Genomic DNA, 57312 nt, shown 5'->3' with positions numbered 1-57312 from the left:
ACTGAACGACTTGTATTCGAGATTCGACAACAGCAATTCGCCCATTGCCCGCATCACGAAGAACAACATAAAACCGATAACCATATACACAAATATAATGGATGGCCCGGCGAGGCTTATCGTTTTGCCCGACCCCATAAATAAGCCGGTGCCAATGGCGCCACCAATGGCAATTAACTGAATATGTCGGTTTGAGAGATGTCGCTGAAGGGTTTGTTCCTGCGGTGTTTCCACCGTTTCGGCCACCTTGACCTGGTCTACCATAGTATTTTCCTGTCTGTCATTTCAGGCTCTGCGGCCTGTCGGTAATTACTTAATCAATAACAACACGTGTACCCCGGTTGACTCACTGCCGGGGGATAACCTGAGAAGTTAGCGGATAGGTTAAATATTTGTTATTAGAGTGTGGTTTGTATTTATTGATACGCGGAGCGCCTCACAAAAATACGCGCAATAGCGTTTTTTGCAAGATAAAACCGTGGGGAAAGAAGGGAAGATGAAACAACCCCGCCGTAGCGGGGCCGTGAGAAGGATTACAGGATTTCCAGTAATTCGACTTCAAAAACCAGGGTGCTGAACGGAGGAATAGATACACCTGCGCCACGCTCACCATACGCCAGGTTATGCGGAATGGTCAGTTCCCATTTGGAACCAACAGGCATCAGCGTCAGCGCTTCAATCCAGCCAGCAATTACGCCGCTAACCGGGAACTCGGCTGGTTCACCGCGGGCAACGGAGCTGTCGAACACAGTACCGTCGATCAGTTTACCGGTGTAGTGAACACGCACCTGGTCTTTACGGGAAGGAATCGGGCCTTCACCCTGCGTCAGTACACGGAACTGTAAACCAGATTCAGTGCTGCTGACACCTTCACGGTTACGGTTTTCTTCCAGGTATTTTTGCCCTTCCGCCGCCATTTCCTGCTGGCGTTCGCGGCGTACAGCTTCAGCACGCTCGTGGACTTCACGCAACGCACGGTGTACGACATCAACCGGTACAGAAGGTGCGTTGCCTTCCAGCGCATCACGCAGGCCAGCAAGTAACGCTTCAGGCAGTAAACCTTCCAGCCCGGAGTCACGCAGTTGTTGACCAACCTGCAGACCAATACCGTAACTTGCCTGCGCTTCAACACTGTCAAAAGAAGGGGTCGTCATGAATTTTCCTTTACTGATGGTTTGTTCATCTTCATAGATTTCTGGCGAACCCGCCAGACGCTTCGGCAGCATAACAGCCAGAGCCCATGAGGTAAAAGGGAACAGGGAAAATGTCTGCCGTGAACCTCAATAATTACCTGATGCGACAATTATCATGAATGCGTACTATTCCACTCGCATCAAACAGTTAGCAAACTATACTCTTAGGAAGCATTCAGCGATTGTCTGAAAGGAATTTCGGCGGATAATATCAGGCTGACAGTGGATGGGTACTTTCATTCATAAAACAGGATAATGGATATTAAGGCCACCACACCGTATCCATTAACGATGGACCAGGAGGCGACATGCCCGGCCAGTTTGCATTAAAAGCCATGATTCACCGGGTCTGGCATGCACCAGATGATTTCCGGCTAATGGACCCTTTACCCGCCATGCACCGCCGGGGCATCCTTATCGGTATCGCGCTGGTTGTTATTGGGGTGTTATTACCGGCCGACAACACACCTGTTGCTCCGGTATCAAGGGAAACACCGCTGAACCTTCCCGGCAGCACGCCCGCCACACCTGGGGCACAAGGCACATCTCCTGCCATCAGCCAGCCAGTGGTCACCACTCCACCGCGTTACAACGAGCCACAACCGGTGCAAACCACACCCGTACTGCGTTCACCAGAAGAGAGTATTCAGCCAGATAACGAATCTGAGGCAGCGGGGAATAACACCGCCGGGCGTTCTTCCGGGGAAAGGCGTACTCCGGCGACCACCAGCACTGCGACGAACAGTACAGTCAACAGTACAACAGGCCAGGCACAATGGCATACCTGGCGAGTAGAGCCGGGAAAAACGCTGGCGCAACTGTTCCGCGATCATAACCTGCCCCCCACGGATGTATATGCAATGGCGAATGTCGAAGGGCCGGACAAGCCCCTGAGTTCACTACAAAGCGGCCAGCAAGTACAGGTCAGAGTGAATGCTAATGGTGTTGTCACGGGGTTGATTGTCACTGACAGTGATAACCGTCAGGTACTCTTTACGCGCGAAAGTAACGGTAATTTTATTCGGGCGCGTTAACCCAGGCGGGGAAACCATACTGGCAGGTGTGCAATAACAGTGTGGTTAATAATGGCAGGAAACAGGCAAGAATCACAAAGCAAAACGCCGGCATAAGCCGGCGTTTTAGCGTACATCAGCGTAAATTACGCTTCAGCAACGATGTTTACATTCAGTTGTGCAAACACTTCGCTGTGTACCTGGAAGTGAACTTCATGGTCACCAGTGGTACGCAGAACGCCGTTCGGCAGGCGAACTTCGCTTTTCGCAACGTCAACGCCAGCTGCAGTTACAGCGTCAGCGATGTCACGAGTACCGATGGAACCAAACAGTTTACCTTCGTCACCAGCTTTAGAAGCGATGGTAACTACGCCCAGTGCATTGATTTTCTCTGCACGAGCTTCAGCGGCAGCCAGCGTTTCAGCCAGTTTAGCTTCCAGTTCAGCACGACGAGTTTCGAAAAACTCGATGTTTTTCTTGGTTGCCGGAACAGCTTTACCAGCCGGAACCAGGAAGTTACGTGCGTAACCAGCTTTAACGTTAACCTGATCACCCAGGCTACCCAGGTTTGCTACTTTATCAAGCAGAATAACTTGCATTACCTTATCCTCTCAAAGTCGTATTGGTTGACCGTGGCCGATTACTGATGACGATCAGTGTACGGCAGCAGAGACAGGTAGCGCGCGCGCTTGATAGCACGGGCCAGCTGACGCTGGTATTTTGCACGAGTACCGGTGATACGGCTCGGGACAATCTTACCGCTTTCGGTGATGTAGTTTTTCAGCGTAGCGATATCTTTATAGTCGATCTCTTGAACGCCTTCCGCGGTGAAACGGCAGAACTTGCGACGACGGAAATAACGTGCCATTTGGCTAGTCTCCAGAATCTATCAATTCAATCTGCTCGGCATGCAAAACCACTTTACTCAGACCATTTCGCGCCTGATGGCAGCTAATAAAGCCCTGTACGGTGAGTTGCGTGCCGACCGTTATACTGTGAGTAATGGCCTGATGAGCCTGCCCGCTAATAATAACTGGCATTCTGCACCACGCCTGCCGGTTAAACCCGGCTTCCTCCTGCACTGAACGGTGCTCAAGCACGAACTGGCAGTGAGGAATTCCTGATGGGCTGACCTTTCTGAGAGGTGCCCTGCACACAGTGCCGGACAACGACAGGCGGTTAGCCATCAGCGATTACTCTTCAGAATCCCCAGCAGCATTCTCTGTGGCTTCGTTAGCGAAATCATCGCGACGTTCACGACGTTCGTCTTTCGCTTTAACCATCGGAGAAGCTTCAGTTACAGCGTGTTTGGTACGCATAACCATGCTACGGATAACGGCATCGTTGAAGCGGAAGTTTGTTTCCAGCTCATCGATAACTTCCTGCGGTGCTTCAACGTTCATCAGAACGTAGTGTGCTTTGTGCAGTTTGTTGATCGGGTAAGCCAGCTGACGGCGGCCCCAGTCTTCCAGACGGTGGATCGTGCCTTCCGCACCAGTGATAGCACCAGTGTAACGCTCGATCATGCCCGGAACCTGTTCGCTCTGGTCAGGATGGACCATAAAAACGATTTCGTAATGACGCATCGAATTGCTCCTTACGGATTATTCAGCCTCCTGTCAGGGTCAGCCGTAGCCCATGGAAGCAAGGAACGTGTGTTAAGACGGCTGAAAAATGACGCGTCATTCTATGGAAGTTGAGCGCTAATAACAAGCGGCATACAGAAATAAATCGCAGAGGAAACGCACACAGCGCCAAAACAGTGTTGCCGCGCGAACTAAAGTTACAGACAGAGGATGACTGAAATTTTTTGAATACGTTTATCAGAAATGTTCGCTTTCTGCACAGAGTGCAGGCAGTACAATATCTTACAGAGAACGCCCCCAGAAGAAAGGAGAGCCACCTTGCTATAAAAAGGCCGTAAGGAGCCCAGAATGAGAACCAAAATGGTAGCCCTGATAACGGGCATGTTGTTATCGCTTCCTGCTGTTGCAGCCATCAACACGCAGCCTGATCCCAGCCATAATATGGATGACGTGATGAGTACTGGTGTCATTTATATTAACCACCACGGCGAAACGATGCCCCAGTTTGCACCAGGGCAGCAAACAACAGCGTCACCCGCTGAGCCAGGCGTTACCCACCCACGGCGTTAATCCACATTAGAGTGACTGGCTGAAAAAATCGCAGGTTGAATCCAGCGCATACGGCGTAATCCGGTGTTTTACTCCAGATTCCCAGTGGCAGACCAGGTTGCTATCCAGACGCTGTTGTTGCAGTAACTGCCACAAGCGTTTTGATTCTGCAGCAGGAACCAGGTCATCATCTTCACCATGCCAGAGCATTAATGGCCGGCTGGCGAGAAGTGCCAGGCATTGTGCGGCTTCATAGCCTGCCAACGGGGCCAGCACCGCATCCGGTTGTGCCGGAGGGGGGAACAATGATTGAGAAAGCGCCTGATAAAACCCGGAGCCCATCAGGCTCGCGGTACAGCGGACTTCAGGGTAATGCCCGGCCACAGCTAATGCCGTCATAGCACCCATTGATGCCCCCGCGATACCCAACCGCCCGTCTGCCACCCAACCTTTAGCGTTAATGGCATCACGCAACAGTGGGTATTCCTGGATGTTCCCATAAAGGATTTGCCAGAAATGCTGCAAACGCCCTGCTTCATCACCATGAAAGCGTGCGCCATGTTCCGGCGCATCTGGCATAATCACCCGAAAACCAGCCTGTGCCAGTGCAACAGCAAAGTAGCTGTACACCAGCTTCGAGGAAGTGTAACCATGCCAGAAAATAATTGTCGGTAAAGGCTGGAGGCGCTTTCCAGCCGGAGTCGCGTGCAAAACTTCAAAACCGGCCAGATTAGTGGTCTCTATCTCTGTCATTTAGCGTTCGCATTTTGTGTGGATGTCGCTCTATTCTATACCTTTATATACACAGGCAGGCCAGCGCAGTGCCATTGTTGCCCAAAATTCCAAATGCCAGTGTGAGACACGGATTACGCTTTTTAGTGATATATCCTGCGAAATCGCGTTACACGTAACAGAAAGTGAATTTTTGACTTACCAGATTTATCTCAAACACTAAAATCAACTTGTCAGGAAAATAAAATGTCTATGCGCCGTTTTCTTCCGCTTTGCTTATGCCTGGTACTGGCGGGTTGCAGTACCAACTGGACAACTCCCCGCCCGGCTCCTGCTGTTGCAGCCTGGCCGCAGGAAATCCAGCGTAACCAGACTGAAGGGCTGGTAAGAATGGGGATGATCAGTGTCACCACTCGTGGTGGGCCGGCAGATGCGGAAGCCGCTATCAAGCAACGCGCAACCAGGGAAAAGGCTGATTATTATCTGATCTTGTTTATCAACGATAATATGATCCCTGGTGTACGCCGGGCTAACGCGATTCTTTACCGTAAAGCCTGATACTTAAACAGGTTTTAACGACTTTACATTGAATTGCACGACTTTATTTTCCGCCTGACACAATACAGCATGTCGCAAGGGATGTTGCATGCTGAATAACAAGGAAATGACCTGTAAATTTTTTTCAGATCATCGATATGGAGCGGGCAATTATGAAGCGATCACTGGCATTAACCTCTCTACTGTTGTCCGCAGGACTGGTCAGTACCAGTGCAAGGTCAGCTGAGGATGTGCATGCTGATCAGGTGACGGCATTTAATGAAATGGGCATTCTGTCGTTTAAAGACGTCACTGGCAGCCCTCAGGATATTGAGCGGCTGGTTGCATTAAGTGCGGATGAACAGGGTGCTTCCATCTACCGTATTGTGAATATGGAAGAAACGCCTCGTAAAGACACCTGGCATGTGGAAGCCATTATCTACTCGTAACGCTATCTGTCTGTATCGCCTTCTTTCCTGTTAAGCCACCTGCGGGTGGCTTATTTCATTCAGCGACCTGGCAACAGGCGCTGAGCCGTGGTTTGCGCCCCACTCACACCCCACCATGAATTAATGGGCTGATTTATCTCAACCCCCCAATAATGCCCCGCCATATTTATAGCGAAACGATTAATTTATTAAGCCGCTGGCTAAGGCGCAATTGCTTTTGTTTTCAATGATCAATGATCTGAATCAAATTTGAATGAAATATATGCTTACATTTTGTGTATAAATATTATCCTGCAAGCCGCCGTTAATGATGACAAAACACAAAATACGGCAGCGATATTATGACTTCTTTTAAATACTGGGGATTAGGCGCGCGCTTGTCAGTAATGACAGCCGGTAGCGTCGCGGTACTCTTTTTCATTTTTACCGTATTTCTTGGGCGCCAGGCCAGCCAACAGCTGGAAGAACAGGCCCTGCAAGACATGAAAGCGCAGGTCACTGGCATTCACGATACGGCACAAATGTTTAACAGCAGCCTCAACAGTGAAGTGGCCAGCTTTACTCAGCTATTTGCCAGCTTTCTGCCCCAACCTCTTTCGGTTGACCCGCAACAAACCGCAGAAATAAGTGGGCACAAGGTGCCACTCCTGAAAGGCGGAGATATTCCGCTACACGAAAATAACCAGTTTTCCGATGACTTCCTGGCACGCAGTGGTGCAATTTCCACATTATTTGTTCGCTCGGGCGATGACTTTGTTCGGGTTGCAACATCTTTACGCAAAGAAGACGGCTCCCGGGCAATGGGCACACTCCTTGACCGTAACAGCCCTTCCTGGGCCAAAGTCAGTAAAGGTGAAGTCTATCGTGGTCTGGCGCTGTTGTTTGGCAAGCGCTATATCACCGAGTATCAGCCAGTAAAAGATGCCAGTGGGCAGACGATTGCCGTGTTGTTTGTTGGCGTCGATATCAGCGATGCCTGGCAGTTGATGCGCGAAAAAGTAATTTCCCGCCACATTGGGCAAAGCGGCCAGTTTTTTGTTCTGAGCAATGCACCCGGGAAAACCTGGGGGCAATATTTATTTGATGCCAAACGGGAAGGGAAAACGCCCAACTGGCCGGAAAATATCAGTAAAGAGGTGTTAAACCAGCCTTCCGGCTCGACTTCATGGCAATCACCTGAGAGTGGCAATACGGCTCTGGTCTGGACCACGTTACCTGACTGGAAATGGGTGATTGTCTCTGAGGTTAATAAAGACCAGTTGTTGAGTGATATTACCCGCATGCGTGATAGCTTCCTGGTCGCTGGCGCGGTACTGGTTGTTCTCTTTGCGCTGTTCTTTATCTGGCTGATACGCCGTTGGGTCAGCCAGCCGTTACAACAGGTTATCGGCCTGGCACACCTGTATGCTGGCGGAGACCTGCGCCAGTCGATTCACACACAACGCCATGATGAGATTGGCCAGTTAATAGAAGGGATCAATGGTATTGGCGATGGCCTGAATACCATAGTTCAGCAGGTACGCCAGACGGCCGAAGAAATCAGCCACAGCACAGACACACTGGCGACCGACAGTGATGAAATTGGTGAGCAAATTACCAAACAGGCCAGCAGTGTTGAAGAAACATCGGCCAGTATGGGGCAGCTTGCCACTACTGTTGCGCGAAACGCGGATAATATGGGAACAGCACAAGGGTTAGTTGAAGAGACAACGCAGGCAGTGCACAGCGGCGGTATCACGGTAAAACACGCGGTCACCACCATGGATGCAATTCGTGAAGCATCACAACGGATTGCGGATATCACCCATGTTATTGAGTCGATTGCTTTTCAGACCAATATTCTGGCACTGAACGCGGCGGTAGAAGCAGCTCGTGCCGGTGAACACGGCAAAGGGTTTGCCGTAGTCGCCCAGGAAGTCCGGGCGCTGGCCGCACGCAGTGCGAATGCCGTGAAAGAAATTGACCAGTTAATTGCAGACACACTGGAAAAGGTTAGCGAAGGCCATGTGTTGTCGCAACAAACCAGCCAGTCGATGGAGGATATTACCGGGCATATTGAGCACATCAACCAGTTAATTGCCACCATCAGCTCGGCTTCGCAGGAGCAGTCTGCCGGTATTGGCCAGGTTAATATAGCGATGACACAAATTGGCGAGTCCACACATATTAATGCCCGGCGCATTGCCCGCACGGAAGAAGTGGCCCACAGCCTGAGAAGCCAGGGCCACCACCTGACGGAATTAGTGAAGCTGTTCCATATAAAAGACAGCCATCACCCTGCGCCACCGGTCGCCCTGAGCAGGATATCAGAGAGTACCGGCTCATCAATTAAGTGATCGCCACGTGAGTCCAGCGCCATCTGGCACCAGGTTTCCGCAATACGTGGGGGCAAGTGGCGCAACATTTCAGCACCAGTGGCAAGGAGTGCTAACTGGCTGGTAATTTGCCGGCTGAATGCTTCGCCAGGCTTACGCAAATGCGCCTGTAATTGCCGCCAGGTGCGGTCGAAGTGGCGGCTCTGCCCTTTGACCTCAGCAAAATTCGCCTGCAATAAACTCACTACGCCCGGCTGTTTTTGTAATACACGCAGCACATCAAGGCACATAATATTCCCGGAGCCTTCCCAAATACTGTTCACTGGCATTTCCCGGTACAAACGGGGTAACTCGCTTTCTTCGCAATAACCAATGCCCCCCAGTACCTCCATGGCTTCAGCCACAAAGGGAATGCCTGACTTGCAGATATGGAACTTCGCTGCCGGGGTGAATAAGCGCGCCCACAATTGTTGATTTACATCACCCCGTTGCCCCAGCGCGCCCGCCAGGCGGAATAAAAAGGCCGTTTGCCCTTCGAGTTGTAACGCCATACGCCCCAGCACCTGACGCATTAATGGCTGATCCACCAGATGTTTGCCGAATACCTGGCGTTGATGCGCATGGTATAACGCGACGGCGAATGCTCTGCGCATCAGGCCATGGCTGCCCAGCGCGCAATCAAAACGCGTCATCGCCCCCATACGCAGGATATGGCGAACACCCTCGCCTTCCTCACCAATCAGCCAGCCATGGGCATCGAACAGTTCTGCTTCGCTACTGGCGTTGGAGCGGTTGCCAAGCTTATCTTTAAGGCGCGCCAGGCTTAAGGCATTACGCTCACCATCAGGCAACAGGCGGGGAACAAAGAAGCACGACAACCCGCCTCGCGCCTGTGCTAGTACCAGGTGCGCGTCACTCTGGGGAACAGAGAAAAACCATTTATGCCCTACCAGGCGGTAAGGCATGCCACACCCGGGCACTGTCTCTGGATCTGCTCTGGTGGTGTTGCTCATCACATCAGAACCACCCTGCTTTTCTGTCATGCCCATACCAATCAGCAGGCCTTTTTTCTGTGTCGCGGGTAACTGATGGGCATCGTAACGGTCGCTGAGCAATGATGGCAGCCAGTTGCGAAATTCTGCGGGTAGCGCCTGTTGTAATAATGGCGTTGCGGCAAAGGTCATGGTAACCGGGCACAAAGTTCCCGCTTCAACCTGAGCATGAAGAATAAAACGGGCAGCACGCGCAGCAAAAGCGCCAGGCTGAGGGTCTTTCAACCAGGGAAGGTTATGTACCCGGTTAGCAAACAGGCCCTGCATCAATAAATGCCAGGAAGGGTGAAAGCGCACTTCGTCAATGCGTTCTCCACGCGGATCATAACGGAGCAGTTCTGGTGGGTTGGCATTTGCCAGCCGCCCAAGTTCTAGTGACTCCGCCGAGCCAAGTTGCTGCCCGATACTGGCGAGTAACTCGCCATCCCAGCCAGCACCTTCGCGAATAACGGCATCGCGCAGTGCACTATCAGAGAGGAATAAATTACTGTTAATCAGTGGAGTGGGTTGATTAAAGACGGTATGAGTTTGCCAGCGCATGGTTTGTCTCCCTTTATGCCATTACATAAAGTATGGACTGCGCTGGCGGTTTATCACCGGGCAGAGTCACAAAGCGTGCGCCCTGACCGGATTCCGTTATTTACTGCGCTGGCGCACCGCTTCAAACAGGCACACACCTGTCGCCACAGACACGTTCAGGGAAGAAACTGTGCCTGCCATCGGGATGCTGATAAGCTCATCACAATGTTCACGGGTGAGACGGCGCATGCCTTCCCCTTCCGCGCCCATGACCAGTGCCATCGGGCCAGTCATTTTGCTTTGATACAGCGTATGGTCCGCCTCACCTGCCGTGCCGACAATCCAGACGTTTTCGTCTTTCAGTGACCGCAGAGTACGGGCAAGGTTAGTGACCCGAATCAGCGGCACATTTTCTGCGGCACCACAGGCCACTTTTTTGGCTGTCGCGTTAAGTTGCGCAGAACGGTCTTTCGGCACAATTACCGCATGGACCCCGGCGGCATCAGCACTACGCAGGCAGGCCCCCAGATTATGGGGATCCGTTACGCCATCCAGCACCAGTATGAACGGCTGTTCGTACTGAGCGATAAGGTCAGGCAGATCGTTTTCCTGGTACTGCCTGCCAGGCTTAACACGCGCAATGATCCCCTGGTGGACAGCGCCTTCGGACTTATCATCCAGCCACTGGCGATTCGCCATTTGGATAACTATCCCCAATGATTCAAGGGAATGAATCAGAGGTAACAGACGCTTGTCTTCGCGGCCTTTCAGGATAAACACTTCCTGAAAACGCTCCGGTGCTCTGTCCAGCAAGGCCTGCACGGCATGAATGCCGTAAATCATTTCACTCATGTATGGTACTCACTCTGGGCACAGTGCCCGGGTTACAGTCAAAAAACAAAACTCCGCCCGGTTGGACGGAGCCTGCTATTAGTTTACCAGCCGTAGGCTGCACTATTGCGCTTTTTTCTTCGCCGCACGCTTCGCTTTGGTTGCTTCCGCGATTTTACGTGTTTTTTCCGAAGGTTTTTTCGCTTTTTTATTTTTTGGTGCACGTGCCTTTTTCGGCTTTTCACTGCGGAATTCGCTGTCTGGCTCGAAATTCACACGTTTACCGCCCTGGCGCCGCCTTGGCGGCCGGGTGCTGGCTGCACTTTTTTTACTTTTCTCCCGTGCGGTTTTTCCGGCACCACGTACTTTGCGCTCGCTGGAGATCAACGCAAAATCGATTTTACGTTCATCCATGTTGACCCCTTCAACCCGGACTTCCACATGGTCCCCCAGGCGGTAAGTCTGCCCGCCGGATTCACCAATCAACCGCTGGCCTACCTGGTCGAAACGATAGTAGTCATTATCGAGTGATGAGACATGCACCAGGCCGTCGATAAACAAGTCATCAAGGCGCACAAAGAAACCGAAGCCGGTCACACTGGAAATCACGCCGCCGAAGGTTTGGCCCACCTGGTCCTGCATGAAGTCACATTTCAGCCAGTCTGCCACATCGCGAGTGGATTCGTCGGCACGGCGCTCAGCCATGGAACAATGCAGGCCAAGCTGAATCATCTCTTCCGTGCCGTAGTGCCAGCCACCACCCGGTGTGCTGGTGCCGGTCTCCCCGTTCTGGCGGGCGAGCAAATATTTGATTGCCCGGTGTAAAGACAAGTCCGGATAACGGCGAATTGGCGATGTGAAATGCGCATAAGATTGCAGCGCCAGGCCAAAGTGCCCACGGTTTTCTGGGTCGTACACGGCTTGTTTCATGGAACGCAGCAACATAGTTTGCAGCATTTCATGATCAGGCCGGTCTGCAATGGATGCCAACAATGCGGAGTAGTCTGCCGGTTCAGGTTTATCACCGCCTGGCAGGCTTAACCCCAGCTCCGCCAGCACTGAACGGAAAGAGGTAATAGCCTCTGTGCCTGGGCGGTCATGAATACGGAACAGTGCCGGTTCTTTGTTTTTCTCCACAAAACGGGCTGCAGAGATGTTCGCCAGAATCATGCACTCTTCAATCAGCTTGTGGGCGTCGTTGCGCTGAGTTTGTTCGATACGCTCAATGCGGCGTTCTGCGTTAAAGATAAATTTAGCTTCTTCGCTTTCAAACGAGATCCCACCACGCTCTGCACGTGCGCTGTCCAGAACCTTGTAGAGGTTATGCAGTTCTTCCAGGTGTTTCACTAACGGGCGGTAATGCTCACGCAGCTCTTCATCGCCTTGCAGAATATGCCACACCTTGGTGTAAGTCAGGCGCGCATGGGAGCTCATGACTGCTTCGTAGAACTGGAAGCCGCTCAACTTGCCTTTTGAAGAGATGGTCATTTCACAAACCATGCACAGGCGGTCAACTTGTGGGTTCAGCGAGCACAAGCCATTTGAGAGCACTTCCGGCAGCATTGGCACTACCTGGGAGGGGAAGTAAACCGATGTACCGCGGTTATGGGCTTCTTTATCCAGCGCGGTGTAAGGGCGAACATAGTAACTGACATCCGCAATCGCCACCCACAAACGCCAGCCGCCGCCGCGTTTTTTCTCACAATAAACGGCGTCATCAAAGTCGCGGGCATCTTCACCATCAATGGTGACCAGGGGTAAGTCGCGTAAATCGACACGCCCTGCTTTGGCAGATTCCGGCACTTGTTCTTTCAGCCCGGCAATCTGTTCTTCAACAGCCTGCGGCCAGACATAAGGAATTTCATGAGTACGCAGCGCGATATCCACTGCCATACCTGTGCCCATATTTTCACCGAGCACTTCAACAATTTTACCTATTGCTTTGGTGCGGCGGGTGGGGCGTTGGGTCAGTTCCACCACCACCATGAACCCCATGCGGGCACCCATGATCTCTTCCGGTGGAATAAGAATATCGAAGCTCAGGCGGCTGTCATCCGGAACAACAAACCCAACCCCTGCATCAATAAAATAGCGGCCAACAATTTGGCTGGTTTTCGGTACCAGAACCCGCACAATACGGGCTTCCCGGCGGCCACGACGATCTGCGCCGAGCGGCTGGGCCAGCACGACATCACCGTGGATGCAGGCTTTCATTTGTTCAGAAGACAGGTACAGATCATCTGCCCGGCCTTCAACCCGTAAGAAGCCATAACCATCGCGGTGGCCCATCACGGTGCCTTTCACCAGGTCAAGGCGCTCCGGTAAGGCGTAGCACTGGCGACGAGTGAAGACCAGTTGGCCGTCACGCTCCATAGCGCGCAGGCGGCGGCGCAATGCTTCCGTTTGCTCTTCGCCTTCAATTCCTAATGCTTTTGCCAGTTCTTCACGGTTAGCAGGTTTTTCCTGCTTTGACAGATGATCAAGAATGAACTCCCTGCTGGGAATAGGATTGGCATATTTTTCTGCTTCGCGTTCCTGGAAAGGATCTTGTGACATATCGGTTCCTCCGTTGTCATCCTCAGGCAGTTCAGGCATTTATTCCACCTGTAGTAATTGATAAAGCGGTGGGTTTGCATCCACCATTTCTGCCAGGGTGTGGTTATCAAGCTCCTGAAGAAAATGCTGCACACCTTGTGCCAGCACTTGCCTGAGCCTGCAAGCCGGGGTGATGTGGCAAAACTCACCGCTGCAATTAACCAGTTGCAACGGTTCAAGCGCCCGGACGACATCGCCAATACGAATGCTTTCAGCCGGTTTACCCAGGCGAATACCGCCATTTTTACCCCGAACAGCATCGACATAACCTGCCCGGCTAAGCTGGTTAATAATTTTGACCATATGATTACGCGACACACCATAAACCTGTGTCACTTCGGAGATACTGGTCATACGATCTTTTGGCAAAGCCGCCATATAAATCAGCGCGCGCAAGCCATAGTCAGTAAAACTTGTTAACTGCACATCAACCTCAGATAGCTGCACAAAGGGCTTACTCCCCTGGCAGGGGATTTGTATTGATGATAAACCAGCCACCAGCCAGGCCGCTAATTTATTTAGGAAAAGGTGCAAAAAAGGCAGGGTTTATCCTGTTTTTGATGTGTTTTTTGGCGTTTTGAACCCAACTGGAAATAACAGGGCAGAAAGGAGCCTTTCTGCCCGGAAGTGATTACGCGTCGTAAGGGTCGCGCAGGATCATGGTTTCAGTACGATCCGGACCGGTGGAGATGATATCTACCGGTACACCTGTCAGTTCTTCAATGCGTTGAATGTAGTTCAGTGCAGCCTGAGGCAACAGGCTGCGGTCTTTCACACCAAAGGTGCTTTGAGACCAGCCAGGCATAGATTCGTAAACAGGTTCAATACCTGCCCAGTCATCTGCAGCCATTGGCGTTACTGTTACTTCACGGCCATCTGGCATACGGTAAGCAACACACAGTTTCACTTCATCCAGACCATCCAGCACATCCAGTTTGGTCAGGCAGAAACCAGACAGGGAGTTGATCTGTACCGCACGGCGAACCGCCACGGTGTCCAGCCAGCCAGTACGGCGGCGGCGGCCAGTGGTTGCACCATATTCATTACCTTGTTTGCACAGGTATTCGCCGACATCATCGAACAGCTCTGTCGGGAACGGACCGGCGCCAACACGGGTAGAGTAAGCTTTGATAATACCCAGTACGTAATCAACGTAACGTGGGCCAAGGCCAGAACCCGTTGCCACGCCACCAGCAGTGGTGTTGGAAGAGGTGACATACGGATAAGTACCGTGGTCGATATCCAGCAACGTACCCTGAGCACCTTCAAACATGATGTGTTCACCACGCAGACGGGCTTTATCCAGCAAGTCAGAAACGTCAACCACCATGGCGGTCAGGATGTCGGCGATAGCCATGACATCATCCAGAACTTTCTGGTAATCAACCGCTTCAACTTTGTAGTAGTTCACTAACTGGAAGTTGTGATATTCCATCACTTCTTTCAGTTTTTCAGCGAAGACTGCTTTATCGAACAGGTCGCCCACACGCAGACCACGGCGAGCTACTTTATCTTCATAAGCAGGGCCGATACCACGCCCGGTAGTACCAATAGCTTTCGCGCCACGTGCTTTTTCACGCGCGTTATCCAGCGCCACATGGTAATCCAGGATCAGCGGGCAAGCTTCAGACAACAACAGACGTTCACGTACCGGAACACCACGGTCTTCCAGTTCTTTCATCTCTTTCATCAACGCGGAAGGAGACAACACTACGCCGTTGCCGATAATGCTAACGACATTTTCGCGAAGAATACCTGAAGGAATAAGATGCAGAACGGTTTTTTCACCGTTGATTACGAGAGTATGACCTGCGTTGTGACCGCCCTGATAGCGTACAACATATTTTGCTCGTTCGGTCAGGAGATCGACGATCTTCCCTTTACCTTCGTCACCCCATTGGGTGCCCAGTACGACGACGTTGTTACCCATTTTTCAAAATCACCGTTTGCTTAAAAATGGATTCTACCACCGGATCCCCCGATGTTCAGCCCTTTTTATATACAGATTTTGAGTTTTTTGCCGGTTTTCTGCTCAGTTAATCGTTTTCGTCAACATGTAGTAGACAACGATGCCGGCAACCACAAGACCGCCCCCAAAACGGCGTAACAAATGGTCAGGCAATTGCGACAGGCTCTGTACCATTTTGCGCCAGGCACTGGGATATATCATTGGACCAATCCCTTCCAGCACTAATACCAGTGCGACTGCCATCCAAATTGTTGTGTTCATTTTTTATTTTCCACGGACAAAAAAAGAGCCGGAATAAACCGGCTCTTTAACAAAGAATGTTCGCTATCTTAGCGTGAATTACCTGTTGGTGTCTTCATGTAGCGGAAGAAGTCACTGTCCGGGCTCATCACCATGACATCGTTGCCGCCAAAGCTGCTTTGATACGCTTTGAGGCTACGAATAAAGGCGAAGAAATCCGGGTCTTTGCCGAATGCGTCAGCAAACAGTTTCGCTGCCTGTGCATCCCCTTCCCCGCGTTCAATCAGTGCCTGGCGTTGTGCTTCAGCCAGAGTGCGCGTCACTTCATAGTCAGCAGCGGCACGCAATTTCTCTGCTTCTTCCTGGCCCTGAGAGCGGTGGCGACGGGCAACGGCTTCACGCTCAGCACGCATACGGTTGTAAATCGCTTCAGAGACTTCTGCTGGCAGGTTGATTTGCTTGATGCGGACATCAACCACTTCAATCCCCAGCGCCGCCATACTGTTCGGGTTCACCGCAGCAACTTTACCATTCGTTTCCTGCTCCACACGGGCTGCCGCCGTTGCAATAGCATCGTCAGCTGCTGGTGTGGCCACTTCATCGTCGGAACCGGCAGAACCGGAGTTCAGCGCATCACGCACTTCCAGCGTTAAACGCCCACGGGAATCCGTCACGATGTCTTTTACATCCAAACGACCAATTTCAGAACGCAGACGGTCACTGAACTTACGTTTTAACAACACTTCGGCCTGAGAAACATCCCCACCACCTGTTGCCAGGTAGTAGCGGCTGAAATCACTGATCCGCCATTTAATATAGGAATCAACAATCAGGTCTTTTTTCTCTTTGGTAACGAAGCGGTCTGCCTGGTTATCCATAGTCTGGATACGTGCATCCAGCGTTTTCACGGTAGTGATAAACGGCAGTTTAAAGTGCAGACCCGGTTCGAACACCTCAGGGATGTTGTCGTTGTTACGCAACACTTTACCAAAGCGCAGGACAATGCCACGCTCGCCTTCTTTCACCGTGAACAGCGAGGTGTACATAACAACCAGCACAACAATAATAATTCCAATCAACGATTTACGCATTGTTACTCCCCTCCACGGCGCTGGTAGTCGTTACGCTGCGCATCCGCACGGCGCTGGTCCATGATATCGCCCTGGCTGGATGACGATTTGCTGGCAGCACTGCCGCCGGAGCCAGAAACAGGCGGAAGATGTAACAATTGACTGGTGCTACTGCTGCTTTCCGGCTTTGCATCAGAAGAGGATGCCCCCTTCATCAATTGGTCAAGCGGCAACACCATCAGTTTATTGCCATTATCGTTTACCAGTACTTTGCGTGTGTGGCTCAGCACTTTTTCCATGGTTTCGATATACAAACGCTCGCGGGTAATTTCCGGGGCGGCTTTGTATTGCGGCAGCAATTCTGCAAAGCGAGCTACTTCACCCTGCGCTTCCAGAACTGTCTGCGCTTTATAAGCACGGGCTTCTTCCAGAATACGCTGTGCCTGACCATTCGCTCGCGGCTGAACTTCATTCGCATAAGCTTCTGCTTCACGAATGTATTGCTGTTCGTTCTCACGCGCGGCAATCGCATCATCAAACGCGGCTTTTACTTCTTCTGGCGGACGCGCCGTCTGGAAGTTCACATCCAGCAGCGTAATCCCCATGTTATAAGGCCTGATGGTTTCTTCCAGTTCGCGCTGGGTATCGGCACGAATCAGTGTACGGCCTTCTGTCAGAATTTTATCCATCGTGTATTTGCCGATAACACCGCGCAGTGCGCTATCTGTCGCCTGGCGCAGGCTGTCATCCGGGCTGGTCACACTGAACAAATATTTTTCAGGGTCGGTTACCCGGTACTGCACGTTCATTTCTACGCGCACGACGTTTTCATCGGCTGTCAGCATGATGCCGGACGCTGCCAGCTCGCGTACTGATTCCACGTTAACCGGCCGGACTTCATCAATGAAAGTCGGCTTCCAGTTCAGGCCCGGCTCCACCAGATGGCTGAATTTCCCGAAGCGGGTAACAACCCCACGTTCCGCTTCTTTGATGGTATAGAAACCGCTGGCGGCCCAAATTATCACGGCAGCTGCGACAACAATACCAACGATGCGCCCGCCCACAGGGCTACGCGAACCTTGCGGTGTATTATTGCCTGAGCCACTACCGCCGCCAAACCCACCGAGCTTTTTACTCAGTTTACGGAAGATATCATCCAGATCAGGTGGCCCCTGATCCCGCCCTCCTTTGCTTCCCCCAGAGTTGCCGCCTTGATTATTGCTGCTGCCCCACGGGTCGCGGTCCTGTCCGTTATTACCGGGCTGATTCCACGCCATGTTTATGCTCCATACTTGTTATGCGGTGATATCCCCCGCAGGGGAAGTGTCTTCAGGGCATACCTGCATCAGGTGATGTAATCCACCAACGCAGGTTCTTGTTTACAAAGGCGACGCCAGTCAACCACAGGCAAACGCACCTGCAGGCCCATGCTGCCATCGTCCTCCATCCACTCTTTTTCTATCGCCTGAAGCTGATAAAACCGGCTTCTCAAACGCCCGGCCTGAGGAGGTAAACGTAACGTATGCAACGCAATCTCCCCGGATAAACGTTCCGTTAAAGCCTGGAAAAGCAGTGGTATACCTTCTCCTGTCTGCGCAGAAAGCCAGACACGAACTGGTACATTATTTTCATCCCTGTCGATACGTGGCGCAAAACCGTCCAGGCAGTCGATTTTGTTCATCACCAGCAGCGTAGGGATTTCCAGTGCATCAATTTCATCAAGTACCGCATTTACGGCATCGATGTTCTCCTGCACCCTGACATCTGATGCATCAATAACATGCAGTAACAGTGTTGCCTGGCGCGTTTCCTGCAATGTGGCTTTAAACGCCGCCACCAGGTCATGCGGTAAATGACGAATAAACCCAACGGTATCCGCCAGCACAGTTTCACCCACATCCGCCACATCAATACGGCGCAAGGTAGGATCGAGTGTTGCGAAGAGCTGATCGGCTGCATAAACTTCCGCAGTCGTCAGGCTGTTGAATAGTGTGGATTTCCCGGCGTTGGTATACCCCACCAGCGAAACGGTGGGAACATCCGCACGGGTTCGTGCCCGCCGGCCTTGTTCACGTTGTTTCTCAACACGTTCAAGGCGCGATAAAATTTGGGATATGCGGTTACGCAACAAACGGCGGTCCGTTTCCAGCTGCGTTTCACCCGGGCCACGCAGGCCTATCCCCCCTTTTTGGCGTTCAAGGTGGGTCCAGCCACGTACCAGACGGGTAGCAAGGTGACGCAACTGCGCCAGTTCCACCTGCAATTTCCCTTCATGTGTACGCGCCCGCTGGGCAAATATATCCAGAATGAGTCCGGTCCTGTCGATAACCCGACATTCGCATAAACGCTCAAGATTACGTTCCTGAGCAGGGCTTAATGCATGGTCGAAAAGAACAACTGATGCCCCAGTGGCTTTCACTGCATCAGCAATCTCTTCGGCCTTACCTTCACCAACAAAGTACTTCGGGTGCGGCGCCTTACGGGTACCAGTAATCACCTGCAAAGCGTCGACACCAGCGGAAGAAACCAGAGATTCAAACTCCTGGAGATCTTCCATGTCTTTGTCTTGCGAAAAATAGATGTGTACCAGTACCGCCTGCTCACCGGCGTCATAACGGTCAAACAAGCGTAAAACCTCTCAAAATACCAGCGGGGAACACAGATAACCTGGTTCCCCGGCGTGGATTAACAGCCAGCAACTTATTCAGCGCTGTCGCTGTCCTGTTGTGATCCTGCGCCTTGCGCATTACCACCGTGATGGAAATTACTATTGCTACCCGTAGCGCCCGGATTGTTGTGATGAGAAACAGGGCGGGACGGAACAACAGTAGAAATCGCGTGCTTATAAACCATTTGGCTGACTGTGTTTTTCAACAGAATCACAAACTGGTCAAAAGACTCAATCTGACCTTGCAGCTTAATACCATTCACCAAATAAATAGAAACTGGAACACGTTCCCGACGCAATGCGTTCAGAAACGGATCTTGCAAAGATTGCCCCTTAGCCATTCTATCTTTTCCTTATATGCTTGTTGTTTGTACTAAAGAACCCTCAGGCTCATAAAAAGACGTAAAATCTCGCGCACGATGCGGTTCAATTGTACACATTCAGTCAGCCTTCGCACCAACTACCTGTAATACTTCATTGCAGGCTTGTTCAGGGTTATCACTGTCAAGCCAGTGAACACCTTCCCACCCCCGCAACCAGGTCATTTGACGCTTGGCCAACTGCCTCGTGGCGCAAATACCGCGATAAACCATTTCGTCCCTGGTGTACTCCCCCGCCAGATAAGACCACATCTGGCGATACCCCACACAACGAATGGAAGGCATGTCCGTATGCAAATCGCCGCGGGCAAAAAGCGCCCGCACTTCTGCTTCAAATCCCGAAGCCAACATCTGATGAAACCGCTGCTCAATACGCTGATGGAGCAGTTCACGGCTCGCCGGGGCGATGGCGAACTGATGCACCTGATAAGGCAGAGCTTCCCCTGACGTTTGCGTCAACTCAGTTAAAGTTTTACCCGAAATAAAAAAAACTTCCAGTGCCCGGGAAAGTCTTTGAGGATCATTCGGATGAATACGCCCGGAAGAAACAGGATCTATTGCCTGTAATTGCCTGTGTAAAGCATCCCATCCTTGTGCCTGTGCTTGCTGCTCAATCTGTGCTCTTATTGCCGCATCAGCGGAAGGCAAAGGTGACAGCCCTTCCAGTAATGCTTTGAAATAAAGCATAGTTCCACCAACCAACAACGGAATTTTCCCGGAAGCGGTGATGGATTCCATTTCAGCCAAAGCATCGCGGCGAAAATCTGCTGCGGAATACGCCTCAGAAGGATCCCGAATATCCAACAACCGGTGAGGTGCCTGTGCCAGTTCTTGAGCATCCGGTTTTGCCGTACCGACATCCATTCCCTTATATATCAGGGCAGAGTCAACACTAATCAACTCTACGGGTAAAAAACGCCGTAATGTGATTGCCAGTGCGGTTTTACCGGAGGCGGTTGGCCCCATCAAAAAAATTGCCTTTGGCAGGTTTTGCTTACTCACTTCAGTCATGTTTCAGAGCGCTTATCGCCGGTTTCAAATCAATAGGTTGCAACAGACCACCTGGCGGGGACATTACCAACTGTGGGCAAAGGCGCTCCAGTTCTGTCAGGAGAGTAATCGCCTGAGAAAGGGACCACTCATGGGGTTCACTTTCCAGCTTTCCTGCCAGCCAGTGCGCAATTTGCGCTGCATCACATTCTTTTTGTCCGGCCAGGTAGCCTATCAGGTCAGGAATCAAGTTTTGTAAATTTTGTTGCCTCAAGGGTAAAGGCACTGCGCGCACAGTCACAAATTGCGCGTCAATATCTAAGATTATCCCTAAATTTTGTAGTGTTTCTTGCTGCTGTTTCAGGGTTGCCCGTTCCCCGGCATCCAGTTTCAGCCGTACCGGTATCAACAAGGGTTGTGCGCAGGCTTTTTCCTGCCCCGGCATAAGCTGCGCACGCCGTAACCAGCGCTGTGCGACAGGCAATGCCATCAGGCAGATACCTGAGCGCCGCTCAAGCAGCACCATATCCGGGGCGACCACTGCCAGTGCACGCCCCAGGCTTTGCTCACGAGCAGACAATATGTGGTCCCCGGCCGCTGCCTCAGCGGGTTGTTCAGTTGCCGCAAGCGCCTGTGGCGTCTCCAGCAGTTTTTGGTATAACGCACCTTGTTTTTTCTGGTAGCCCGGCACAGCATTAGGCCAGCTATTGTGCGCGGCCTGCCCGCCAGAACCAGAATGGCCAGTATCCGAAGCAGACCTGCCGCCGGAAGACCCAGCTCCGCCGGAATAGTGCTCAGCACCGGATAAACGCGCAGAAGATGTTCCCCCGGACGGGCGTTCACTGAATTGCGGTGCGGTGTAATGTTTATCAGGGGGTTCGTGCAGCGAAGCTGCCCGGTTTTCCGGGGCCGAAGGGCTGCGGGTAAACTGATTTTCCCCGGCGGCGGTGCGGTTCTCCGGCTGCCATGCACTGGCCGCAGGGGCATCTGCAAGCGCGCCGTTTAACCCTAATGGGTTTTCCTGATATTGCTGGAAGACACTCAATACGCCCTGATAAATAAAATCATGTACCAGCCGCGACTGGTGAAAGCGCACTTCATGTTTCGCCGGGTGAACATTTACATCTACCTGATGTGGGTCAACGGTGAGATACAGGACATAAGCCGGTAACTGGTCCTGCCCCAGGCGGTCTTCGCAGGCCTGGCGAATGGCATGATTAATCAATTTATCACGCATCATTCGGCCATTAACGTAGCTGTACTGAATATCAGCATTTGCCGGGTGGTGGCTGTCTGGTGCCACCACCCAGCCCTTCAGCCCTAAATCACCGTGCTGCCATTCAATCGCCAGCGCGTGTTCCATAAATGCAGTGCCACAAATGGCGCCCAGGCGGCGCTCTTCTTGTGAGCCCTCTTTCACCGCCCGGTACTGGCGAACCATTTTGCCGTTATGGGACAAATTAATGGTGACATCAAAGCGGGCCAGCGCGATACGGCGAATGATTTCATCAATATGAGCAAATTCGGTTTTTTCTGTGCGCATAAACTTGCGCCGTGCCGGGGTGTTATAAAACAAATCCAGCACTTCCAGCGTGGTGCCCTGAGGGTGAGCTGCGGGTTTGACTGTGACTGCCATCTCGCGCCCTTCCGCATAAGCCTGCCAGGCTTCCTGCTGGTCTGCTGTACGGGAAGTCAGGGTTAACCGGGAAACGGAGCTGATACTGGCAAGCGCTTCACCACGAAAGCCAAGGCTCATGATGGCTTCCAGGTCGTCCAGCGAGGCTATTTTACTGGTTGCATGGCGCGATAAAGCCAGCGCCAGCTCATCTTTGCCAATGCCGCTACCGTTATCACGTATGCGAATCAACTTTGCGCCACCGCGTTCAATATCAATATCAATACGCGTTGCACCCGCATCCAGGCTATTTTCAACCAGCTCTTTCACGACCGATGCCGGGCGCTCAACCACCTCGCCAGCGGCTATCTGGTTTGCCAGTTGTGGTGGTAGTACCTGAATCGGCATGGCCTCTCCTTACTGTGAATTGCGGCTAATCATACCGTTTGTTTGACCACCGGGTGATGCCTGTAACGGATTAGCAATGAAATAGTTTCTCAGCCCCTGGTAAATCGCATTGGCAATTTTTTGCTGGTAGTCATCACTCGCCAGTAACTGCTCTTCGCGGCTGTTACTGATAAACCCGGTTTCCACCAACAATGACGGGATATCCGGAGAACGCAGCACGCCAAGGCTGGCATGCTCCGGATGGCGCTTGTGCAAATCACCAATGTTATTTAACTGGCGAATCACATAAGTGGCGACATCATAACCAACTCGCTGTGAGTGACCAAACTGTAAATCCAGCACAGCCTGGCTCAGGTAGGGATCGGCCTGGTTTGCCAGCACATCTCCCGCGCCCCCCAGCAACTCAGACTGCTTTTCATGTTGCTCCAGCCAGCCAGCCATTTCGCTGTCTGCCCGGCGGTTGGACAGCACCCAAACGGAAGCGCCGGTGGCCTCACGGTTTGGCGCGGCATCGGCATGAATGGAAACCAGCAAGTTGGCATTCTGTTTACGGGCCACTTCCGAACGCCCCATCACCGAGATGAAGTAGTCGCCATCGCGAGTCAGCACACCTTTAAACATCGGGTCATTATTCAGTAAGGTACGCAGTTTTCGGGCAACAGATAACGTGACGTTTTTCTCGCGAGTGCCGCCTGCGCCAATCGCCCCCGGATCCTGCCCGCCATGGCCTGCATCAATCGCTACCACCACCTGGCTACCACCAGCAGACGGGCGGCTTCTCACTGGCTGAGGCGGTGTGCGAGTGCTCACCACGCCAGTGACTTTCGGTTCATCACTGTGAAACGGGTTGCGGCCACTGTCTGGTACGCTGGCTGTAACCGGTGTACGGGTTGACGGTGTTGGTTTAACAACTGGCGCTGCAGCTACAGGTGGCGCTGGCGGTGGTTTCACGGCATCGATAGTAAAGACCACAGCAACCTGAGCGCCCCGGCCCTGTTTGCTGGCGCGAACCGTCCCTTTTTCGGTTAAATCTACCGCCAGGCGCAGTGTTTGTGGGTCGCCAGACGAAGTGGAGCGAATTTGATGCACCAGATTGTCGCCACTGAATACCAGAGGCAGGCCCTGAATCACACCGCTTTGTTGAATATCAAGTAACACCGTTCGGGGAGAGGACTGGGAGAACCGGTACTGCGGGTCACCCATAAACAAAAACGTAATTCTGGCCTGTTCAGCGCCATTCGATACCTGAATATCCGCAACGGTCGCCGCGCGGACAGGCAAACATAACACCAACACAATGGTGGCTAACAGCCACATGATTCCCCGAACAGACATGCAATCTTCCTTGTTAATTAGCCAGACGGGCCACCAAAGCCGTTCCTGCTTCAGAGACAGGGGTGACTACTGCTTCACGACCTTCTCCCTGCCAGGATAAATGCAGTTCTACATCAGGCTCGGGTAACACACCAGTACCTTGCTGCGGCCATTCAACCAGGCAAATCGCATCACGGGTAAAGTAATCACGAATGCCCATAAATTCGAGTTCTTCCGGGTCTGCCAGGCGGTACAGGTCAAAGTGATACACCATCATATCGCCAAGGTCATAAGGTTCTACCAGGGTGTAAGTCGGGCTTTTCACATTGCCCTTATGCCCCAGGGCCTGCAAGAAGCCCCGGCTGAACGTGGTTTTACCGGCACCCAGATCACCATATAAATAAATTACCGTCGCCCCCTGGCAGGCTTTTGCGAGACGTTCGCCAAGGTGAATCGTTGCCTGTTCATCGGCCAGTGGGATAACACAATTTGTCATGATTTCATCAATTCAATTTCAGGGTTAACAAACGAATACAGTGCAGACAATAGATCCATTGCCAGCATACCGCGTGTGCCATAACGTGCCGCCAAACTATCTGCAGCGGCACCATGCGCCACACAGCCCGCGCAGGCAGCATCAAATAGCGGAAGATGCTGGGCTAATAACGCCCCGATAATACCAGACAACACATCCCCCATACCGCCACTTGCCATGCCTGGATTGCCCACGTCAATAATAGCCTGGCGACCGGCAGTGGCGATAACAGTGCCCGCACCTTTCAGCACCACACACCCGCCATATTGCTCAACCAGACGGCGCGCGGAAAGTAAGCGATCACTTTCGATTTCAGCAACAGAGCATCCCAGCAAACGCGCGGCTTCGCCAGGATGCGGCGTCATCACGCGATTGTCACCTGTTATGGGATTTATTGCCAGAAGGTTCAGTGCATCCGCATCCCATAGCATCGGTTTAGCCGAATGCTTTACGCGTTCAAAGGCATCACGCCCCCAGTCCTGCTGACCCAGCCCCGGGCCAATCACCACGACATCTGCCCAGCGCAGGCTCTCATCGAGCGATTCAGGCGTCAGAGCCTGAACCATCAATTCCGGGCGCGCGGTCAATAACGCAGTGGCATTTTCCGGGCGTGTCAGTACCCTGACCAAACCGGCTCCGGCACGCAGCGCCGCCTCACCCGCCATGCGAATCGCCCCGGCAGTACCGGTATCGCCGCCAATCACCACCAGGCGGCCATGGTTCCCTTTATGGGATGTCGCTCTGCGCGGATGCAACCAGCGCTTCAGGTCACCCTGATCAAAACGCTTCACCGGCGCATCCTGCTCCGCCAGCCAGCCTTCCAGCCCCAGAGCATGGTAATGCAGTTGCCCCACTACATCGCGGGCTTTCCCGGTCAACAAGCCGGTTTTCAGGGCGATAAACGTCACTGTATGGCTGGCTGAAACTACCGCCCCCGGCGTGGTGCCGGTATTGGCATCCAGGCCTGATGGCACATCCAGAGCCAATACCGGAGCCGGGTGCTGGTTCACCTGCTCGATTACCGCGGCAAGGTTTTCTCTGGGAGCCTGGCGAATACCGGTTCCCAGTAGCCCATCGACAATCAGGTCAACCTGCTGCGGAAAGGCCGAGGTAACCGGGGAAATGTGCCCACCCGCCGCCAGCCAGGCGCTGCGTGCGGCCTGCGCCTCATCCGGCAAGGGTTTGTCGCTCTCAACTGCCAGTACAGTAACCTGAATACCGGCAGCCTGCGCACAACGGGCAACCACATAGCCGTCACCGCCGTTGTTACCGTGGCCGCATAACACCAGCCAGTGGTGGCTTGCGGGAAAAGTACTGCGGGCGACAGCAAACGCGGCTTCCCCCGCCCGCTGCATCAGTTCATACAGTGTGACACCCGTTGCGGCCGCAGCCCGGGCTTCCGCCTTACGCAACCAATCTGCGGACCAGACTGACTGTGGTATACTTGCAGAGTTTCTGTTCAGGTAATGGTCCGTCATGTCTCAGCCCTTCGTTCTTGGTGAATTAGCGCAAAAAATTAAACAGTGGGGCAAGGAACTGGGGTTCCAGCAGGTCGGTATTTGCGATACAGACCTGAGCGCCAGTGAACCCGCGCTCCAGGCATGGCTCGACAAACAGTATCACGGAGAAATGGAGTGGATGGCACGCCATGGCATGATGCGCGCTCGCCCCCATGAATTATTGCCGGGTACATTGCGGGTTATCAGTGTGCGCATGAATTATCTCCCCACCGGTGCCGCTTTTGCCAGTACGCTGAAGAACCCACGCCTTGGTTATGTCAGCCGTTATGCACTGGGGCGCGATTACCACAAGCTACTACGCCAGCGCCTGAAGCAACTCGGCGAGCGCATTCGTGAACACTGTACTGAACTGAATTTTAGACCTTTCGTAGATTCAGCGCCTCTTCTTGAACGCCCTCTGGCTGTAAAAGCCGGGTTAGGCTGGACAGGTAAGCACTCACTTATCCTCAACAAAGAAGCCGGCTCATTCTTTTTTCTTGGTGAGTTACTGGTGGATATCCCACTGCCCGTTGACCAGCCGGTTGAAGAAGGCTGTGGGCGCTGTGTTGCCTGCATGACTATGTGCCCAACCCAGGCGATTGTCGCGCCTTATACTGTGGATGCCCGGCGCTGTATATCCTACCTCACCATTGAGCTCGAAGGGGCTATTCCTGAGGAATTTCGCCCCCTGATGGGTAACCGCATTTACGGCTGTGATGATTGCCAGTTGATTTGCCCATGGAACCGTTTTTCACAACTGACTGACGAAGCTGATTTTTCTCCCCGCAAAGCATTACATACACCGGAACTCCTGGCATTGTTTGCCTGGGATGAAGCTCATTTCCTTAAAGTGACTGAAGGCTCGGCAATTCGGCGCATCGGGCATCTGCGCTGGCTGAGAAACATAGCGGTGGCTCTGGGGAATGCCCCCTGGGAAAGTGCCGTACTTGATGCACTGGAGCAACGCAGAGGTGAGCACCCACTTCTGGATGAGCATATTGAATGGGCGATTGCGCAACAATTAGCGAAGCGGGAAGCATTGAGTGTGACCGTTTCTTCAGCGCAACAACAACGCCTGGTCAGGGCCATTGAAAAAGGATTATCCCGGGATGCGTAAGTATCCACAGCCTGTTCATAAGAAAAAAAACAGGTTGTCATTCAACAGTAAAAAAATCGTCAAGTGATCCAGGTAACATTTATCAATATATTTAAATAACTTAAAAATCATTAAGTTACATGATTTCACGCCATAAAAAACCGAAATAAACCGGGGCAGTGATTTTTTTATCAACCTGTGGATAAGTTTGTTCACAACTTTTTTCCAGGCAATAAAAAAACCACCCTGCAGCACTTCAATGCTGTGGATAGTATGATGAGAAAAATTTGGAGCGGGAAACGAGACTCGAACTCGCGACCCCGACCTTGGCAAGGTCGTGCTCTACCAACTGAGCTATTCCCGCTTGGGTGGTACTGGCCTGATGGCCTGTCAAATTTTGGAGCGGGAAACGAGACTCGAACTCGCGACCCCGACCTTGGCAAGGTCGTGCTCTACCAACTGAGCTATTCCCGCTTGGGTGGTGCTGGCCTGACGGCCTGTCAAATTTTTGGAGCGGGAAACGAGACTCGAACTCGCGACCCCGACCTTGGCAAGGTCGTGCTCTACCAACTGAGCTATTCCCGCCCTGTGCAACTCTGCAAAACAGCATCGTCACGGGAGGCGCATTATACGAGAATTCGCATTTACCGCAAGCCCTGAATGAGAAAATTTCGTGCTTTTTGTTTGAATGATGATTTATTCAACAAAATGGTGATTTTCCCAGCGGATGAGGGGCTTGCCCTCACCCAGCTTGTTACAACTTGATAAAATTCTCGCGGTAATAAGCCAGTTCCGCCACGGATTCACGAATGTCATCCAGCGCCTGGTGAGCACCTTGTTTCTTAAATCCACTGAGAATTTCTGGTTTCCAGCGGCGAGCCAGCTCTTTCAGTGTGCTGACATCCAGATAGCGGTAGTGAAAATAAGCTTCAAGCTCCGGCATGTATTTGAATAAAAAACGGCGATCCTGGCCGATACTGTTACCGCAAATCGGCGAAGTATTGGCAGGCACCCATTCACGCAAAAATTCCAGTGTCGCCTGCTGTGCTGCGTTGTCATCCATCTGGCTGGATTTTACACGCTCAACCAGGCCACTGGCCGTGTGGGTACGCACATTCCAGTCGTCCATCAGTGCCAACTGCTCATCAGACTGGTGCACTGCAATTACCGGGCCTTCAGCCAGAATATTCAAATCGGCATCGGTTACCAGCGTGGCAATCTCAATAATGCGGTCACGTTCCGGATCCAGCCCTGTCATTTCCAGGTCAATCCAAATCAGGTTATTTTCTTTCGCACTCATGCTTTTTCTGTCCTTTTCGTCTCTTGGCGCACTGACAATCGGTTATTTCGTATAAAATAGCGTGTATCATAGAGGTTTTGCCCATTGTGGGCGACCAGGAGCCACCACTATTGAGTAAAAATAAACTCTCCAAAGGCCAACAACGCCGCGTGAAAGCGAACCACCAGCGCAGGTTGAAAAACCCTACGGAGAAAACAGATTACGACGATACGCTGTTTGGCGAGCCACAAGAGGGTATCGTTATCAGCCGTTTCGGTATGCACGCTGACGTTGAATCCTCCGACGGCGAAGTCCACCGTTGCAACATTCGCCGTACCATCAAATCCCTGGTTACTGGCGACCGCGTGGTCTGGCGCCCGGGCAAACCCGCAGCTGAAGGCGTGATGGTCAACGGCATCGTCGAGGCGGTGCACGAACGAGCCTCCGTACTGACCCGGCCTGATTATTATGACGGGATAAAACCCATCGCTGCCAATATCGATCAAATTGTGATTGTCTCTGCAATTCTGCCGGAACTCTCCCTGAATATTATTGACCGTTATCTGGTTGCCTGCGAAACCCTGGATGTTGAACCACTGCTGGTGCTCAATAAAACCGATTTACTTGATGAAGACGCACTGAACTTCGTGAACGAGCAAATGGATATTTACCGCAAAATTGGTTACCGCGTACTGATGGTTTCCAGTCATGCTCACCAGGGGCTGGAAGAGCTTGAAACCCTGCTGACAGGCCGTATCAGTATCTTTGCTGGTCAGTCTGGTGTGGGGAAATCCAGTTTGCTGAATGCGTTGTTAGGGCTGGATGAAGAAAAAATCCTGACTAACGACGTTTCCGATGTTTCTGGCCTTGGGCAGCATACCACCACCGCCGCGCGCCTTTATCACTTCCCCCATGGTGGTGATGTCATTGACTCCCCCGGCGTTCGTGAATTTGGTCTGTGGCACCTGGAAGCGGAACAAATCACTCAGGGTTTTGTCGAATTCCATGATTATTTAGGCACCTGTAAATACCGCGACTGCAGCCATAACAATGATCCCGGTTGTGCCCTGCGCGCTGCCGTTGAACGCGGTGAAATAGCTGAAACTCGTTTTGAAAACTATCACCGCATTCTGGAAAGCATGGCGCAAGTCAAAACCCGTAAGAATTTTTCAGAAACCGATAACTGACAACCAGGCAGGCTGCCGTTAAAATTCGTCGCCCTGTATACAGGCCCGGTCAACACGCGATGCCGGGCAAGGAAAAGCAATACAACGGCCTGGAGGCTAACTTGCTAAATAACATTAAACTTTCACTTCAATACATTCTGCCCAAACTGTGGCTGACCCGGCTGGCTGGCTGGGGTGCAAACAAGCGCGCAGGCTGGCTGACCAAACTGGTAATTGATGCGTTCGTTAAATGCTACAAAGTTGACATGAAAGAAGCGCAAAAGCCGGATACAGCCAGTTACCGTACCTTCAACGAATTTTTCGTGCGCCCTTTACGGGAAGATGCGCGCCGCCTGAACACTGACCCAAATGCCCTGGTAATGCCGGCCGATGGCGCGGTGAGCCAGTGCGGGGCGATTGAAGACGATAAACTGCTGCAGGCGAAAGGCCATGATTACACGCTGGAAGCCTTGCTGGCAGGTAACTACAACATGGCGGCACTGTTTCGTAATGGCAGCTTCGTCACTACGTACTTGTCCCCGCGGGATTACCACCGGGTGCATATGCCCTGCAACGGCATTCTGCGGGAAATGATTTACGTACCGGGCGACCTGTTCTCCGTCAACCCGTTAACCGCGCAAAATGTGCCTAATCTGTTTGCCCGTAACGAACGAGTTATTTGCCTGTTTGATACCGAATTTGGCCCAATGGCACAAATTATGGTGGGCGCGACCATCGTTGGCAGTATTGAAACTGTATGGGCTGGTACTGTCACTCCGCCACGGGAAGGGATAATTAAACGCTGGACCTGGCCTGACGGCAGCCAGGAAGACGCGGTTGCGTTACTGAAAGGCCAGGAAATGGGGCGTTTTAAACTGGGCTCAACCGTGATTAACCTGTTTGCACCAGGTAAAGTGACGCTGGATGAACAACTCAAGCCATTGCTGACCACCCGCCTTGGCGACACACTGGCCTGGGGAAGTGTGGCTCACGCTGAACAAGGCGACAACCTGGCAACAGAGCAGGTTCAACCCGCCGCTGAAGACAGTTAACTACTAACCGACGAGTACGCAACGTGCGCCTGCTAATCCTGTTTCTGGTGACCCTGAGTCTCAGCCTGGGGGCGCACGCCGCCCCTTCTTCTACGGATAACGACGCTATTGCTCAGGCACTGGAGCAAGCGAAAGCTAACAAGAACCAGCCAGGCCAGGCTGAACTGATTGAAACCCTTCAGGCTGCATTGAGCTCTCTTGAAGAGCGTGAGCACGCCCGGCAACAGGCTGATGAATACCAGCAGGTTATCGATAACTTTCCCAAACTCTCTCAGGCGTTACGCCAGCAACTGGCTAACCAGCCCTCATCAGAGGCGGAAAAAATCCCTGCGGGGTTGTCAGCGGACGTGCTTAACCAGGAAATTCTCCAGGTCAGCAGCAAATTGCTGGATAAAACCCGCGAAGCTCAGCAGGAGCAGGAAAAAAGCCGCGATATTACCGATTCACTGAACCAGTTGCCGCAGCAGCAAACCGATATCCGCCGCCAGCTTGGCGAACTGGAGCGCCGTTCAGGTATCAATGCTTCCAATACACCTCTGGCACAGGCACAGCAGTGGGCACTCCAGGCGGATATTGCTCGCCTGCGCGCCAGGCTTACCGAGCTGGAACTGGCTCAGCTTTCTGCAAATAATCGCCAGGAACTGGCACGCCTGCGGGCAAGCCTTGCGGAGAAACAGAGCGAACAACTGGACGGGCGGTTACAGGCGCTACGTAATCAATTAAATAACCAGCGCCAGCGCGAGGCAGAAAAAGCGCTGGAAAGCACCGAGCTGTTAGCGGAAAACAGCGAAAACCTGCCCCCAGAAATCGAGGCCCAGTTTACTGTTAACCGTGAACTTTCTCAGGCGCTGAATCTTCAGGCGCAACGCATGGATCTGGTCGCCTCTCAGCAGCGCCAGGCTGCCAACCAGATTCTGCAAGTGCGCCAGGCGCTCAATACCCTGCGTGAACAGTCACAGTGGTTAGGGGTGTCTAATGTTCTGGGCGAAACACTTCGCGCTCAGGTGGCGCGCCTGCCCGAAATGCCCAAACCACAGCAGGTAGATACCGAAATGGCGCAAATCCGTGTTCAACGGTTGCGTTATGAAGATCAACTGAATAAACAACCGCAGTTGCGCCAGGTTCGCCAGGCCAGTGGCCAGCCACTGACTCCGGAACAAACTAAGATTCTTGACGCCCAGTTACGCACCCAGCGTGAATTACTGAGTTCACTCTTACAGGGTGGCGATGCGCTTATCCTTGAGTTAACGAAATTGCGCGTCGCCAACAGCCAGTTGGAAGATGCGCTGAAAGAGGTCAACGAAGCCACTCACCGCTACCTGTTCTGGACAGCGGATGTCAGCGCCATCTCCCTGAGCTGGCCGCTGGATATCATGCAGGATCTGCGCCGTCTGCTCTCGCTTGATACTCTGGGGCAATTAGGCAACGCCGCAGGTATGATGCTGACCAGCCGGGAAACCCTGATCCCTTTATTTGCTGCTCTGGTTCTGGTGGGGTTCAGTATCAGTTCTCGTCGCCACTTTTCAGCGTTCCTTGAACGTTCCAGCAGTAAAGTTGGCAAAGTCACCCAGGATCACTTTTATCTCACCATTCGCACTGTGTTCTGGTCGATTCTGGTTGCCTCCCCGTTACCCGTGCTATGGGGCATTCTGGGCCATGGTTTACAACAGGCCTGGCCGTGGCCAATCGCAGTCGCAGTTGGCGACGGTGTAACTGCCACGGTACCCTTGCTGTGGGTGGTGATGATTTGCGCCACCTTTGCACGCAGCAATGGCCTGTTTGTGGCTCATTTCGGCTGGCCGCGCCACCGGGTAGCCCGGGCTATGCGTTATTACCTGATGAGCATTGGTTTAATTGTGCCGCTAATTATGGCGCTTATCATGTTCGATAACCTCAATGACCGGGAGTTTTCCGCTTCACTCGGCCGCCTGTGTTTTGTCTTTATCTGTGGTGCACTGGCTATTGTCACTCTCAGTTTAAAACGTGCCGGGATCCCACTGTGGCTGGATAAGCAGGGCAATGGTGACAATGTCCTCAACCGCCTGTTCTGGAACTTATTGATCTGCGCACCTGTACTGTCTGCGCTGGCATCACTGGTGGGTTACCTCGCAACGTCGCAGGCGTTGCTGGCGCGCCTGGAAACCTCTGTCGCCATCTGGTTTTTGCTGCTGGTCATCTACCATATTGTGCGCCGCTGGATGTTTATTCAGCGCCGCCGGCTGGCATTCGACCGGGCCAAACACCGCCGGGCGGAGATCCTTGCTCAACGAGCGAAAGGCGAAGAAGAATCAGTGCAGGGGCACAGTGCGGAAGGCGGCCCGGATCTTCCTGAAGATACCGAAATAGATCTGGATACGATCAGCGCGCAGTCTCTCCGCCTGGTGCGATCCCTGCTGACACTGGTCGCATTGATCTCGGTGATCGCGTTATGGTCGGAGATCCATTCGGCGTTCAGCTTCCTGGAGAACATTTCATTGTGGGATGTCACCACCACTGTACAGGGTGTGGAAAGCATCGAACCCATTACCGTTGGTGCTGTGCTTATCGCCATTCTGGTGTTCATTATCACTATGCAACTGGTGCGTAATCTACCTGCTCTGTTGGAGCTGGCTATACTGCAGCATTTGGATCTGACCCCTGGCACCGGTTATGCCATTACTACCGTCACCAAATATTTGCTGATGCTGCTGGGCGGCCTGGTCGGGTTTTCCATGATTGGTATTGAATGGGCCAAATTACAGTGGCTGGTTGCCGCGTTAGGTGTGGGGCTGGGCTTTGGCTTACAGGAGATTTTCGCCAACTTTATTTCCGGGCTGATTATCTTGTTTGAAAAACCCATTCGTATTGGCGATACCGTAACGATTCGAGACCTGACAGGCAGTATTACCAAAATTAACACCCGGGCAACCACTATCAGCGACTGGGATCGTAAAGAGATAATTGTCCCCAATAAGGCGTTTATTACTGAACAGTTTATTAACTGGTCGCTGTCTGATTCTGTTACTCGTGTGGTGCTCAGTGTCCCGGCCCCTGTGGAAGCCGATACCGAAACCGTTACGGGGATTTTGCTGACAGCCGCGCACCGGTGTTCGCTGGTGATTGATAACCCACCACCTGAAGCTTACCTGGTGGATTTGCAACAGGGCATTCAACTGTTTGAACTGCGAATCTACGCGGCTGAGATGGGGCACCGGATGCCGTTACGCCATGAGCTCCACCAGTTAATCCTGCTGGGCTTCCGGGAGCATAATATTGACCTGCCGTTCCCACCTTTCCAGATGCGGCTTGAATCACTGGATGGCAAACGTAGCGCAACCACCCTGACCTCTGCGGGCAAAAGCGTGCGTTCACCCGGTAGCCTGTAAAAAAAACACCCCGCCATACTCTGGCAGGGGTGTTTTATCGCGCCTGTTACGCGTGCGTGGATCAGGCCCGGTCGACAGTAAAAGCCATTACCTCAGATAAACTTTCAGCGTTCAGCGCCAGCATCACCAGGCGATCAACACCCAGAGCGACACCAGAACAATCCGGCATACCGGCTTTCAGTGCTTCCAGCAGGTTAACGTCCACGGGCTGTTGAGGAAGCCCTTTCGCGGCACGTTTACGGTTATCCTGCTCAAAGCGCTGCTGTTGTTCGCCCGCGTCTGTCAGTTCGTGGAAACCATTCGCCAGCTCCACCCCCCGGAAATAGACTTCAAAGCGCTCAGCCACACGGTGATCTTCGGTACTGATTTGCGCCAGTGCGGCCTGGCTTGCCGGGAAATGGTACACAAAGGTCGGTTTATCTTTGCCAATATGCGGCTCTACACCCATAGCAAACAACAGTTGCAACAAGGTATCGCGGTCTTCTTCGGTATCGGCGATATTACTTAAATCAAGGCGAGCGGCAACTTCACGTAACTGCTGTTTATCTGCAGACAGTGGGTCGATTTCAAGATGGCGCTGAAACGCCTGCTGATAAGAAAGTGACTCTGCCGGGCTGCACTCCAGCACTTGCTGTAATAAGTCATCCACCTCGTTCATCAGGCGATACATGTCATAGCAAGGCCGGTACCATTCCAGCATAGTGAATTCAGGGTTATGGTAGCGCCCCATTTCTTCATTACGGAAACTACGGCATAACTGATAGACCGGCCCACAGCCTGCAGCAAGCAAGCGCTTCATGTGGTATTCCGGGCTGGTCATTAAATACAGGTTCATCCCTTGTGAATGACCCGGCCCAACAAAACGTGTTTCGAAAGGCACCAAATGGACGTCAGTAACCGTTGCCTGGCTCATACAGGGGGTTTCGACTTCAAGGACGCCCCGGTCTGAAAAAAAACGCCGTATTCCGGCCATAATTTCAGCACGTTTCAATAAATTGGGGACTGATGCGCCCGGCTGCCAGGTTGCCGTATCGCTCATGTTACTTTCTCCGGTTTGACACAAGGGCACGCAGTCTACTCGCATCTCCATAAAGAGACAAATTTTGCACAGCAAAATTTGCCGAATAAGCCCGTCATGCCTGGCCTGGCTCATTTTTTTGTAAGTCAGTCAGTGACATTAGTTGATTGTTGCGGATATCAACAAAAAAATCGAACACGTCAATTTTCCCTCTTTTTAGCAAGGTTATACTGTCCTCCCCACCAAGGAGCAGGGGAAAACGTTCGCTTTCGCTATCGGCCATTGTGTGAGCTACCTTTGGAACAGATGCGTTGCGAAATAACCATAATCTGGAGGAATGTCGTGCAAACCATTCAAGCTGATATCGCTATAATTGGTGCCGGCGGTGCAGGTCTTCGCACCGCAATTGCGGCAGCGCAGGCGAATCCACAAGCCACCATCGCGCTGATATCCAAAGTCTACCCAATGCGCAGCCACACTGTTGCTGCTGAAGGTGGTTCTGCCGCGGTCGCACAAGATCATGATAGTTTCGAGTATCATTTTCACGATACCGTTGCAGGTGGTGACTGGCTCTGTGAACAGGACGTTGTTGATTATTTCGTTCATCACTGCCCAACAGAGATGACGCAACTGGAGCAATGGGGATGCCCATGGAGCCGCCGCCCTGACGGGTCGGTTAACGTGCGTCGTTTTGGGGGGATGAAAATAGAAAGGACCTGGTTTGCCGCAGATAAAACCGGCTTTCATATGCTCCACACCCTGTTCCAAACTTCTCTGCAATTCCCACAAATTCACCGCTTCGATGAACACTTTGTCCTCGACATTCTGGTTGATGAAGGCCATGTGCGCGGCCTGGTCGCCATGAATATGATGGAAGGGACGCTGGTACAAATCCGTGCAAATGCCGTGGTTATGGCAACCGGCGGCGCTGGCCGTGTTTATCGCTATAACACTAACGGCGGGATTGTCACCGGCGACGGTATGGGCATGGCACTGGCTCATGGCGTACCGCTGCGGGATATGGAATTCGTGCAGTATCACCCCACCGGTTTGCCGGGCTCCGGTATTCTGATGACAGAAGGCTGCCGTGGTGAAGGTGGTATTCTGGTCAACAAAGACGGCTACCGTTACCTGCAGGATTACGGTATGGGGCCAGAAACCCCACTGGGTGAACCGAAGAACAAATATATGGAATTGGGCCCGCGCGACAAAGTTTCGCAGGCCTTCTGGCATGAGTGGCGTGCTGGCCGCACCATTGAAACGCCAAGGGGCGATGTGGTGTATCTGGACTTACGCCACCTTGGTGAGAAAAAACTGCTCGAGCGCCTGCCATTTATTTGTGAACTGGCGAAAGCTTATGTCGGTGTGGATCCCATCAAAGAACCTATTCCAGTTCGCCCAACAGCGCACTACACCATGGGTGGCATTGAAACCAACACCGAATGTGAAACCCGTATTGCAGGTTTGTTCGCTGTCGGCGAGTGCTCTTCTGTGGGGCTGCACGGTGCCAACCGTCTGGGGTCCAACTCTCTGGCGGAACTGGTGGTGTTTGGCCGCATGGCGGGTGAAAAAGCGATGGCGCACGCTGCACAGGCAAGTGCCGGTAATGACAATGCCCTGAATGCTCAGGTCGCTGATATTGAACGCCGCCTGACAACCCTGGTAAACCAGGAAGGGAACGAAAACTGGGCGAAAATTCGCGACGAAATGGGCCTGTCGATGGAAGAAGGCTGCGGGATTTACCGTACGCCGGAACTGATGCAAAAAACCATCGATAAACTGGCTGAATTGCAGGAGCGCTTCAAGCGTGTGCGCATTACCGACACCTCCAGCGTGTTCAACACCGATTTGCTTTACACCATAGAACTGGGCCACGGCCTGAATGTTGCCGAATGTATGGCGCACTCAGCACTGGCACGTAAAGAATCCCGTGGGGCGCATCAACGCCTTGATGAAGGTTGCACAGAGCGTGATGATGTGAACTTCCTCAAACATACCCTGGCGTTCAGGGATGCCGAAGGCCACACCCATCTTGAATACAGCGATGTGAAAATCACCACTCTGCCACCAGCAAAACGCGTTTATGGCGCCGAAGCGGAAGCAGCCGATAAAAAGGAGACGGCGAATGGCTGAGATGAAAACCATGAAACTGGAAGTGGTGCGTTATAACCCGGAAACGGATAACGAGCCACACAGTGTGTTTTACGATGTGCCATGGGATGAACAAACTTCATTGCTGGATGCGCTGGGTTATATCAAAGATAACCTGGCACCAGACCTGAGCTACCGCTGGTCCTGCCGTATGGCGATTTGCGGTTCCTGCGGCATGATGGTTAACCAAATCCCTAAACTGGCCTGTAAAACCTTCCTGCGTGATTACACTCAGGGCATTAAAATCGAGGCACTGGCAAATTTCCCCATTGAGCGCGATCTTGTGGTGGACATGACCCACTTCATTGAAAGCCTTGAGGCAATTAAGCCCTACATCATTGGCAATAATCGTTCTCCAGAACAAGGGCCAAATACCCAAACACCTGCGCAAATGGCGCGTTATCACCAGTTTTCCGGGTGTATTAACTGTGGGTTGTGTTACGCCGCCTGCCCACAATTTGGCCTGAATCCGGAGTTTATTGGCCCGGCAGCCCTGACGCTGGCCCATCGCTACAATCTGGACAGCCGTGATCATGGCAAGAAAATGCGTATGCCAGTGATTAACGGTGAAAACGGTGTGTGGCCCTGCACATTTGTCGGCTTTTGTTCTGAAGTCTGCCCGAAACATGTCGACCCGGCAGCCGCAATTCAGCAAACAAAAGTGGAAAGTGCGAAGGACTTTTTAATCGCCACCCTGAAACCACGCTAAGGAGTGCAGCATGACCACAAAACGTAAACCTTATGTGCGGGCAGTTGCTCCTGACTGGTGGCAAAAACTGCCGTTTTACCGTTTCTATATGCTTCGTGAAGGCACCTCTGTGCCAACCGTCTGGTTCAGCATCATCCTGATTTATGGGTTGTATGCATTAAAAGGCGGGGCAGAATCCTGGGCCGGCTTTGTTGGCTTCCTGCAAAACCCAGTGGTGATCATCCTGAATCTGATTACCCTGGCTGCAGCCCTGCTGCATACCAAAACCTGGTTCGAACTGGCGCCGAAAGCCGCTATTCTGATCGTTAAAGGTGAGAAACTACCCCCACAACCCCTGATTCGCGCACTGTGGGCAGTCACTGCCATTGTCACTGTCGTGATTCTTGGCGTGGCGCTGTTCTGGTAAGGGAGGCATTATGACAAATCAACAACTGAAGCGTTCCGACGAACCGGTATTTTGGGGGCTGTTTGGTGGTGGCGGTATGTGGGGAGCGATTATCGCGCCTGTTATCGTCCTGCTGGTCGGGATTTTGCTGCCGCTGGGTTTTTACCCTGGCGAAGCACTGGGGTATGAACGTGTTCTGGCCTTTGCCCAAAGCTTTATTGGCCGGGTGTTCATTTTTCTGATGATAGTCCTGCCCTTGTGGTGTGGCCTGCACCGTATCCACCACGGTATGCATGACATGAAGATTCATGTTCCTGCCGGCAAATGGGTATTTTACGGGCTGGCTGCAATCCTGACCGTTGTTACACTGATTGGTGTGGCCTTTATTTAATACCACACTCAAACCTGGCGGCAGAGCCTGCCGCCAGGCCATAAAAAAATTCTGCACTTTCCCCTACATTTTTCCCGTGACTTCCTACACTTAAAAGAAAAAAGGAAGCACACCATGCGTAAAAGTTTATGTCTCGCCATCCTGCTTGGCGTCGCCACGTTAACAGGCTGCAGCAATCCCGTTCCCCCACCCGGCGTTACCGTTGTCGAGAATTTCAACATCAACCGCTATCTTGGCACCTGGTATGAAATAGCCCGCCTTGACCACCCCTTTGAAAGTGGGCTGGAGCAAGTCACGGCCACGTACGGTTTACAGGTAAATGGTGGCGTCAGTGTAATTAACCGCGGCTATAACCCGGCGCGTGGCATATGGCAGTCGGCAGAGGGTGAAGCCTGGTTCACAGGTGAGCCCACTAAAGGCGCGCTGAAGGTCTCGTTCTTTGGGCCCTTCTATGGTGGTTATAATGTGATGGCTGTTGATAAATATTACCAACATGCCCTGCTGTGTGGGCCGGACAAAAACTATTTGTGGATATTGTCCCGTACCCCAACACTTAGCCAGGAAGTAAAAAATCAGTATATCCACCTGGCCCAGCAGCAAGGCTTTGATACCAGCAAACTGATTTGGGTAAAACAGGCGCCGTCAGTGGCTAAATAGTTTAACGCCCAGGATACCCGCAACAATCATTGCCAGGCTGAAAAGCCTGGCCGGTGTTGCGGGCTCCCCTTCCCAAACAATCCCAATAATCACTACCCCCACAGCACCAATACCACTCCATACAGCATACGCAGTGCCAGCGGGCAGGCTTTTAATCACATGTGAGAGCAATAACAAACTGAGCGCCATCGCGCCAAGAACAACAACAGAAGGATAAAAGCGGCTGAAGCCGTGGGTGTGTTTTAGCCCGGCAGCCCAAATCACTTCCAGCAAACCGGCAAGAATGAGTAATAACCATGACATCGGGGCTCCTGAGGGGCCGTCCCCAATATGTAATGAAAAACCCGCTACAGGTCGTCCTGAACGGGGGAATATTTTCGTGCAGAGCCTTACCCACACAGGCATGCAGTGCATAAAGGTTATACAAAAAGACAACTTTTCATTCTTGCAAACCTGCTATAGCAATGCAACCACCACTTTCTTGCTTGACTAACGTGAGAAATAGCACTGCTTCTGCTGCCAGTTCCATAATTCAGTTAGCGGGTTTTCTTTCTATCATGGCACCTTACCCTGGAAAGTGGCTCAGGCTATTTTTGTTACCGGATGCAGAATATGTATGTTTAGCGTATTACTTGTGGATCGTTGTTACTTTAGCCGCTTCGGGTTGAAATCTCTGGTCATGTCATCAGGAGATTTATCGGTAAATTTTAATATTGTTGACACAGATAACTTATTATTTGCCCGAGAGTATATATTGCGGCACCAGCCAAATATTGTGATGGCTGACTTTCATGGCTTTCTGAAAGAAATACATCACGTACAACAACTGGCTTCGATTTCTCTTGCCTGCGGTTCATCAACCCGGTTAATTCTTCAGCAAAGTGACCACACACCGCCTGAATTGGGGGCGCTGCATGATGCAATGGGGGCATGGAAAATACTCGATAAAAACAATTCACTTGAGAATATTAAGGAAATATTACAGGAGTCGCTTTTTTCTCGCCCACCCTTTGGGTTACAACGAGACCTCACGCCATTACTGACGCTCAGAGAAGAAAAAATTCTGGATTTGTGGGAGCATGAGACCAGTAATGAAAATATTGCCAGCCAAATGGGGATATCAGTAAAAACCGTTTATACCTACAAACGCAATATCCGTATGAAACTTGGGGTAAATAACCGCCTGGCGTTATTTTTAACCTGAGAAAACGAAATGATGGTACCCGCAGACACCATCACTTCGCCAAAGTCTAAATTCTTACTGTGATTATTTCTGAGCGTTGGTTGCTGCATCAGAAATAGCGCTACCGCCTTCCTGAATATCTTGCCCGACACCGCGAGTAGTATTACAGGCAGTCAGAACAGAGGTACAGATCAACGCAGCAATAAGCGCCGCAATCGTTTTCTTGCTCATAATCGCTCCTTATCTGTCGTCATTTATTGGTCAGAGACAATAACAAGGATAGTGCACCAGAAAGTGTGCAGCGAAAAATTAAGAGCAGACTGAAAAAGATTAGTCGGAGGCGCGCTGAATCGCTCCGCCGAGGTGCTGGATATCTTCACCAAAGCCCCGGGCCGTATTACAACCAGACAATAACGCAACAACCAGAATGATAACCAGTGATTGAACCGCTCTTACCATCGCATAACCCCGGAAGACAATGCACAGACACTTTACGGCGCAGGCATCACGCCCGCACCGTAAAACAGAATTCAGCTTATTTCACGCGAGATACATATTCGCCAGAGCGGGTATCAACACGGATAACTTCACCAATCTGAACGAACAGCGGCACTTTTACCACTGCGCCAGTAGACAGCGTAGCTGGTTTACCGCCAGTACCGGCAGTATCACCTTTCAGGCCCGGATCGGTTTCAACCACTTCCAGCTCAACGAAGTTCGGCGGAGTCACAGAAATCGGCTGACCATTCCACAGAGTCACGATGCACTCAGCCTGATCCAGCAGCCATTTTTCGTTTTCACCAATAGCTTTCGCGTCTGCAGCCAGCTGTTCGAAGGTTTCGTTGTTCATGAAGTGCCAGAACTCACCATCGTTGTACAGGTAAGTCAGGTTCATATCGACAACATCAGCACCTTCTGCGGAATCAGTAGATTTGAAGGTTTTTTCTACACGGGTACCGGTCAACAGACGGCGCAGCTTAACACGCGCAAAAGCCTGACCTTTCCCTGGTTTAACGAATTCGCTGGCTTCAACCGCATAAGGTTCGCCATCTAACATGATTTTAAGACCAGAACGAAAATCGTTGCTATAGTAAGTCGCCATAAGGCCCTCTGAAATTATTAACTGGTAGCTTAGCCAAAAAAATGGCACACATTGTAACCCTAAAAACCCCCTCCAGAGAAGATTGGTTAGCGCAACTTGCCGATGTTATAACCGATCCTGATGAACTTCTGAATATTTTAAATGTAGACGCTAATGAAACGCTGCTCGCCGGGCGTGATGCCAGGCGGCTGTTTGCTTTGCGTGTCCCCCGTGCATTTGTGGCTCGAATGGAGCAGGGAAACCCCAATGATCCGTTGCTGGTTCAGGTACTTACCAGCAAACAAGAGTTTACCAACGTGGCCGGGTTTAGCGAGGATCCTCTGGATGAACAGCACAGTGTCGTGCCTGGTTTATTACACAAATACCGTAACCGTGCGTTATTGCTGGTAAAAGGTGGTTGTGCAGTCAATTGCCGTTATTGTTTCCGTCGCCACTTCCCGTATGCCGAAAATCAGGGCAATAAACGCAACTGGCAAAGCGCGCTGGACTACATTAAGGCTCACCCGGAACTGGATGAAATTATTTTCTCCGGTGGTGACCCGCTCATGGCGAAAGACCATGAACTGGACTGGCTGATAACCGCCCTGGAGGCGATTCCACACATTAAGCGGTTACGTATCCACAGCCGTCTGCCCGTGGTCATACCCGCCCGGGTAACGCCCGCATTGTGCGAACGAATCATGGCGTCTCGCCTGAAGGTACTGCTGGTCAACCATATTAACCATGCGCAGGAAATCGACGATACAGTGCGGGCGGCAATGGCCCGGTTACATGCGGCAGGCGTGACACTACTCAACCAGAGCGTGCTACTCAAAGGCGTGAACAATAATGCACAAACCCTGGCGCAGCTCAGTAATACGTTGTTTGATGCCGGGATCCTGCCCTATTACCTGCATATTCTGGATAAAGTGCAGGGTGCTGCCCACTTTCTGGTTTCAGATAACGAAGCGCGGGCCATTATGCGCGAGCTACTCACTCTGGTATCTGGATACCTGGTACCTAAACTGGCAAGGGAAATTGGCGGGGAGCCCAGCAAAACGCCACTGGACCTGCAGTTACGTCAGCACTAGTTCCTGGCTGTACTCACACCACGTTCAGGTAAAAATCCAAAAAAAAGCACTGCCGGGCTCCTGCCTCGGCAGTGAAAGGTGCCTGTCAGCCTACCGGGAAAGAGGGCGTGACAGGCTTTCGGGCTTGTTATGCGTTAAAACGTTTCCCAGCCAGTGTCGTTCCCACCTGCACCCGCTGGTGCTGCCAGTTGTGGCGCACGGGAACGAGATGGTGCGGCTGATTCATGGTGCCCGCCAGGTAAGCGGAACACATTGACCATTTGCTGCAATTTATCTGCCTGGTCTTCAAGGCTGTTTGCAGCGGCAGACGACTCCTGTACCAGCGCGGCGTTTTGCTGTGTAGTGGTATCCATTTCTGTCATTGCCTGGGCAATCTGGCTAATTCCACGGTTTTGTTCATCTGACGCGGCGGCAATTTCCTGCATCAAGTCTTTCACCTGGGTTACTGAGTTCACAATACCGCTCATGCTTTCACCAGCCAGATCCACCTGACGGGCGCCTTCATCCACATGTTTAACTGACTCCTGAATCAGGGTCTCAATCTCTTTTGCCGCCTGAGCACTGCGTTGTGCCAGTGAGCGAACCTCCCCTGCCACAACCGCAAACCCACGCCCCTGGTCACCGGCACGAGCCGCTTCCACCGCGGCATTCAGTGCCAGAATATTGGTCTGGAAAGCAATCCCGTTAATGACGGATGTAATTTCAGCAATACGGCGTGAACTGTCGCTAATGTCTTTCATTCGGGCCACTGCAGAGCTGACTACCTGCCCGCCATGGGTCGCAGTGTCTGACGCGGCAATTGCCAACTGGCTTGCCTGATGCGCGTTCTGGGCGTTCTGTTTAACAGTAGAGCTGAGTTCTTCCATGCTTGCCGCTGTTTCAACTACCGCCGCAGACTGCTGTTCAGTACGGGCAGACAGCTCGTTATTCCCCAGCGAAATTTCATTGGCCGCAGAGCTGACTGAGCGCGAGGCACCACGTACCTGTGCCATGGCTTCTGCCACCCGGGCCACCAGGTTATTAAATGCAGTGATAGCCATACCAATTTCATCCTGGCGGCCAGCAGACATACGGTGGCTTAAATCCAGGTTTTCACTGATGGTGACCATACCGCTTTTCATTTCATTCAGGCGGCGGCGAATACCAAGCACAGTCACCAGACCAAACGCACCAAGAATAATGGTAGCCAGTAATGTGGCAGAAACAGACAGCGTCATTGAGCGGTGAATCAGACTACTACTTTTCTGGTTGGCTTCATTAACCAGTTGGTTGTTGTATTCAACCTGTGCTTTAAAATCCTGTGCCAACAGGCTGACCTTGTCTGCCACCAGCCCGCCGGTACGCATCGCTTTGGTAACTTCTGCACGGTCGTTGGATTCGGAAATTTTAAAGAACTGATCCATCACGCCACGGAAACTTTCGAGGTCCGCCATCGTTTTTTTCGTCAGCGCGGCATCATGCTCATCAGAGATCAAATCATTCAGGTAATGCTGGTGGGCTTTATACAGTTCATCATAAAGCGCGATCGCATTGGCTTTAATTGCATTCATTCCGGCCAGGTCTTCGGTTAAACCATGCTGGTATAACTGAGAACGGATATCGGTAACCTTCATCATTTCATTATTGATTACAGTAATACTGGGCAACGTATTCACCTGAAAATAGGTTGCATCATCACTTATCTTAGATAATGAAATCATTGAGATAACATTGGTAACAATCAAACTTAATATCAGCAGAGAAAAAGCAAGCAACAAGCGCTTGGTGATGTTCATACATCCTCCCGGTAACGATGGATTTATTTATGGTATAAAACTGGTTTTCAACAGAAATAATAAAACGCAAAAATACAGGCACTCACTTTTATCTGTTTTCTGTTATCGGCAGGGTAGCAAAGCACCTTGAGCCTTATTTATTATTAAGCGCAGAAAGTTTTGAATGCTGTGAAAAATATCACAATAAATAAAGCTTAAGGCATCTTAATATATTGATAAATAAAGCCAAATTTAATATAGCATGCTAAATATAACCTGAGTTCATATTGTTATATATTTAATTAACGCTTAATTATGGCAATTAATAATTTGCGTTTGATGCAAACAAAAACAGAGTAATGAGAAGCTGAAAGACGTAAAAATGGCCGGGGATGAAAAAGAGAATTAACCAGCAGTAAAATGTTAACGCTGCAGCGAAAAGTGACAGCGCCAGGGTATGGCATCAGTTCAGAAAAAAACGACTCAAAAAAAGAAACACACACGGGCAGTGTGTACACAGACACATACTGCCCGGTGCCCAAAAACAGTTACTGCGCGCATTTATAAACCTGACCAGTCATTTCGCTGGCCGTTGGTACAAAACTGGAAACCAGGCCCTGGGTTGGGCTGCTGACACCGTAAAGCACATTACCGCCCATCGCAGCTGCTTTGTTACGCAGATCATTCGCTGCACCACGCAATGAGCCGCCTTCATTACCGGCCTGGCCAGACAACCAGTTACTTTGCTCACCTGTTGCAGTACCCAGATACTGGCACTCACTGGAAGGCTTATCTTCAACAAAACGAACGGATTGCCCGGCGGAAGTCAGTTGATTACTGGCGCTACACCCTGCCAATAACGCAGCCACGGCAATTAACCCGGCCGATAGTTTTATTTGCATATGATTCCCCATTAGTAAAAAAAATCGCGCCAATTTAACCAGATAAACCTTATACCACACCCAGAAAAAGAAAACCCCCGGTGAAATTCACCAGGGGCTTTTTCTGCTAACTTAAGGTGCAGGGCAATTACATCATGCCGCCCATGCCACCCATGCCGCCCATACCACCAGCAGCGCCTAAATCAGCTTTGTCATCTTTCGGCAGGTCAGTCACCATGCATTCAGTGGTGATCATCAGGCCAGCAACAGAAGATGCATACTGCAGTGCAGAACGGGTTACTTTGGTTGGATCCAGGATACCCATATCGATCATGTTGCCGTATTCTTCAGTTGCAGCGTTGTAACCGTAGTTACCTTCACCCGCTTTCACATTGTTGGCAACCACTGACGGTTCTTCACCGGCGTTAGACACGATCTGACGCAGCGGGGATTCCATTGCGCGCAGCGCAACTTTGATACCGACATTCTGGTCTTCGTTTGCAGCAGTCAGGCCAGCGATTTTAGCAGCAACGCGAACCAGCGCCACACCACCACCAGCAACCACGCCTTCTTCCACAGCAGCACGGGTTGCGTGCAGTGCGTCTTCTACGCGTGCTTTCTTCTCTTTCATTTCAACTTCAGTAGCTGCGCCAACTTTGATAACGGCTACGCCGCCAGCCAGTTTGGCAACACGTTCCTGCAGTTTTTCACGATCGTAATCAGAAGTCGCTTCTTCGATCTGCTGACGGATCTGACCAACACGGCCCTGGATTGCAGCTTCATCGCCCACGCCATCAATGATGATGGTGGTATCTTTATTGATAACCACGCGTTTAGCCTGACCCATGTCTTCCAGAGTCGCTTTTTCCAGTTCCATGCCGATTTCTTCAGAAATCACCGCACCACCAGTCAGTACTGCGATATCCTGCAGCATTGCTTTACGGCGGTCGCCGAAACCCGGAGCTTTAACAGCAGCAACTTTCACGATACCGCGCATGGTGTTAACAACCAGCGTAGCCAGTGCTTCACCTTCAACGTCTTCAGCGATGATCAGCAGCGGTTTGCCTGCTTTAGCTACCGCTTCCAGAACCGGCAGCAGTTCGCGGATGTTGGAGATTTTTTTGTCAGCCAGCAGGATGAACGGGTTTTCCAGTTCAACAGCGCCAGTTTCAGGTTTGTTGATGAAGTAAGGAGACAGGTAGCCACGGTCGAACTGCATACCTTCTACAACGTCCAGCTCGTCTTGCAGGCCAGTGCCTTCTTCAACGGTGATAACGCCTTCTTTACCCACTTTTTCCATCGCTTCTGCAATCAGTTTACCCACGGTTTCGTCGGAGTTTGCAGAAATGGTACCTACCTGAGCGATTGCTTTGGAATCAGAGCAAGGTACAGACAGAGCTTTCAGTTCTTCAACAGCAGCAGCAACTGCTTTGTCGATACCGCGTTTCAGGTCCATCGGGTTCATGCCAGCAGCAACTGCTTTCAGGCCTTCGTTAACGATAGACTGCGCCAGAACGGTTGCAGTGGTGGTACCGTCGCCTGCAGCGTCGTTCGCTTTAGAGGCAACTTCTTTCACCATTTGCGCGCCCATGTTTTCGAACTTGTCTTCCAGTTCGATTTCACGCGCTACAGATACACCGTCTTTAGTGATGGTCGGTGCACCAAAAGATTTGTCCAGGACTACGTTACGGCCTTTCGGCCCCAGGGTAACTTTTACTGCGTCTGCCAGGACATTCACGCCACGCAACATTTTTACACGGGCGTCATTACCGAATTTTACGTCTTTAGCTGCCATTTTCTTTCCCTTAAATTCGTTCGTTCAGTGTTATCGCGCGTGGTAATTACGCTTCAACAATTGCCAGGATGTCGGATTCAGACATGATCAACACTTCTTCATTGTCGATCTTCTCAGCTTTAACGCCGTAACCATCGTTGAAAATTACGATGTCACCCACTTTCACATCCAGAGGTTTCATTTCACCGTTTTCCAGGATGCGGCCATTGCCCACAGCCAAAACTTCACCGCGAGTTGATTTACCCGCAGCAGAGCCAGTCAGAACGATGCCGCCAGCTGATTTAGATTCAACTTCTTTACGCTTGACGATCACACGATCATGCAATGGACGAATTTTCATTGATAGCTCTCCTTTGAGAAAGTCCGTATCAGTTATAGGGGTTATGCCGGTTCATCTTCTCCGGCTGGTGACCAGAGAGATGGGGATGTTCTTTCTCCCCTTCAAGGGGAGAAATGAAAAATTTTCAGATTTTTTTATCGCTCATCACGATCGTGGTCTGAAAGGCGGTCTGACGAATTATCTTTGCGTTGAAACTCGCCATCGAATGTCTGCCCGCCCTGACCTGCGCCATTAAAATTGCCGCCCATCCAGCTGAACCGCAAATGTGGCATTAATTTCATCGTCAGGTGTTTCTGAACAGGGGGTAGCAGAAGTAACAACCCCAGGAAATCAGTGAAGAACCCTGGCAGGATCAACAGCAGGCCAGAAATAATCAGAGAAACACTTTTGATCATTTCAGCCGCAGGGCTTTCACCTGCAGACATACGCTGCTGCATCAGCATCAGGTTTTTGAAACCCTGGTTACGCACCAGAGACATACCAACCACTGAAGTGAAAATCACCAGAATCAGTGTCAGCAGTACACCCAGCACATGGGCAACCTGAATAAAAATAGAGATCTCTACATACACATAGAGAAAAAAAGCAAGAAACGGTATCCAGCGCACAATGGCTCCTGTTAGACATCAGGCAGCTACGCTACCTGCATAGAATGAAGAGGGACACGTAAACCCTGTAATCAGAAGTGGGGGCCTGAGCGCAAAAATCAATCGCCAACCCATTTTTTTTATGAAAAGGGTAGGAGCGGTGAGCTAATTCACATATTAGTAACCGTGATGGAAATTCACAGATAATAAGTGATCGAGATTACGGCAATCGGCTATGATCAGCATATCATGTTAACCACGTAGCCAAAATGGACATAATCGTCGGTTACGTGATGGAATAACCACATATCGTTTGTGTGTATTTTTTATCCATGTTCGCCTGAACACGAAAAAAGGTTGATTCACATGCTAAACAACATTCGTATTGAAGAAGATTTGTTAGGTACCAGGGAAGTGCCGGCAGAGGCCTACTACGGTATACACACGCTCAGAGCGATTGAGAACTTCTACATCAGCAACAGTAAAATCAGCGATATCCCCGAATTTGTTCGCGGTATGGTCATGGTGAAAAAAGCGGCGGCACTGGCAAACAAAGAGCTGCAAACCATTCCGCGCAGTATTGCTAACACCATTATAGCTGCCTGCGATGAAGTACTGAACAACGGTAAATGCATGGACCAGTTCCCGGTCGATGTGTTTCAGGGCGGTGCGGGCACATCCGTTAACATGAATACCAACGAGGTGCTTGCCAACATTGGTCTGGAACTGATGGGCCACCAGAAAGGGGAATACCAGTACCTGAACCCCAATGATCACCTTAACCGCTGCCAGTCCACCAATGATGCCTACCCTACCGGTTTCCGGATTGCGGTTTATGCCTCACTTATCAAGTTAGTTGATGCTATTCACCAACTGGGAGAAGGCTTCCAGAAAAAAGCAGTTGAGTTCGAAACCATCCTGAAAATGGGCCGAACCCAGTTGCAGGATGCAGTGCCTATGACCCTGGGCCAGGAATTCCACGCTTTCAATGTTCTGCTCAATGAAGAAACCAAAAACTTGTTGCGTACCGGCGAATTGCTGCTGGAAGTCAACCTGGGCGCCACCGCTATCGGCACTCGTCTGAACACACCAGATGGCTACCAGCAACTGGCAGTACAAAAACTGGCGGAAGTGAGCAATCTGCCTTGTGTTCCGGCGGAAGACCTGATTGAAGCCACGTCAGACTGTGGTGCTTATGTCATGGTGCACAGCTCCCTGAAACGCCTGGCAGTAAAACTGTCCAAAATCTGTAATGACCTGCGCCTGCTCTCTTCCGGGCCACGTGCCGGGCTGAACGAAATCAACCTTCCAGAGCTCCAGGCCGGTTCATCCATCATGCCCGCCAAGGTCAACCCGGTGGTACCAGAAGTAGTCAACCAGGTGTGCTTTAAAGTTATTGGCAACGATACCTGCGTTACCATGGCTTCAGAAGCCGGGCAATTACAGCTGAACGTTATGGAACCCGTGATTGGCCAGGCCATGTTTGAATCCATTCATATTCTGACCAACGCCTGCTACAACCTGCTGGAAAAATGCGTCAATGGCATCACCGCTAACCAAGAAGTGTGTGAAAGCTACGTCTATAACTCTATCGGGATTGTCACCTACCTTAACCCGTTTATTGGCCACCACAACGGCGATATCGTCGGTAAAATCTGTGCAGAAACCGGGAAAAGTGTCCGCGAAGTCGTGCTGGAGCGCGGCCTGCTGACAGAAGCAGAGCTGGATGACATTTTCTCTGTCAACAACCTGATGCACCCGGCGTATAAAGCCAAAAGGTACACCGATGAAAGCGAACAGTAAGTATCGGCTATAACCCAACAAAATGGCACGTCTCTGGCGTGCCTTTTTATTTTGGAGTGAACAATGTCATAACATTTTCTTATCGTAAACCTAACTAACCAAGGAAGATCATATGTTTGGAGCACAACTTGTTGTTGTCCTGGCGGCAATTTATTTGGGTGCCAGGCTCGGGGGCATCGGTATCGGTTTCGCCGGTGGGCTGGGTGTCCTGGTTTTAACACTGTTTTTCCAGGTACCTCCCGGTGCCATTCCCTTTGACGTGATTGAAATTATTATGGCGGTAATTGCAGCCATAGCGGCCATGCAGGTAGCCGGAGGGATGGACTACCTCGTCAGTTTGGCTGAAAAATTACTACGCCGTCACCCCAAGTACATTACCTTTATTGCCCCCATGGTAACCTGGCTGATGACCATTCTGGCGGGCACCGGGCATACCGCGTTTTCCACCATGCCAGTCATTACTGAAGTGGCAAAAGAACAAGGTATTCGCCCTTCCCGACCACTTTCTATTGCCGTTGTCGCATCGCAAATTGCCATTACCGCGTCGCCCATCTCCGCGGCAGTGGTGTTCTTCGCCGGTATTCTGGAACCACTGGGTATCAGCTACCTGCAACTTCTGGCCGTGTGTATCCCCGTCACTTTTGTTGCCGTTATGCTGACAGCGGTACTGTGTAACTTCCTGGGCGGTGAACTGAAAGATGACCCGGTATACCAGGAAAAGCTGGCGAAAGGTGAAATCGTCCTGCGTGGTGCCAGCAAAATTGTACTTAAACCCCATGCGAAGCGCGCTGTAATGCTGTTTCTTGCCGGGATCGTTGCGGTTGTTCTGTATGCCACCGCCATCAGCCCAACCGTTGGGTTAATTGACAACCCGGTGTTGCCACGTAATGAAGCCATTGTGGTGTTTATGCTGACTGTCGCCACACTTATCTGCCTGACGTGTAAAGCCAATACAAGCGAGATCCTTAATGCCAGTACATTTAAATCTGGCATGAGCGCCTGTATTTGTGTGCTGGGTGTTGCCTGGCTGGGCGACACCTTTGTCAAAGGCCACATCGAAGATATTCAGCACCTGGCTGGGGGGTTATTGCACAACTACCCCTGGTTACTGGCTGTAGTGTTGTTCTTTGCCGCGACCCTGCTCTACTCGCAAGCAGCAACCACCAAAGCACTGATGCCCGCAGCATTAATGCTGGGTGTCAGCCCGCTGGCAGCCGTGGCCTCTTTTGCTGCGGTTTCCGCACTGTTTGTACTGCCCACCTACCCAACGTTGCTGGCCGCAGTAGAAATGGACGACACCGGCTCCACACGTATTGGGAAATATGTGTTTAACCACCCCTTCCTGGTGCCTGGTGTGGTTGCCATTATCCTGTGTGTCATTCTCGGGTTTATTTTTGGCGGGCTTATTCTGTAAAACAACTCAAATTCCGGGCCTGGAACAGGCCCGGTCACTCGCTTATCTCAGCATCGTGTTATAGTCGTGGTTTTGGTTAACCAGAGGTTCATCCATGGCAACAACAGACGCTGTAGTCGTGCTGTGTACCGCACCCGATGAAGCCACAGCCCAGGAACTGGCTGCGCAAGTTTTAGCTGAAAAGCTGGCCGCCTGTGTCACCATTCTGCCTGGCGCATCATCCATGTACTACTGGGAAGGTAAACTGGAGCAGGAATATGAAGTGCAGTTGATTCTGAAAACCAATTCACAACACCAGCCCGCTTTACTGGCTTGCCTGAAAAACCACCACCCTTACCAAACCCCCGAGTTGCTTGTTTTACCGGTAACCGATGGCGATAAAGAATACCTTTCATGGCTCAACGCATCCTTGTCCTGATCCTCTGCCTGCTCAGCACCCCGGTATTTGCCGGGTTGTTTGATAACCAGAACACCAATAATTTTGTCCCTGCCAGCAAGGCATTTCAGTTCGATTTTCAGCAACAGCAACAGCATTTGATGTTGCGCTGGCAGATAAAACCAGGATTTTATCTGTATAAGGCACAGATAAAACTGACGCCCACAGCGGCTACTCTGGGCGAAGTGACTTTCCCGCTGGGTGAATCCCACCACGATGAATTTTTTGGTGACAGCGAAGTCTACCGCCAGCAACTCAGGCTGTCTGTGGTATTGAAGCAGGCCAGCCAGTCCGCGCATATCACCGTGACCTGGCAAGGCTGTTCTGACCATGGCGTTTGCTACCCACCCGAAAGCCAGGATATTCCGCTCAGTGAGGTAGTGCCGGCCGCGTCATCTTCCATAACCCAGGGTTCTGAAACCGGCGAAAAAACAGCCATACCTCCAGGCGAGGGGAAGACACTGAGCACCCCGCCATCGAACAGCCCTTTCTCCCCACTTTGGGCATTGTTGATTGGCGTAGGAATTGCCTTCACGCCTTGTGTACTGCCCATGTACCCCCTGGTTTCCGGCATTATTTTGGGCAACGGGCAATTATCACAGCGCCGCACGCTGTGGCTGGCACTGTTATATGTACAGGGTATGGCTCTTACCTACACACTGTTGGGGCTGGTTGTGGCGGCCGTGGGTTTGCCTTTCCAGGCCGCGCTGCAAAGCCCGTGGGTGTTAAGCATTATTTCAACAGTGTTTATCCTGCTCGCGTTATCCATGTTTGGGGTATTCAGCCTGCAATTACCTGGTTCACTGCAAACCCGCCTGGCTCTGTTAAGTAACCGCCAGCAAGGCGGTTCTGCCCCCGGTGTACTGGCTATGGGAGCCATTGCCGGGCTAATTTGCTCCCCCTGCACTACCGCGCCACTCAGTGCAATTCTGCTGTACATCGCCCAGAGCGGGAACCTGCCCCTCGGCGGTCTGACTCTGTGGTGCTATGCCACCGGGATGGGGTTACCTTTGGTGGCAGTCGCACTCTTTGGGCGTCGCCTGCTACCGAAAAGCGGCCCATGGATGGAGCAGGTAAAAGTTGCATTCGGCTTTGTTATCCTGGCGCTGCCGGTCTTTTTGGTATCCCGCATTTTGCCCGGTGTCTGGGAGCCTCGCCTGTGGGGGTTATTAGGTGTGGCGTTTTTCTCCTGGGGCTTTATTACCCTGCTGGCTGTTAAGCACCCTGCGGTGCGGGCAGTGCAAATCCTGTTATTCGCTGCTGCATTAGTGTGTGCCCGGCCATTACAGGATTGGGTATTTGGTGCGCCGCAGTCTGCATCCGCAAGCCATCTGGTATTTCAGCCAATAAAAGATAATAGCGAACTGCAACGCTACCTTGAGCAGCACCCTGGGCAGCCAGTGATGGTTGATCTCTACGCCGACTGGTGCGTTGCCTGTAAAGAGTTTGAAAAATACACCTTCAGTGATCCCGGCGTGCAACAGGCACTGAAACAGGTACATCTGCTGAAGGTGGATGTCACAGACAATTCACCACAAAACCAGGCATTGCTGGCTGCACACCAGGTTCTGGGGCTACCGACCATTTTGTTTTTTGACGGGCAGGGCCAGCCCCTTGATAACTTGCGGGTCACCGGCTTTATGGGTGCTCCGGAGTTCATTCGCCATTTGCAGAAACTGCCTGGGTCAACAACAATTGACACTAATGAACAGTGATGGAGGGTTATTTCGTGCAACGTGAAGCTGTACTGGAATCTGCGCTACTGGTGATGGAGCGTGAAGGGTTAGCAACTGTCACACTGGATCATGTAGCCGGGGAAACAGGTAAAACCGTTGAGTCACTGCAACTTTTTTGGCCCAACCGGGAAGCCCTTATCTACGATGCGCTGCGTTACCACAGCCAGCAAATTGAAACGCACCGCCGCCAGTTGCTGCTGGATGACACACTGTCTGACGAGCAAAAACTGCTGGCTCGTTATAAAACACTGACCGAGTGTGTGGCGCAACAACGTTACCCTGGCTGCCTGTTTATTGCGGCCTGTAGTTTCTGGCCAGATGCAGAAGACCCTATCCACCAACTGGCAACGGAACAAAAACGTGCCGCCTGGGAATATACCCATACTCTGCTCAACCGCCTGGACGTTGACGACCCGGCAATGGTGGCAGACCAAATGGAACTGGTTCTGGAAGGCTGCCTGAGCAAGTTGTTAGTTAAACGCCACCAGGAAGATGTGGACACCGCAGCCCGGCTGGCGCAGGATATTTTGCGCTTTGCACAGTGCCGCCAGGCTGGTGCCCTCACCTGACCGGACACTTTTTGTCTGACCATGCACAAAAAGCAGGCAATCAGATGAGATTTGCCGTGTTTTTGCGATAAAGGCGTTGACGCCTTGCGGCCTTTACGGTTTAATGCGCCCCGTTGCCCGGATAGCTCAGTCGGTAGAGCAGGGGATTGAAAATCCCCGTGTCCTTGGTTCGATTCCGAGTCCGGGCACCACTATTTAAAGAACCCGCCCAAAAGGCGGGTTTTTGCTTTTTGGAGTTCCGGTAGATTTCTGGTCGTGCTGGCCACAGGACGCACTGCTTTACACCTTGAGCCCCACCTGAGCATTTTCCTTTAGCGATGCCCTTCCGGTCATTGTGCCAACGTCTGCTGGTCTTCACTCTGCCAATAAATACTATTTCCACCAGATATACCTACTGGTGAATTGATGACAGCAAGGCAGCATCCGGTCTTTGTCCGGTCAGGAGAAGACAAGCAGCCTCGCTTCACTTCGGATGTGTGCAAAACACTACCGCGCCGGTAGGCTTGCTCAACCCCTCACAATCCCGGAAAGGATTCCCGGCCTTGCTCACGGTTCTCAATAAAATCGGTTATCAGCCCTCCGTCAACCAACTTTTCACAGCCACTGTTAAGCCCCCAGTAAGTGAAGTTAATGGCGGCGTTAAAATCCCTGCTGAGCAGCAATTTAGGTCTGTCATAGCGTCAATGAAGGTCCGTTCCGTGCCAGGAGCGGACATTTAAGCAGCCCTTGAGAAACTCCTCTTTTGGAAACCCACAACAGTGATAAAGACATTATTGATAGTGCTTTATTAAAGTTTCGCCAATGAGCATGAGGAGAGTGAAAGTCATATTATATCAGCAACCTAAGAGATGAGTAGAATTTACTGGCTTAGTATTTTTTTAGATTCGTAAACAAGATGCTGTTATAGTTTTGTAACTTGTGGAATCAGCCATGCAAATGGCTACTTTCAGTCAGGATGGCTCTGTGAACTATAAATTTACTTTTCTGCTTTTTACTTTTTCCTCCTTTGCCTCTGCATTTCAGCCCATTGATGAAGCCGTCGTCCCCAGCGGTAAATATTATGTCGGCAGTGTTTTTGGCCAGCATGACTATGCGGAACATCCCAATATCACGCTGGATGCTTTCAGGATAATGCGTTCAGAGGTTACTTATCGTCTTTATACCGACGTTCATACATGGGCTACTCAGCACGGTTACGCATTTGGCAGTGGTTGTAACGGAGCAGCCAACGAAGACTGCCTGCCTGCAGATACTGATAAGGGTGCGCATCCTGTAACCAATGTTGAATGGGCAGATGCTGTAATTTTTGCCAATGCGCTTAGCGAAAAGACGCGGCTCAGGCCTGTCTACCTCAACAGAAACGGTGCACCTGCACGCGATAGCGCCAGCTACGCATTCACGGTAGATCCTCAGGCTGAGGGTTATCGCCTGCCTACAGCTGAGGAGTGGCAGGTAGCAGCACGTGGAGGCGTCGCCGGTCTGAAAAATGGTACTTATGGTTACAGCTTCGCTGGCAGCAAAAACGCAAGTGCTGTCGCATGTTTCCCTGATTTTAACCATCCGGATTTCGGAACTGCTACGGTAAAAAGCTTCAAGCCTAACGCGGCAGGTCTGTATGACATGAGCGGTAATGTTGCAGAATGGGTATATGCTTTCGACACGATTTCCGGCGTAAAAATGTATTATTTCTGCGGCGGCAGTTACATGGTCCATACGAGTAGTCTGGCAAACTGCGATACACACAGTGCTGGCTACGCTCTGCCGGATGTCGGCTTCAGACTGGTACGGAAATATTGAACCTAAAGATTCCTTTTATTATGCTGACGGCCGCTCTTTTGAGCTTTCCTGCTCTGTCACTAGCCAGCACGCGAATCCATATTAATCAAGGACTTAATAGTATTGATTTAAATGGTGATGGCGTACCTGACGCCGTTTTTTTCGCAATTTATGACAATAACACCTCTCATCCCAGCGAAACCCTGAGTATTTTTATCAGACAGAAGAACACATGGTTTATTGTGCCGGTTCCGGACGATGATGGCTTTACGTGGACAGATTTAAAACTGTCAGCGTCTGCCCTCAGGGTAGGCGGTATAGAACTTCATCGCTACAAGGGCCAGGTTTATCTTGTCAGGGCAGTCAAATATGCCGGCAGTGATGGTAGCGGAGACTTTACTGATAAGTTGCGGGTGAAATTTTCACGATTCCGGCTTGAAGAAAGTAATTCCGACCCAGGAACTTCAGTTTTTTTCTGGGCGCCAGCCGGGGTGTATCTCACTGCACGTGCAGTGGATGATGTGGATGAGGCTTTTAAAACGATAAACATGGAGGAGTTTCGTTGAAACGCATTACAGGGATTTTACTCTTTCTTTTTCCACTCTACTCACAGGCGTCCAGCGAAAATTTGTATCGACATCTGATACAGCAATCTCTCAACAGCCAGTCTCTCTGTCTGGGTGAAAAGCAGTGGCCCGTTTCCATAAGAATGGGCAGCGATCGATGGATTAATGCCAAAATGGAGGCGCTTGTCGATGCCGGTCTGTTGATCTCACATGTGAAGGCTGGAAGGAAAGATTGGGTTCTCACACCGTACGGTCAGGCTTCATTCCGTAAGCATCATGATTTTTGCTACGGAACCATGCGCGTCAGAAATATACAGGCTATTTCTACAGATAACGCAGGACTCACTGATGTAATTTTTACTTATTACATTCATGCCTTACCTGACTGGGCAAGGCATCCTTCTGTCCGCGTCGCTAATACCGACCTCGATAATCTGGTCATGGGCATTGATTCTGTGCGCTATCAGGCGTTGTTCAGAACTGATAGTCAGGGAGCAATCCGGCTTATCAATGAGCCTGAGCAGCTTGATTTACTGTATTAGCTGATACCGCCTGCATAATTCCTGGCAGTGCTCGGATTGCAGGCTCGCAAGCTAAATATGTCCGCTGTTCGCTCACAGCGGACATCGCTGCCCCTGACCGACCTCTACGTGCCAGGAGCGGACGGACTGGCACGCTATTAAAAAGATTGCAGTACAGCTTATCCAACCCGTCGTCTAAAAATGGCACTAACTGAAAGACGCCAATCCATCTCCTCATGTATATCTACATCCATACATAGTCATTAAGAAAGGATGAATGAAGATGCTAAAAGGTAAGAGGGCTGATCCTCCCCACCATTAGTGGACACGCAACTAAGTGAGTAAACTCTCAAGTAAGAGGTGATTACTCATGACAAAACCAGCATCAACCAGCAAAACGGCACGTAAACAGTACACCCCCGAATTCCGCGATGAAGCCCTGAAACTCGCT

58 protein-coding genes and 4 tRNA genes (1 of these 62 only partly in view) are annotated in these 57312 nt (G+C 51.5%); 25 read left to right on the top strand and 37 right to left on the bottom strand.

Annotation, left to right across the window (positions count from 1 at the left end):
• Together cycA and bamJ are read right to left on the bottom strand one after the other, a co-directional pair.
• On the bottom strand, window positions 1-264 hold the beginning of the coding sequence (gene cycA / locus DES37_RS23720; RefSeq protein WP_110028088.1) for a D-serine/D-alanine/glycine transporter. 1143 nt of this gene lie to the left of the window's left edge; the window shows 264 of its 1407 coding nt (coding positions 1-264); it begins with the start codon at window positions 262-264; its stop codon lies off the left edge, out of view.
• A gap of 269 nt (window positions 265-533) precedes the next feature.
• Window positions 534-1154: a BamJ family beta-barrel-assembly machinery protein gene (gene bamJ, locus DES37_RS23715; RefSeq protein WP_110028100.1), complete on the bottom strand. Its 621-nt coding sequence runs from the start codon at window positions 1152-1154 to the stop codon at window positions 534-536.
• A gap of 347 nt (window positions 1155-1501) precedes the next feature.
• Here bamJ and DES37_RS23710 point away from each other — a divergent pair, with 347 nt between their 5' ends.
• Window positions 1502-2227, top strand: a complete 726-nt coding sequence (locus DES37_RS23710; protein WP_110028087.1) for a LysM-like peptidoglycan-binding domain-containing protein — start codon at window positions 1502-1504, stop codon at window positions 2225-2227.
• A gap of 125 nt (window positions 2228-2352) precedes the next feature.
• Here DES37_RS23710 and rplI read toward each other — a convergent pair whose 3' ends face one another.
• The 4 genes from rplI to rpsF are packed head-to-tail and all read right to left on the bottom strand — an operon-like array spanning window position 2353 to window position 3792.
• Complete coding sequence (gene rplI / locus DES37_RS23705) at window positions 2353-2805, bottom strand: 50S ribosomal protein L9 (RefSeq protein ID WP_036103104.1); 453 nt, start codon at window positions 2803-2805, stop codon at window positions 2353-2355.
• Window positions 2806-2846: 41 nt separating this feature from the next.
• The gene (gene rpsR / locus DES37_RS23700) at window positions 2847-3074 is read right to left on the bottom strand and encodes a 30S ribosomal protein S18 (protein WP_000135199.1); all 228 of its coding nucleotides are present in this window, start codon (window positions 3072-3074) and stop codon (window positions 2847-2849) included.
• 4 nt (window positions 3075-3078) lie between these two features.
• Window positions 3079-3393, bottom strand: a complete 315-nt coding sequence (priB, locus tag DES37_RS23695; RefSeq protein WP_072006889.1) for a primosomal replication protein N — start codon at window positions 3391-3393, stop codon at window positions 3079-3081.
• 6 nt (window positions 3394-3399) lie between these two features.
• Entirely contained in the window at window positions 3400-3792 is a 393-nt protein-coding gene (rpsF, locus tag DES37_RS23690) for a 30S ribosomal protein S6 (RefSeq protein ID WP_036103112.1), read from the bottom strand.
• A 348-nt stretch (window positions 3793-4140) separates the two neighbouring features.
• On the opposite strand from rpsF, the gene DES37_RS23685 reads away from it, so the two are divergent.
• Window positions 4141-4362 (top strand): hypothetical protein, encoded by a 222-nt coding sequence (locus tag DES37_RS23685; RefSeq protein ID WP_036103115.1) that lies wholly within the window; start codon window positions 4141-4143, stop codon window positions 4360-4362.
• 6 nt (window positions 4363-4368) lie between these two features.
• On the opposite strand, the gene yjfP is transcribed toward DES37_RS23685, so the two are convergent.
• Window positions 4369-5094, bottom strand: a complete 726-nt coding sequence (gene yjfP / locus DES37_RS23680; protein ID WP_110028086.1) for an esterase — start codon at window positions 5092-5094, stop codon at window positions 4369-4371.
• A 225-nt stretch (window positions 5095-5319) separates the two neighbouring features.
• Here yjfP and bsmA point away from each other — a divergent pair, with 225 nt between their 5' ends.
• The 3 genes from bsmA (at window position 5320) to DES37_RS23665 (ending at window position 8395) form a co-directional block, all read left to right on the top strand.
• Window positions 5320-5631, top strand: a complete 312-nt coding sequence (bsmA, locus tag DES37_RS23675) for a biofilm peroxide resistance protein BsmA (protein ID WP_036103118.1) — start codon at window positions 5320-5322, stop codon at window positions 5629-5631.
• Between the two features lie 152 nt (window positions 5632-5783).
• A complete protein-coding gene (locus DES37_RS23670; RefSeq protein WP_110028099.1) occupies window positions 5784-6059 on the top strand; it encodes a YdgH/BhsA/McbA family protein in 276 nt (91 codons plus the stop codon).
• A 338-nt stretch (window positions 6060-6397) separates the two neighbouring features.
• Window positions 6398-8395: a methyl-accepting chemotaxis protein gene (locus DES37_RS23665; protein WP_110028085.1), complete on the top strand. Its 1998-nt coding sequence runs from the start codon at window positions 6398-6400 to the stop codon at window positions 8393-8395.
• Here DES37_RS23665 and DES37_RS23660 read toward each other — a convergent pair.
• The 15 genes from DES37_RS23660 to nnr form a co-directional block, all read right to left on the bottom strand.
• The gene (locus DES37_RS23660) at window positions 8332-9966 is read right to left on the bottom strand and encodes an isovaleryl-CoA dehydrogenase (RefSeq protein WP_110028084.1); all 1635 of its coding nucleotides are present in this window, start codon (window positions 9964-9966) and stop codon (window positions 8332-8334) included. The genes DES37_RS23665 and DES37_RS23660 overlap by 64 nt on opposite strands.
• A gap of 96 nt (window positions 9967-10062) precedes the next feature.
• Window positions 10063-10797 (bottom strand): 23S rRNA (guanosine(2251)-2'-O)-methyltransferase RlmB, encoded by a 735-nt coding sequence (rlmB, locus tag DES37_RS23655; protein ID WP_110028083.1) that lies wholly within the window; start codon window positions 10795-10797, stop codon window positions 10063-10065.
• A 102-nt stretch (window positions 10798-10899) separates the two neighbouring features.
• Window positions 10900-13332 carry a ribonuclease R gene (gene rnr, locus DES37_RS23650; RefSeq protein ID WP_110028098.1) on the bottom strand — a complete coding sequence of 811 codons (2433 nt, stop codon included), beginning with the start codon at window positions 13330-13332 and terminating at the stop codon, window positions 10900-10902.
• Between the two features lie 39 nt (window positions 13333-13371).
• Complete coding sequence (nsrR, locus tag DES37_RS23645; protein ID WP_036103511.1) at window positions 13372-13797, bottom strand: nitric oxide-sensing transcriptional repressor NsrR; 426 nt, start codon at window positions 13795-13797, stop codon at window positions 13372-13374.
• Between the two features lie 205 nt (window positions 13798-14002).
• A complete protein-coding gene (gene purA, locus DES37_RS23640; protein WP_064598259.1) occupies window positions 14003-15301 on the bottom strand; it encodes an adenylosuccinate synthase in 1299 nt (432 codons plus the stop codon).
• 102 nt (window positions 15302-15403) lie between these two features.
• Complete coding sequence (locus DES37_RS23635) at window positions 15404-15601, bottom strand: DUF2065 domain-containing protein (RefSeq protein WP_036103127.1); 198 nt, start codon at window positions 15599-15601, stop codon at window positions 15404-15406.
• Window positions 15602-15669: 68 nt separating this feature from the next.
• The gene (gene hflC / locus DES37_RS23630; RefSeq protein WP_036103129.1) at window positions 15670-16671 is read right to left on the bottom strand and encodes a protease modulator HflC; all 1002 of its coding nucleotides are present in this window, start codon (window positions 16669-16671) and stop codon (window positions 15670-15672) included.
• Window positions 16672-16673: 2 nt separating this feature from the next.
• The gene (gene hflK / locus DES37_RS23625; protein ID WP_036103131.1) at window positions 16674-17927 is read right to left on the bottom strand and encodes an FtsH protease activity modulator HflK; all 1254 of its coding nucleotides are present in this window, start codon (window positions 17925-17927) and stop codon (window positions 16674-16676) included.
• Window positions 17928-17995: 68 nt separating this feature from the next.
• A complete protein-coding gene (gene hflX / locus DES37_RS23620) occupies window positions 17996-19276 on the bottom strand; it encodes a ribosome rescue GTPase HflX (RefSeq protein WP_036103133.1) in 1281 nt (426 codons plus the stop codon).
• A gap of 74 nt (window positions 19277-19350) precedes the next feature.
• Window positions 19351-19659 carry an RNA chaperone Hfq gene (gene hfq, locus DES37_RS23615; RefSeq protein ID WP_036103134.1) on the bottom strand — a complete coding sequence of 103 codons (309 nt, stop codon included), beginning with the start codon at window positions 19657-19659 and terminating at the stop codon, window positions 19351-19353.
• Between the two features lie 99 nt (window positions 19660-19758).
• Complete coding sequence (miaA, locus tag DES37_RS23610; RefSeq protein ID WP_110028082.1) at window positions 19759-20709, bottom strand: tRNA (adenosine(37)-N6)-dimethylallyltransferase MiaA; 951 nt, start codon at window positions 20707-20709, stop codon at window positions 19759-19761.
• Window positions 20702-22711: a DNA mismatch repair endonuclease MutL gene (gene mutL, locus DES37_RS23605; protein ID WP_110028081.1), complete on the bottom strand. Its 2010-nt coding sequence runs from the start codon at window positions 22709-22711 to the stop codon at window positions 20702-20704. Before mutL ends, miaA begins: the two co-directional genes overlap by 8 nt.
• Window positions 22712-22720: 9 nt before the next feature.
• A complete protein-coding gene (gene amiB, locus DES37_RS23600) occupies window positions 22721-24046 on the bottom strand; it encodes an N-acetylmuramoyl-L-alanine amidase AmiB (RefSeq protein WP_110028080.1) in 1326 nt (441 codons plus the stop codon).
• 13 nt (window positions 24047-24059) lie between these two features.
• Window positions 24060-24521: a tRNA (adenosine(37)-N6)-threonylcarbamoyltransferase complex ATPase subunit type 1 TsaE gene (gene tsaE, locus DES37_RS23595; protein WP_036103142.1), complete on the bottom strand. Its 462-nt coding sequence runs from the start codon at window positions 24519-24521 to the stop codon at window positions 24060-24062.
• Complete coding sequence (gene nnr / locus DES37_RS23590) at window positions 24518-26038, bottom strand: bifunctional ADP-dependent NAD(P)H-hydrate dehydratase/NAD(P)H-hydrate epimerase (RefSeq protein WP_110028079.1); 1521 nt, start codon at window positions 26036-26038, stop codon at window positions 24518-24520. Before nnr ends, tsaE begins: the two co-directional genes overlap by 4 nt.
• On the opposite strand from nnr, the gene queG reads away from it, so the two are divergent.
• Window positions 26037-27176, top strand: coding sequence for a tRNA epoxyqueuosine(34) reductase QueG (gene queG / locus DES37_RS23585; protein WP_110028078.1), 1140 nt, complete (start codon window positions 26037-26039; stop codon window positions 27174-27176). The genes nnr and queG overlap by 2 nt on opposite strands.
• Before the next feature lie 267 nt (window positions 27177-27443).
• On the opposite strand, the gene DES37_RS23575 is transcribed toward queG, so the two are convergent.
• The 4 genes from DES37_RS23575 to orn all read right to left on the bottom strand — a co-directional run bounded on the left by DES37_RS23575 (window position 27444) and on the right by orn (window position 28455).
• Window positions 27444-27519, bottom strand: a tRNA-Gly gene (locus DES37_RS23575).
• 34 nt (window positions 27520-27553) lie between these two features.
• A tRNA-Gly gene (locus tag DES37_RS23570) sits at window positions 27554-27629 on the bottom strand.
• A gap of 35 nt (window positions 27630-27664) precedes the next feature.
• A tRNA-Gly gene (locus DES37_RS23565) sits at window positions 27665-27740 on the bottom strand.
• 169 nt (window positions 27741-27909) lie between these two features.
• A complete protein-coding gene (gene orn / locus DES37_RS23560; RefSeq protein ID WP_036103147.1) occupies window positions 27910-28455 on the bottom strand; it encodes an oligoribonuclease in 546 nt (181 codons plus the stop codon).
• Window positions 28456-28565: 110 nt separating this feature from the next.
• On the opposite strand from orn, the gene rsgA reads away from it, so the two are divergent.
• The 3 genes from rsgA (at window position 28566) to mscM (ending at window position 34017) form a co-directional block, all read left to right on the top strand.
• Window positions 28566-29621 carry a small ribosomal subunit biogenesis GTPase RsgA gene (gene rsgA, locus DES37_RS23555; RefSeq protein ID WP_036103148.1) on the top strand — a complete coding sequence of 352 codons (1056 nt, stop codon included), beginning with the start codon at window positions 28566-28568 and terminating at the stop codon, window positions 29619-29621.
• Between the two features lie 101 nt (window positions 29622-29722).
• Window positions 29723-30652 carry an archaetidylserine decarboxylase gene (gene asd, locus DES37_RS23550; protein WP_036103514.1) on the top strand — a complete coding sequence of 310 codons (930 nt, stop codon included), beginning with the start codon at window positions 29723-29725 and terminating at the stop codon, window positions 30650-30652.
• Window positions 30653-30675: 23 nt separating this feature from the next.
• Window positions 30676-34017 (top strand): miniconductance mechanosensitive channel MscM, encoded by a 3342-nt coding sequence (mscM, locus tag DES37_RS23545; RefSeq protein WP_110028075.1) that lies wholly within the window; start codon window positions 30676-30678, stop codon window positions 34015-34017.
• A 61-nt stretch (window positions 34018-34078) separates the two neighbouring features.
• Here mscM and epmA read toward each other — a convergent pair whose 3' ends face one another.
• Complete coding sequence (gene epmA / locus DES37_RS23540) at window positions 34079-35056, bottom strand: elongation factor P--(R)-beta-lysine ligase (protein WP_036103151.1); 978 nt, start codon at window positions 35054-35056, stop codon at window positions 34079-34081.
• Window positions 35057-35150: 94 nt separating this feature from the next.
• Entirely contained in the window at window positions 35151-35318 is a 168-nt protein-coding gene (locus tag DES37_RS25690; RefSeq protein ID WP_170123812.1) for a hypothetical protein, read from the bottom strand.
• Between the two features lie 59 nt (window positions 35319-35377).
• Between DES37_RS25690 and frdA the strand changes: the two genes are divergently transcribed.
• The 5 genes from frdA to blc all read left to right on the top strand — a co-directional run bounded on the left by frdA (window position 35378) and on the right by blc (window position 39328).
• Window positions 35378-37168: a fumarate reductase (quinol) flavoprotein subunit gene (frdA, locus tag DES37_RS23535; protein WP_110028074.1), complete on the top strand. Its 1791-nt coding sequence runs from the start codon at window positions 35378-35380 to the stop codon at window positions 37166-37168.
• The gene (locus tag DES37_RS23530; protein WP_064598221.1) at window positions 37161-37895 is read left to right on the top strand and encodes a succinate dehydrogenase/fumarate reductase iron-sulfur subunit; all 735 of its coding nucleotides are present in this window, start codon (window positions 37161-37163) and stop codon (window positions 37893-37895) included. The genes frdA and DES37_RS23530 overlap by 8 nt, the downstream gene beginning before the upstream one ends.
• Window positions 37896-37905: 10 nt before the next feature.
• A complete protein-coding gene (gene frdC, locus DES37_RS23525) occupies window positions 37906-38301 on the top strand; it encodes a fumarate reductase subunit FrdC (RefSeq protein WP_036103157.1) in 396 nt (131 codons plus the stop codon).
• Window positions 38302-38311: 10 nt separating this feature from the next.
• Complete coding sequence (gene frdD / locus DES37_RS23520) at window positions 38312-38671, top strand: fumarate reductase subunit FrdD (RefSeq protein ID WP_036103159.1); 360 nt, start codon at window positions 38312-38314, stop codon at window positions 38669-38671.
• Window positions 38672-38785: 114 nt separating this feature from the next.
• Complete coding sequence (gene blc / locus DES37_RS23515; protein WP_110028073.1) at window positions 38786-39328, top strand: outer membrane lipoprotein Blc; 543 nt, start codon at window positions 38786-38788, stop codon at window positions 39326-39328.
• Here the strand turns inward: blc and sugE are convergent.
• On the bottom strand, window positions 39314-39631 hold the full coding sequence (gene sugE, locus DES37_RS23510; RefSeq protein ID WP_036103163.1) for a quaternary ammonium compound efflux SMR transporter SugE: 318 nt from the start codon (window positions 39629-39631) through the stop codon (window positions 39314-39316). The two genes, blc and sugE, sit on opposite strands and share 15 nt — an antisense overlap.
• Before the next feature lie 313 nt (window positions 39632-39944).
• Between sugE and DES37_RS23505 the strand changes: the two genes are divergently transcribed.
• Window positions 39945-40532, top strand: a complete 588-nt coding sequence (locus DES37_RS23505) for a helix-turn-helix transcriptional regulator (protein ID WP_110028072.1) — start codon at window positions 39945-39947, stop codon at window positions 40530-40532.
• Between the two features lie 63 nt (window positions 40533-40595).
• On the opposite strand, the gene DES37_RS23500 is transcribed toward DES37_RS23505, so the two are convergent.
• The 3 genes from DES37_RS23500 to efp form a co-directional block, all read right to left on the bottom strand.
• Window positions 40596-40742: an entericidin A/B family lipoprotein gene (locus tag DES37_RS23500; RefSeq protein WP_036103168.1), complete on the bottom strand. Its 147-nt coding sequence runs from the start codon at window positions 40740-40742 to the stop codon at window positions 40596-40598.
• Between the two features lie 99 nt (window positions 40743-40841).
• Window positions 40842-40970, bottom strand: coding sequence for an entericidin A/B family lipoprotein (locus tag DES37_RS23495; RefSeq protein ID WP_072006892.1), 129 nt, complete (start codon window positions 40968-40970; stop codon window positions 40842-40844).
• Between the two features lie 76 nt (window positions 40971-41046).
• Window positions 41047-41613, bottom strand: coding sequence for an elongation factor P (gene efp, locus DES37_RS23490; protein ID WP_036103171.1), 567 nt, complete (start codon window positions 41611-41613; stop codon window positions 41047-41049).
• Between the two features lie 41 nt (window positions 41614-41654).
• Between efp and epmB the strand changes: the two genes are divergently transcribed.
• Window positions 41655-42683 carry an EF-P beta-lysylation protein EpmB gene (epmB, locus tag DES37_RS23485; protein WP_110028071.1) on the top strand — a complete coding sequence of 343 codons (1029 nt, stop codon included), beginning with the start codon at window positions 41655-41657 and terminating at the stop codon, window positions 42681-42683.
• 134 nt (window positions 42684-42817) lie between these two features.
• On the opposite strand, the gene DES37_RS23480 is transcribed toward epmB, so the two are convergent.
• From DES37_RS23480 to DES37_RS23460, 5 genes are all read right to left on the bottom strand, one after another.
• Window positions 42818-44458, bottom strand: coding sequence for a methyl-accepting chemotaxis protein (locus DES37_RS23480; RefSeq protein WP_110028070.1), 1641 nt, complete (start codon window positions 44456-44458; stop codon window positions 42818-42820).
• A gap of 527 nt (window positions 44459-44985) precedes the next feature.
• Window positions 44986-45339: a DUF4156 domain-containing protein gene (locus tag DES37_RS23475; RefSeq protein ID WP_036103184.1), complete on the bottom strand. Its 354-nt coding sequence runs from the start codon at window positions 45337-45339 to the stop codon at window positions 44986-44988.
• 127 nt (window positions 45340-45466) lie between these two features.
• Window positions 45467-47113, bottom strand: coding sequence for a chaperonin GroEL (gene groL, locus DES37_RS23470; RefSeq protein ID WP_036103186.1), 1647 nt, complete (start codon window positions 47111-47113; stop codon window positions 45467-45469).
• A 46-nt stretch (window positions 47114-47159) separates the two neighbouring features.
• Window positions 47160-47453: a co-chaperone GroES gene (locus tag DES37_RS23465; RefSeq protein ID WP_036103188.1), complete on the bottom strand. Its 294-nt coding sequence runs from the start codon at window positions 47451-47453 to the stop codon at window positions 47160-47162.
• Between the two features lie 134 nt (window positions 47454-47587).
• On the bottom strand, window positions 47588-48061 hold the full coding sequence (locus DES37_RS23460; RefSeq protein ID WP_036103191.1) for an FxsA family protein: 474 nt from the start codon (window positions 48059-48061) through the stop codon (window positions 47588-47590).
• A gap of 345 nt (window positions 48062-48406) precedes the next feature.
• Between DES37_RS23460 and aspA the strand changes: the two genes are divergently transcribed.
• From aspA to DES37_RS23410, 9 genes are all read left to right on the top strand, one after another.
• On the top strand, window positions 48407-49843 hold the full coding sequence (gene aspA / locus DES37_RS23455) for an aspartate ammonia-lyase (protein WP_110028069.1): 1437 nt from the start codon (window positions 48407-48409) through the stop codon (window positions 49841-49843).
• A gap of 112 nt (window positions 49844-49955) precedes the next feature.
• Entirely contained in the window at window positions 49956-51257 is a 1302-nt protein-coding gene (locus DES37_RS23450; RefSeq protein WP_110028068.1) for an anaerobic C4-dicarboxylate transporter, read from the top strand.
• Window positions 51258-51351: 94 nt separating this feature from the next.
• Entirely contained in the window at window positions 51352-51675 is a 324-nt protein-coding gene (gene cutA, locus DES37_RS23445; protein WP_036103201.1) for a divalent cation tolerance protein CutA, read from the top strand.
• A complete protein-coding gene (locus tag DES37_RS23440) occupies window positions 51651-53408 on the top strand; it encodes a protein-disulfide reductase DsbD (RefSeq protein WP_110028067.1) in 1758 nt (585 codons plus the stop codon). The genes cutA and DES37_RS23440 overlap by 25 nt, the downstream gene beginning before the upstream one ends.
• A gap of 14 nt (window positions 53409-53422) precedes the next feature.
• Window positions 53423-53998, top strand: coding sequence for a transcriptional regulator (locus DES37_RS23435; protein ID WP_036103516.1), 576 nt, complete (start codon window positions 53423-53425; stop codon window positions 53996-53998).
• Between the two features lie 115 nt (window positions 53999-54113).
• A tRNA-Phe gene (locus tag DES37_RS23430) sits at window positions 54114-54189 on the top strand.
• 739 nt (window positions 54190-54928) lie between these two features.
• A complete protein-coding gene (locus DES37_RS23420) occupies window positions 54929-55795 on the top strand; it encodes an SUMF1/EgtB/PvdO family nonheme iron enzyme (protein ID WP_245930173.1) in 867 nt (288 codons plus the stop codon).
• Window positions 55792-56340: a carbapenem self-resistance protein CarG family protein gene (locus DES37_RS23415; RefSeq protein WP_110028065.1), complete on the top strand. Its 549-nt coding sequence runs from the start codon at window positions 55792-55794 to the stop codon at window positions 56338-56340. The genes DES37_RS23420 and DES37_RS23415 overlap by 4 nt, the downstream gene beginning before the upstream one ends.
• The gene (locus DES37_RS23410) at window positions 56337-56882 is read left to right on the top strand and encodes a CpmK protein (protein ID WP_245930171.1); all 546 of its coding nucleotides are present in this window, start codon (window positions 56337-56339) and stop codon (window positions 56880-56882) included. Before DES37_RS23415 ends, DES37_RS23410 begins: the two co-directional genes overlap by 4 nt.
• The last annotated feature ends 430 nt before the right edge of the window (window positions 56883-57312 follow it).

This window comes from Mangrovibacter plantisponsor (genome assembly GCF_003182475.1).
GTDB classification, from domain to species: domain Bacteria; phylum Pseudomonadota; class Gammaproteobacteria; order Enterobacterales; family Enterobacteriaceae; genus Mangrovibacter; species Mangrovibacter plantisponsor.
This window is presented reverse-complemented; position numbering and strand designations above follow the sequence as displayed.

What these genes read in the sequence shown, in the direction of transcription:
- bamJ (WP_110028100.1), bottom strand. Translation starts at nt 1,154, where the DNA reads ATGACGACCCCTTCTTTTGACAGTGTTGAAGCGCAGGCAAGTTACGGT.
- DES37_RS23710 (WP_110028087.1), top strand. Translation starts at nt 1,502, where the DNA reads ATGCCCGGCCAGTTTGCATTAAAAGCCATGATTCACCGGGTCTGGCAT.
- rplI (WP_036103104.1), bottom strand. Translation starts at nt 2,805, where the DNA reads ATGCAAGTTATTCTGCTTGATAAAGTAGCAAACCTGGGTAGCCTGGGT.
- rpsR (WP_000135199.1), bottom strand. Translation starts at nt 3,074, where the DNA reads ATGGCACGTTATTTCCGTCGTCGCAAGTTCTGCCGTTTCACCGCGGAA.
- priB (WP_072006889.1), bottom strand. Translation starts at nt 3,393, where the DNA reads ATGGCTAACCGCCTGTCGTTGTCCGGCACTGTGTGCAGGGCACCTCTC.
- rpsF (WP_036103112.1), bottom strand. Translation starts at nt 3,792, where the DNA reads ATGCGTCATTACGAAATCGTTTTTATGGTCCATCCTGACCAGAGCGAA.
- DES37_RS23685 (WP_036103115.1), top strand. Translation starts at nt 4,141, where the DNA reads ATGAGAACCAAAATGGTAGCCCTGATAACGGGCATGTTGTTATCGCTT.
- yjfP (WP_110028086.1), bottom strand. Translation starts at nt 5,094, where the DNA reads ATGACAGAGATAGAGACCACTAATCTGGCCGGTTTTGAAGTTTTGCAC.
- bsmA (WP_036103118.1), top strand. Translation starts at nt 5,320, where the DNA reads ATGTCTATGCGCCGTTTTCTTCCGCTTTGCTTATGCCTGGTACTGGCG.
- DES37_RS23670 (WP_110028099.1), top strand. Translation starts at nt 5,784, where the DNA reads ATGAAGCGATCACTGGCATTAACCTCTCTACTGTTGTCCGCAGGACTG.
- DES37_RS23660 (WP_110028084.1), bottom strand. Translation starts at nt 9,966, where the DNA reads ATGCGCTGGCAAACTCATACCGTCTTTAATCAACCCACTCCACTGATT.
- rlmB (WP_110028083.1), bottom strand. Translation starts at nt 10,797, where the DNA reads ATGAGTGAAATGATTTACGGCATTCATGCCGTGCAGGCCTTGCTGGAC.
- rnr (WP_110028098.1), bottom strand. Translation starts at nt 13,332, where the DNA reads ATGTCACAAGATCCTTTCCAGGAACGCGAAGCAGAAAAATATGCCAAT.
- purA (WP_064598259.1), bottom strand. Translation starts at nt 15,301, where the DNA reads ATGGGTAACAACGTCGTCGTACTGGGCACCCAATGGGGTGACGAAGGT.
- DES37_RS23635 (WP_036103127.1), bottom strand. Translation starts at nt 15,601, where the DNA reads ATGAACACAACAATTTGGATGGCAGTCGCACTGGTATTAGTGCTGGAA.
- hflC (WP_036103129.1), bottom strand. Translation starts at nt 16,671, where the DNA reads ATGCGTAAATCGTTGATTGGAATTATTATTGTTGTGCTGGTTGTTATG.
- hflK (WP_036103131.1), bottom strand. Translation starts at nt 17,927, where the DNA reads ATGGCGTGGAATCAGCCCGGTAATAACGGACAGGACCGCGACCCGTGG.
- hfq (WP_036103134.1), bottom strand. Translation starts at nt 19,659, where the DNA reads ATGGCTAAGGGGCAATCTTTGCAAGATCCGTTTCTGAACGCATTGCGT.
- miaA (WP_110028082.1), bottom strand. Translation starts at nt 20,709, where the DNA reads ATGACTGAAGTGAGTAAGCAAAACCTGCCAAAGGCAATTTTTTTGATG.
- mutL (WP_110028081.1), bottom strand. Translation starts at nt 22,711, where the DNA reads ATGCCGATTCAGGTACTACCACCACAACTGGCAAACCAGATAGCCGCT.
- amiB (WP_110028080.1), bottom strand. Translation starts at nt 24,046, where the DNA reads ATGTCTGTTCGGGGAATCATGTGGCTGTTAGCCACCATTGTGTTGGTG.
- tsaE (WP_036103142.1), bottom strand. Translation starts at nt 24,521, where the DNA reads ATGACAAATTGTGTTATCCCACTGGCCGATGAACAGGCAACGATTCAC.
- queG (WP_110028078.1), top strand. Translation starts at nt 26,037, where the DNA reads ATGTCTCAGCCCTTCGTTCTTGGTGAATTAGCGCAAAAAATTAAACAG.
- nnr (WP_110028079.1), bottom strand. Translation starts at nt 26,038, where the DNA reads ATGACGGACCATTACCTGAACAGAAACTCTGCAAGTATACCACAGTCA.
- orn (WP_036103147.1), bottom strand. Translation starts at nt 28,455, where the DNA reads ATGAGTGCGAAAGAAAATAACCTGATTTGGATTGACCTGGAAATGACA.
- epmA (WP_036103151.1), bottom strand. Translation starts at nt 35,056, where the DNA reads ATGAGCGATACGGCAACCTGGCAGCCGGGCGCATCAGTCCCCAATTTA.
- DES37_RS25690 (WP_170123812.1), bottom strand. Translation starts at nt 35,318, where the DNA reads ATGGCCGATAGCGAAAGCGAACGTTTTCCCCTGCTCCTTGGTGGGGAG.
- DES37_RS23530 (WP_064598221.1), top strand. Translation starts at nt 37,161, where the DNA reads ATGGCTGAGATGAAAACCATGAAACTGGAAGTGGTGCGTTATAACCCG.
- frdC (WP_036103157.1), top strand. Translation starts at nt 37,906, where the DNA reads ATGACCACAAAACGTAAACCTTATGTGCGGGCAGTTGCTCCTGACTGG.
- frdD (WP_036103159.1), top strand. Translation starts at nt 38,312, where the DNA reads ATGACAAATCAACAACTGAAGCGTTCCGACGAACCGGTATTTTGGGGG.
- blc (WP_110028073.1), top strand. Translation starts at nt 38,786, where the DNA reads ATGCGTAAAAGTTTATGTCTCGCCATCCTGCTTGGCGTCGCCACGTTA.
- sugE (WP_036103163.1), bottom strand. Translation starts at nt 39,631, where the DNA reads ATGTCATGGTTATTACTCATTCTTGCCGGTTTGCTGGAAGTGATTTGG.
- DES37_RS23505 (WP_110028072.1), top strand. Translation starts at nt 39,945, where the DNA reads ATGTTTAGCGTATTACTTGTGGATCGTTGTTACTTTAGCCGCTTCGGG.
- DES37_RS23500 (WP_036103168.1), bottom strand. Translation starts at nt 40,742, where the DNA reads ATGAGCAAGAAAACGATTGCGGCGCTTATTGCTGCGTTGATCTGTACC.
- DES37_RS23495 (WP_072006892.1), bottom strand. Translation starts at nt 40,970, where the DNA reads ATGGTAAGAGCGGTTCAATCACTGGTTATCATTCTGGTTGTTGCGTTA.
- efp (WP_036103171.1), bottom strand. Translation starts at nt 41,613, where the DNA reads ATGGCGACTTACTATAGCAACGATTTTCGTTCTGGTCTTAAAATCATG.
- epmB (WP_110028071.1), top strand. Translation starts at nt 41,655, where the DNA reads ATGGCACACATTGTAACCCTAAAAACCCCCTCCAGAGAAGATTGGTTA.
- DES37_RS23480 (WP_110028070.1), bottom strand. Translation starts at nt 44,458, where the DNA reads ATGAACATCACCAAGCGCTTGTTGCTTGCTTTTTCTCTGCTGATATTA.
- DES37_RS23475 (WP_036103184.1), bottom strand. Translation starts at nt 45,339, where the DNA reads ATGCAAATAAAACTATCGGCCGGGTTAATTGCCGTGGCTGCGTTATTG.
- groL (WP_036103186.1), bottom strand. Translation starts at nt 47,113, where the DNA reads ATGGCAGCTAAAGACGTAAAATTCGGTAATGACGCCCGTGTAAAAATG.
- DES37_RS23465 (WP_036103188.1), bottom strand. Translation starts at nt 47,453, where the DNA reads ATGAAAATTCGTCCATTGCATGATCGTGTGATCGTCAAGCGTAAAGAA.
- aspA (WP_110028069.1), top strand. Translation starts at nt 48,407, where the DNA reads ATGCTAAACAACATTCGTATTGAAGAAGATTTGTTAGGTACCAGGGAA.
- DES37_RS23450 (WP_110028068.1), top strand. Translation starts at nt 49,956, where the DNA reads ATGTTTGGAGCACAACTTGTTGTTGTCCTGGCGGCAATTTATTTGGGT.
- cutA (WP_036103201.1), top strand. Translation starts at nt 51,352, where the DNA reads ATGGCAACAACAGACGCTGTAGTCGTGCTGTGTACCGCACCCGATGAA.
- DES37_RS23440 (WP_110028067.1), top strand. Translation starts at nt 51,651, where the DNA reads ATGGCTCAACGCATCCTTGTCCTGATCCTCTGCCTGCTCAGCACCCCG.
- DES37_RS23420 (WP_245930173.1), top strand. Translation starts at nt 54,929, where the DNA reads ATGCAAATGGCTACTTTCAGTCAGGATGGCTCTGTGAACTATAAATTT.